The organism is Actinomadura parmotrematis (assembly GCF_019458805.1).
Classification (GTDB): domain Bacteria; phylum Actinomycetota; class Actinomycetes; order Streptosporangiales; family Streptosporangiaceae; genus Spirillospora; species Spirillospora parmotrematis.
Genome location: NZ_JAIBOA010000001.1, coordinates 112,623 through 168,661, shown reverse-complemented (window position 1 = coordinate 168,661; position 56,039 = coordinate 112,623). Strand labels below are relative to the sequence as shown.

At 74.8% G+C, this 56,039-nt stretch carries 53 protein-coding genes and 2 riboswitches (2 of these 55 cut by a window edge); of the genes, 16 read left to right on the top strand and 37 right to left on the bottom strand.

What is annotated here, in order from left to right; translation table 11 throughout:
• Positions 1-595, top strand: the 3' portion of a protein-coding gene (locus K1Y72_RS00780; protein ID WP_220162203.1) for a DUF5954 family protein. It extends 308 nt beyond the left edge of the window; 595 of the gene's 903 nt are visible here — the last part of the coding sequence; its start codon lies beyond the left edge, outside the window; the stop codon is at positions 593-595.
• A 13-nt stretch (positions 596-608) separates the two neighbouring features.
• Here the strand turns inward: K1Y72_RS00780 and thiI are convergent, their stop codons facing one another.
• The 5 genes from thiI to K1Y72_RS00755 all read right to left on the bottom strand — a co-directional run bounded on the left by thiI (position 609) and on the right by K1Y72_RS00755 (position 5,739).
• Positions 609-1,865 (bottom strand): tRNA uracil 4-sulfurtransferase ThiI, encoded by a 1,257-nt coding sequence (gene thiI, locus K1Y72_RS00775; protein ID WP_220162201.1) that lies wholly within the window; start codon positions 1,863-1,865, stop codon positions 609-611.
• A 111-nt stretch (positions 1,866-1,976) separates the two neighbouring features.
• Positions 1,977-3,002 (bottom strand): 6-phosphofructokinase, encoded by a 1,026-nt coding sequence (locus K1Y72_RS00770; RefSeq protein WP_220162199.1) that lies wholly within the window; start codon positions 3,000-3,002, stop codon positions 1,977-1,979.
• Positions 3,003-3,164: 162 nt separating this feature from the next.
• Positions 3,165-3,851, bottom strand: coding sequence for a response regulator (locus K1Y72_RS00765; RefSeq protein WP_220162197.1), 687 nt, complete (start codon positions 3,849-3,851; stop codon positions 3,165-3,167).
• Complete coding sequence (gene macS / locus K1Y72_RS00760) at positions 3,844-5,001, bottom strand: MacS family sensor histidine kinase (RefSeq protein WP_220162195.1); 1,158 nt, start codon at positions 4,999-5,001, stop codon at positions 3,844-3,846. Before macS ends, K1Y72_RS00765 begins: the two co-directional genes overlap by 8 nt.
• A gap of 18 nt (positions 5,002-5,019) precedes the next feature.
• The gene (locus tag K1Y72_RS00755; protein ID WP_220162193.1) at positions 5,020-5,739 is read right to left on the bottom strand and encodes a lysophospholipid acyltransferase family protein; all 720 of its coding nucleotides are present in this window, start codon (positions 5,737-5,739) and stop codon (positions 5,020-5,022) included.
• 326 nt (positions 5,740-6,065) lie between these two features.
• Here K1Y72_RS00755 and K1Y72_RS00750 point away from each other — a divergent pair, with 326 nt between their 5' ends.
• Positions 6,066-6,893 carry a hypothetical protein gene (locus K1Y72_RS00750; RefSeq protein WP_220162191.1) on the top strand — a complete coding sequence of 276 codons (828 nt, stop codon included), beginning with the start codon at positions 6,066-6,068 and terminating at the stop codon, positions 6,891-6,893.
• 273 nt (positions 6,894-7,166) lie between these two features.
• Complete coding sequence (locus K1Y72_RS00745) at positions 7,167-7,373, top strand: cold-shock protein (protein ID WP_220162189.1); 207 nt, start codon at positions 7,167-7,169, stop codon at positions 7,371-7,373.
• 79 nt (positions 7,374-7,452) lie between these two features.
• Here K1Y72_RS00745 and K1Y72_RS00740 read toward each other — a convergent pair whose 3' ends face one another.
• From K1Y72_RS00740 to K1Y72_RS00715, 6 genes are all read right to left on the bottom strand, one after another.
• On the bottom strand, positions 7,453-8,154 hold the full coding sequence (locus tag K1Y72_RS00740) for an endonuclease/exonuclease/phosphatase family protein (RefSeq protein ID WP_220162187.1): 702 nt from the start codon (positions 8,152-8,154) through the stop codon (positions 7,453-7,455).
• 13 nt (positions 8,155-8,167) lie between these two features.
• Positions 8,168-9,112 carry an ROK family glucokinase gene (locus tag K1Y72_RS00735; protein ID WP_220162185.1) on the bottom strand — a complete coding sequence of 315 codons (945 nt, stop codon included), beginning with the start codon at positions 9,110-9,112 and terminating at the stop codon, positions 8,168-8,170.
• Between the two features lie 53 nt (positions 9,113-9,165).
• Positions 9,166-9,699 carry a hypothetical protein gene (locus tag K1Y72_RS00730; protein WP_220162183.1) on the bottom strand — a complete coding sequence of 178 codons (534 nt, stop codon included), beginning with the start codon at positions 9,697-9,699 and terminating at the stop codon, positions 9,166-9,168.
• An 81-nt stretch (positions 9,700-9,780) separates the two neighbouring features.
• Entirely contained in the window at positions 9,781-10,215 is a 435-nt protein-coding gene (locus K1Y72_RS00725; protein ID WP_220162181.1) for an SRPBCC family protein, read from the bottom strand.
• 71 nt (positions 10,216-10,286) lie between these two features.
• Complete coding sequence (locus K1Y72_RS00720) at positions 10,287-11,054, bottom strand: metallophosphoesterase family protein (protein ID WP_220162179.1); 768 nt, start codon at positions 11,052-11,054, stop codon at positions 10,287-10,289.
• Between the two features lie 47 nt (positions 11,055-11,101).
• Positions 11,102-11,794, bottom strand: coding sequence for a copper homeostasis protein CutC (locus tag K1Y72_RS00715; RefSeq protein WP_220162177.1), 693 nt, complete (start codon positions 11,792-11,794; stop codon positions 11,102-11,104).
• Positions 11,795-12,028: 234 nt separating this feature from the next.
• Here K1Y72_RS00715 and K1Y72_RS00710 point away from each other — a divergent pair, with 234 nt between their 5' ends.
• Together K1Y72_RS00710 and K1Y72_RS00705 are read left to right on the top strand one after the other, a co-directional pair.
• Positions 12,029-13,816: an AMP-dependent synthetase/ligase gene (locus K1Y72_RS00710; protein WP_220162175.1), complete on the top strand. Its 1,788-nt coding sequence runs from the start codon at positions 12,029-12,031 to the stop codon at positions 13,814-13,816.
• Between the two features lie 109 nt (positions 13,817-13,925).
• The gene (locus K1Y72_RS00705; protein ID WP_220162173.1) at positions 13,926-15,695 is read left to right on the top strand and encodes an AMP-dependent synthetase/ligase; all 1,770 of its coding nucleotides are present in this window, start codon (positions 13,926-13,928) and stop codon (positions 15,693-15,695) included.
• 6 nt (positions 15,696-15,701) lie between these two features.
• Here K1Y72_RS00705 and K1Y72_RS00700 read toward each other — a convergent pair whose 3' ends face one another.
• The 13 genes from K1Y72_RS00700 to ctaE form a co-directional block, all read right to left on the bottom strand.
• Positions 15,702-16,364, bottom strand: a complete 663-nt coding sequence (locus K1Y72_RS00700; protein WP_220162171.1) for an NAD(P)H-binding protein — start codon at positions 16,362-16,364, stop codon at positions 15,702-15,704.
• 58 nt (positions 16,365-16,422) lie between these two features.
• Positions 16,423-17,673: a DUF1996 domain-containing protein gene (locus K1Y72_RS00695; RefSeq protein WP_220162169.1), complete on the bottom strand. Its 1,251-nt coding sequence runs from the start codon at positions 17,671-17,673 to the stop codon at positions 16,423-16,425.
• Between the two features lie 11 nt (positions 17,674-17,684).
• On the bottom strand, positions 17,685-18,314 hold the full coding sequence (locus tag K1Y72_RS00690) for a DUF4142 domain-containing protein (RefSeq protein WP_258571732.1): 630 nt from the start codon (positions 18,312-18,314) through the stop codon (positions 17,685-17,687).
• 110 nt (positions 18,315-18,424) lie between these two features.
• A complete protein-coding gene (locus K1Y72_RS00685; protein ID WP_220162167.1) occupies positions 18,425-19,939 on the bottom strand; it encodes an NADH-quinone oxidoreductase subunit NuoF family protein in 1,515 nt (504 codons plus the stop codon).
• Positions 19,936-20,673, bottom strand: coding sequence for a hypothetical protein (locus K1Y72_RS00680; protein ID WP_220162165.1), 738 nt, complete (start codon positions 20,671-20,673; stop codon positions 19,936-19,938). The genes K1Y72_RS00685 and K1Y72_RS00680 overlap by 4 nt, the downstream gene beginning before the upstream one ends.
• Complete coding sequence (locus K1Y72_RS00675; protein ID WP_220162163.1) at positions 20,670-22,316, bottom strand: hypothetical protein; 1,647 nt, start codon at positions 22,314-22,316, stop codon at positions 20,670-20,672. Before K1Y72_RS00675 ends, K1Y72_RS00680 begins: the two co-directional genes overlap by 4 nt.
• Positions 22,317-22,560: 244 nt before the next feature.
• A complete protein-coding gene (locus K1Y72_RS00670) occupies positions 22,561-24,111 on the bottom strand; it encodes a penicillin-binding transpeptidase domain-containing protein (protein WP_220162161.1) in 1,551 nt (516 codons plus the stop codon).
• Positions 24,112-24,404: 293 nt separating this feature from the next.
• Positions 24,405-25,199, bottom strand: a complete 795-nt coding sequence (locus K1Y72_RS00665) for a hypothetical protein (protein ID WP_220162158.1) — start codon at positions 25,197-25,199, stop codon at positions 24,405-24,407.
• An 81-nt stretch (positions 25,200-25,280) separates the two neighbouring features.
• The gene (locus K1Y72_RS00660; RefSeq protein WP_220162156.1) at positions 25,281-26,408 is read right to left on the bottom strand and encodes a glycosyltransferase family 4 protein; all 1,128 of its coding nucleotides are present in this window, start codon (positions 26,406-26,408) and stop codon (positions 25,281-25,283) included.
• 92 nt (positions 26,409-26,500) lie between these two features.
• Positions 26,501-28,156 carry a cytochrome bc1 complex cytochrome b subunit gene (qcrB, locus tag K1Y72_RS00655; RefSeq protein ID WP_220162153.1) on the bottom strand — a complete coding sequence of 552 codons (1,656 nt, stop codon included), beginning with the start codon at positions 28,154-28,156 and terminating at the stop codon, positions 26,501-26,503.
• Positions 28,153-29,304, bottom strand: a complete 1,152-nt coding sequence (qcrA, locus tag K1Y72_RS00650; protein WP_220162152.1) for a cytochrome bc1 complex Rieske iron-sulfur subunit — start codon at positions 29,302-29,304, stop codon at positions 28,153-28,155. Before qcrA ends, qcrB begins: the two co-directional genes overlap by 4 nt.
• Entirely contained in the window at positions 29,301-30,212 is a 912-nt protein-coding gene (gene qcrC, locus K1Y72_RS00645; protein WP_220162150.1) for a cytochrome bc1 complex diheme cytochrome c subunit, read from the bottom strand. Before qcrC ends, qcrA begins: the two co-directional genes overlap by 4 nt.
• Before the next feature lie 44 nt (positions 30,213-30,256).
• Positions 30,257-30,913 carry an aa3-type cytochrome oxidase subunit III gene (gene ctaE / locus K1Y72_RS00640; protein WP_258571731.1) on the bottom strand — a complete coding sequence of 219 codons (657 nt, stop codon included), beginning with the start codon at positions 30,911-30,913 and terminating at the stop codon, positions 30,257-30,259.
• 247 nt (positions 30,914-31,160) lie between these two features.
• On the opposite strand from ctaE, the gene K1Y72_RS00635 reads away from it, so the two are divergent.
• Together K1Y72_RS00635 and trpD are read left to right on the top strand one after the other, a co-directional pair.
• The gene (locus K1Y72_RS00635) at positions 31,161-31,586 is read left to right on the top strand and encodes a hypothetical protein (protein WP_220162146.1); all 426 of its coding nucleotides are present in this window, start codon (positions 31,161-31,163) and stop codon (positions 31,584-31,586) included.
• A 93-nt stretch (positions 31,587-31,679) separates the two neighbouring features.
• Entirely contained in the window at positions 31,680-32,732 is a 1,053-nt protein-coding gene (gene trpD / locus K1Y72_RS00630) for an anthranilate phosphoribosyltransferase (protein WP_220162144.1), read from the top strand.
• Between the two features lie 70 nt (positions 32,733-32,802).
• On the opposite strand, the gene K1Y72_RS00625 is transcribed toward trpD, so the two are convergent.
• Genes K1Y72_RS00625 through K1Y72_RS00615 form a run of 3 tightly spaced genes read right to left on the bottom strand, consistent with a single transcriptional unit; the run spans position 32,803 to position 35,702 of the window.
• A complete protein-coding gene (locus K1Y72_RS00625; protein ID WP_220162142.1) occupies positions 32,803-33,090 on the bottom strand; it encodes an Lrp/AsnC family transcriptional regulator in 288 nt (95 codons plus the stop codon).
• Between the two features lie 35 nt (positions 33,091-33,125).
• Entirely contained in the window at positions 33,126-33,875 is a 750-nt protein-coding gene (locus K1Y72_RS00620; protein WP_220162140.1) for a rhomboid family intramembrane serine protease, read from the bottom strand.
• 36 nt (positions 33,876-33,911) lie between these two features.
• Positions 33,912-35,702, bottom strand: a complete 1,791-nt coding sequence (locus tag K1Y72_RS00615) for a DEDD exonuclease domain-containing protein (protein ID WP_220162138.1) — start codon at positions 35,700-35,702, stop codon at positions 33,912-33,914.
• Between the two features lie 360 nt (positions 35,703-36,062).
• Here K1Y72_RS00615 and K1Y72_RS00610 point away from each other — a divergent pair, with 360 nt between their 5' ends.
• From K1Y72_RS00610 to K1Y72_RS00585, 6 genes are all read left to right on the top strand, one after another.
• Positions 36,063-37,319: an NYN domain-containing protein gene (locus K1Y72_RS00610; protein ID WP_308286825.1), complete on the top strand. Its 1,257-nt coding sequence runs from the start codon at positions 36,063-36,065 to the stop codon at positions 37,317-37,319.
• A 192-nt stretch (positions 37,320-37,511) separates the two neighbouring features.
• Positions 37,512-38,525 carry a C40 family peptidase gene (locus K1Y72_RS00605; protein WP_258571730.1) on the top strand — a complete coding sequence of 338 codons (1,014 nt, stop codon included), beginning with the start codon at positions 37,512-37,514 and terminating at the stop codon, positions 38,523-38,525.
• A 429-nt stretch (positions 38,526-38,954) separates the two neighbouring features.
• Positions 38,955-39,094, top strand: a riboswitch (cyclic di-AMP (ydaO/yuaA leader).
• 60 nt (positions 39,095-39,154) lie between these two features.
• Entirely contained in the window at positions 39,155-39,655 is a 501-nt protein-coding gene (locus K1Y72_RS00600) for a C40 family peptidase (protein WP_308286824.1), read from the top strand.
• A gap of 116 nt (positions 39,656-39,771) precedes the next feature.
• Positions 39,772-39,927, top strand: a riboswitch (cyclic di-AMP (ydaO/yuaA leader).
• An 11-nt stretch (positions 39,928-39,938) separates the two neighbouring features.
• Complete coding sequence (locus K1Y72_RS00595; RefSeq protein WP_258571729.1) at positions 39,939-40,742, top strand: C40 family peptidase; 804 nt, start codon at positions 39,939-39,941, stop codon at positions 40,740-40,742.
• A 28-nt stretch (positions 40,743-40,770) separates the two neighbouring features.
• Positions 40,771-42,042: a basic secretory family protein gene (locus K1Y72_RS00590; RefSeq protein WP_220162136.1), complete on the top strand. Its 1,272-nt coding sequence runs from the start codon at positions 40,771-40,773 to the stop codon at positions 42,040-42,042.
• Positions 42,039-43,397 (top strand): M48 family metallopeptidase, encoded by a 1,359-nt coding sequence (locus K1Y72_RS00585; protein WP_220162135.1) that lies wholly within the window; start codon positions 42,039-42,041, stop codon positions 43,395-43,397. Before K1Y72_RS00590 ends, K1Y72_RS00585 begins: the two co-directional genes overlap by 4 nt.
• Before the next feature lie 74 nt (positions 43,398-43,471).
• Here the strand turns inward: K1Y72_RS00585 and K1Y72_RS00580 are convergent, their stop codons facing one another.
• From K1Y72_RS00580 to ctaC, 4 genes are all read right to left on the bottom strand, one after another.
• Positions 43,472-44,716, bottom strand: coding sequence for a L,D-transpeptidase (locus tag K1Y72_RS00580; RefSeq protein WP_308286823.1), 1,245 nt, complete (start codon positions 44,714-44,716; stop codon positions 43,472-43,474).
• A 113-nt stretch (positions 44,717-44,829) separates the two neighbouring features.
• Entirely contained in the window at positions 44,830-45,240 is a 411-nt protein-coding gene (locus K1Y72_RS00575; protein WP_220162134.1) for a cytochrome c oxidase subunit 4, read from the bottom strand.
• A 4-nt stretch (positions 45,241-45,244) separates the two neighbouring features.
• Positions 45,245-46,915: an aa3-type cytochrome oxidase subunit I gene (ctaD, locus tag K1Y72_RS00570; RefSeq protein WP_220162133.1), complete on the bottom strand. Its 1,671-nt coding sequence runs from the start codon at positions 46,913-46,915 to the stop codon at positions 45,245-45,247.
• Entirely contained in the window at positions 46,912-47,709 is a 798-nt protein-coding gene (ctaC, locus tag K1Y72_RS00565) for an aa3-type cytochrome oxidase subunit II (protein ID WP_220162132.1), read from the bottom strand. Before ctaC ends, ctaD begins: the two co-directional genes overlap by 4 nt.
• Positions 47,710-47,939: 230 nt before the next feature.
• Here ctaC and K1Y72_RS00560 point away from each other — a divergent pair, with 230 nt between their 5' ends.
• On the top strand, positions 47,940-49,079 hold the full coding sequence (locus tag K1Y72_RS00560; RefSeq protein WP_220162131.1) for a cysteine desulfurase family protein: 1,140 nt from the start codon (positions 47,940-47,942) through the stop codon (positions 49,077-49,079).
• A gap of 178 nt (positions 49,080-49,257) precedes the next feature.
• Positions 49,258-49,482 carry a sulfurtransferase TusA family protein gene (locus tag K1Y72_RS00555; protein ID WP_372452816.1) on the top strand — a complete coding sequence of 75 codons (225 nt, stop codon included), beginning with the start codon at positions 49,258-49,260 and terminating at the stop codon, positions 49,480-49,482.
• Between the two features lie 57 nt (positions 49,483-49,539).
• On the opposite strand, the gene K1Y72_RS00550 is transcribed toward K1Y72_RS00555, so the two are convergent.
• Both K1Y72_RS00550 and K1Y72_RS00545 read right to left on the bottom strand, forming a co-directional pair.
• Positions 49,540-50,520, bottom strand: coding sequence for a carbohydrate kinase family protein (locus tag K1Y72_RS00550; protein ID WP_220162129.1), 981 nt, complete (start codon positions 50,518-50,520; stop codon positions 49,540-49,542).
• 268 nt (positions 50,521-50,788) lie between these two features.
• Positions 50,789-51,151, bottom strand: a complete 363-nt coding sequence (locus K1Y72_RS00545; protein WP_220162128.1) for a HesB/IscA family protein — start codon at positions 51,149-51,151, stop codon at positions 50,789-50,791.
• Between the two features lie 286 nt (positions 51,152-51,437).
• Here K1Y72_RS00545 and nadA point away from each other — a divergent pair, with 286 nt between their 5' ends.
• The gene (nadA, locus tag K1Y72_RS00540; RefSeq protein ID WP_220162126.1) at positions 51,438-52,592 is read left to right on the top strand and encodes a quinolinate synthase NadA; all 1,155 of its coding nucleotides are present in this window, start codon (positions 51,438-51,440) and stop codon (positions 52,590-52,592) included.
• A 19-nt stretch (positions 52,593-52,611) separates the two neighbouring features.
• Here the strand turns inward: nadA and K1Y72_RS00535 are convergent, their stop codons facing one another.
• The 4 genes from K1Y72_RS00535 to pspAB form a co-directional block, all read right to left on the bottom strand.
• Positions 52,612-53,856 (bottom strand): MFS transporter, encoded by a 1,245-nt coding sequence (locus K1Y72_RS00535; RefSeq protein WP_220162124.1) that lies wholly within the window; start codon positions 53,854-53,856, stop codon positions 52,612-52,614.
• Positions 53,857-53,948: 92 nt separating this feature from the next.
• The gene (locus K1Y72_RS00530; RefSeq protein WP_220162122.1) at positions 53,949-54,656 is read right to left on the bottom strand and encodes an SIMPL domain-containing protein; all 708 of its coding nucleotides are present in this window, start codon (positions 54,654-54,656) and stop codon (positions 53,949-53,951) included.
• Between the two features lie 63 nt (positions 54,657-54,719).
• Positions 54,720-55,517: a maleylpyruvate isomerase N-terminal domain-containing protein gene (locus K1Y72_RS00525; protein ID WP_220162120.1), complete on the bottom strand. Its 798-nt coding sequence runs from the start codon at positions 55,515-55,517 to the stop codon at positions 54,720-54,722.
• 26 nt (positions 55,518-55,543) lie between these two features.
• Positions 55,544-56,039 carry the 3' portion of a PspA-associated protein PspAB gene (pspAB, locus tag K1Y72_RS00520; protein WP_220162118.1) on the bottom strand. 83 nt of this gene lie beyond the right edge of the window, so only the last 496 of its 579 coding nucleotides appear in the window; its start codon lies off the right edge, out of view; its stop codon occupies positions 55,544-55,546.

Below are 56,039 nucleotides of genomic sequence, written 5' to 3'. Positions count from 1 at the left end.
CGGGGGGCTCGACGAGGTGCGGGCCGCGGGCGGCGTCTTCCGCATCGTCCGGGTCGAGCAGCTCATCCGGTCCGGTCCGGGCGGCCCGGAGGCGCCGCGCCCGACCGACCCCGACGTCCGGCCCCGCCCGGACCGCCCGGCGCCGCCGCGCCCCTACGACCTCATCCGCCCGGTCCCCGACGCGCCGGACGGCACCACCAGCGAGCTGCTCTGCCAGCTGCTGGACGCGGCGGCGCGCGCGGGCAGCGAGGCGTCCGAGCGGTTCCTCACGCCGGTGCCGCTCACCCCGGCGTTCACGATCGCCGAGCGGCAGGCGGGGCGCTGGCGGCCCGCCGGGCGGCTGCACGACACGCCCGCGCAGGCGCGGGCGGCGCTCGCGTCCTACCTCCGGACGGTGGTGCCCGCCGTGGAGCGGCCCGGCCCCGCCGAGCTGCCCGCCTACCGGCGCGCGGCCGCGCGGATGGCCGACGGCACGCGCCGCGCCGGCGTGGAAGTGGCGGGCCGCCGGTTCCGCATCGTGCGGATCGAGCGGATCACGCTGCTCGGCCCGGACGGCCCCGAGCCGCCCCGGCCGGGCGACTTCGACGCGCGCTGACGCCCGCCGGCCGTCAGGAGCCCTCGCCGTAGACGGGGCGGTGCTCCTGGGTGGAGGCGGCGAGCCGCTCGGCGAGCTCCTCGACGTCCAGCCGCTTGTCGATCTGGCGCAGGTCGTCCAGCTTGGCGCGGGTCTCGGCGCCGAGCGGGGCGAGCATCGAGCAGCAGTCCTCGTCGGGCAGCTCGGAGATCGACAGGGTGCGGACGCGGCGCGCCTGGTCCATGATCTCGGTCTTGTCCATGCCGATCAGCGGCCGCAGGATCGGCAGCTCCACCGCGTCGTCCTGCGCGGTGATGTTGGTGAGCGTCTGGCTGGACACCTGGCCGAGCGCGTCGCCGGTGATCAGCGCGGCGCCGCGCAGCCGCCGCGCGACGAGCTCGCCGGTGCGCAGCATCAGGCGGCGCTGCGCGATGACGGCGAGCTTGTCGGCGCCGGAGGTCTTGATCGCCTGCTGGGCCTTGCCGAACGGCACGACGAACAGCCGCGACCCGCCCTGGAACTTGTCCAGCTCGCGGACCAGCGCGTACGCCTTGTAGATCGACTCGGGGCCGGTGAAGGGCATGCCGGAGAAGTGCAGGAAGTCGACGCGGAGGCCGCGGCGCATCATCCGGTAGGCGGCGACGGGCGAGTCGATGCCGCCCGACATCAGCACGAGGCCGCGGCCGCTCATCCCGACGGGCAGGCCGCCCTGGCCGGGCAGGCCGCCGGAGAACACGAACACCTCGTCGCGGTCGACCTCGATCGACAGCGTGTGGTCGGGGTTCTTCAGCCGGACCGGCTGGTGGTAGGCGTCGTTCAGCAGGCCGCCGATGTGGCGGTCCAGCTCGGTGGAGGTCATCGGGAAGCGCTTGTCGCGGCGGCGCGAGCGGACCGCGAACGAGCCCCGCGCGCCCGCCATGAGCTCCAGCGCGGCGCGCTCGACGCTCGGCACGTCCTTGCCGACGCGCCAGGCGCGGTGCGCCCAGACGATGCCCATGACGTCGGTGATGCGGGCGGCGAGCCGGTCGACCAGGGCGGCGTCGGCGTCCTTGGCGCGGACCATGAACACGCCGTGCCGGCGGACCACGTCGACGCGGGCGATCGGGCGCACGGCGAGCCGGATGTTGTCGGCGAGGCGGCGCTCGAACTGCTCGCGGTTCTTGCCCTTCAGGACGACCTCGCCCAGCTTGACCAGCACGCACGGCTCCCCGTCGACGGCCGGCGCCTGCTCCCGGACCTGGTCGGGCGCGGAGCCGGGCGCGGTGCCGGTCGCGGTGTCGAGCGCGGTCATGGGCGTCGTCCTCCTGGGCTGGGAAAGGGAAGGGGCCGGCCACCAGTGTGGCCCACAGAGGGCAACACCGCGACCGGCCCGGCGTGTTCCCAGGTCCGCGGGGGGGGCCGCCTAGCCGAAGAACACCTCGGCCTCGGCGTAGCGCTCGGCCGGGACCGTCTTCAGCTCCTTGGTCGCCTCGTCGAGGCCGACGCGGACGATGTCGGTGCCCTGGAGGGCGACCATCTTGCCCCAGTCGCCGTCGTGGACGGCGTCGATGGCCTGGAGGCCGAAGCGGGTGGCGAGGACGCGGTCGAAGGCGCTCGGGGTGCCGCCGCGCTGGATGTGCCCGAGCACGGTCGCGCGGGCCTCCTTGCCGGTGCGCTTCTCGATCTCCTCGGCGAGGCGCTGGCCGATGCCGCCGAGGCGGACGTGGCCGAACGCGTCGAGCTCGCCGGTGGCGACCTCCATCTGCCCGTCGACCGGGTGCGCGCCCTCCGACACCACGATGATCGGGGCGTAGCGGGTCTTGAAGCGGCTCTCGACGTACTCCACGACCCTGTCGATGTCGAACGGCCGCTCGGGGATCAGCACCACGTTGGCGCCGGCGGCCATGCCGGCGTGCAGCGCGATCCAGCCCGCGTGCCGGCCCATGACCTCGCAGATCAGCGCGCGGTGGTGGCTCTCGGCGGTGGTGTGCAGCCGGTCGATGGCCTCGACCGCGATGTTGACGGCGGTGTCGAAGCCGAAGGTGTAGTCGGTGGCGTTCAGGTCGTTGTCGATGGTCTTCGGGACGCCGACGACCTGCACGCCGTTGCGGTGCAGCTCGGCCGCGACGCCGAGGGTGTCCTCGCCGCCGATGGCGATGAGGGCGTCCACGCCGAGGCCGGCGAGGTTGTCCTTGATGCGCTCGATCCCGCCCTCGACCTTGACCGGGTTGGTCCGCGAGGAGCCGAGGATCGTGCCGCCGCGCGGCAGGATGCCGCGGACGGCCTGGACGTCCAGGGCGATGGTGTCGCCCTCCAGCGGGCCGCGCCAGCCGTCCCGGAAGCCGACGAACTCCTGCCCGTAGACCTGCACGCCCTTGCGCACCACGGCGCGGATCACGGCGTTCAGTCCGGGGCAGTCCCCGCCTCCGGTCAGCACCCCTACGCGCATGGCCTCTCCCTGTCCAGCAGTCACCGGGCTCCCTCCTCGTTCCGCGCGGCCAGCCTAGTGGCCGGGCCCGGCGCGCACCGGGCATTCGCCACCCCGTTCGGCGTGCCGCATTGGTCTAGACCATAACGCGGGAAGGCCCGGTAGATCACGCTTTGCGGGAGCTCACTCCCGGTCGAGGCCCTTCTCGATGGCGTACCGGACGAGCTCGACGCGGTTGTGCAGCTGGAGCTTGCCGAGGGTGTTCTGCACGTGGTTCTGCACGGTGCGGTGCGACAGCACCAGGCGCGCGGCGATCTGCTTGTAGGTGAGGCCCTTGGCGACCAGGCGCAGCACCTCGGTCTCGCGCTCGGTGAGCCGCGGCGCGTCGTCGTCGGGCCGGGCGGGCGCGGCGGCGAGCCGCCGGTACTCCCCCAGCACGAGGCCGGCGAGTCCGGGGGTGAACACCGCGTCGCCGGCGCCGGTGCGCGCGACGGCGTCCAGGAACTCGGCGCGGGCCGCCGACTTCAGCAGGTAGCCGGTGGCGCCCGCCTTCACCGCCTCCAGGACGTCCTGCTGCTCGCCGCTCGCCGACAGCACGAGGACGCGCACCGGCGGGTCGGCGGCGGCGAGGTGGCGGGTCACCTCCACGCCGCTGATGTCGGGCAGCTGGAGGTCGACGACGGCGACCTGCGGCCGCGCGGCGGCGGCGATGCGGACGGCGGTGCGGCCGTCGCCGGCGGTGGCGACGACCTCGTGCCCGGCCTCGGCGAGGTCGCGGGCGACCGAATCGCGCCACATCGGGTGGTCGTCCACCACCATCACCCGCAGCGGACCGGGAGTCTCCTCACGCACGGCCCCTACCCTACGCATCCGCCGGGCGCGGCGCCGGAACGGACATCTCGATCTCGGTGCCCTCGCCGGGCGCCGACGCGATCGCCACCGTGCCGCCGAGGTCGCGGATGCGGCCCCGGATGGACTGCGCGACGCCGAGCCGCCCGTCGGCGGCGGCCCGCTCCAGGCGGCCGGGCGGCAGGCCGGGGCCGTCGTCGCGGACGCTGACGACGACGCCGCCCGCGCCGTCGTCCTCCAGCAGCACCCAGGCGCGGGCGCCCTCGCCGGCGTGCCGGGCCACGTTGTCCAGGGCGGCGGCGACGGCGCCCGCGACCTCGCCGGCGGCGTGCCCGGGGAGCGGGACGGCGGTGGCGGGGGTGGACACGGTCACCGCGGTGGAGGCGTGCGCGGTGAGCAGCGGCCGCAGGTCCACCGGCGCGCCCGAGCGGGCGGGGCGCGCGGGGGGCGGCGCGCCGACCAGGGAGCGCAGCGCGACCTCCTGCTCCCCGGCGAGGCGGCCGAGCTCGGCCGCCTCGCCGCCGAGCTCGCCGCCGCGCCGCTGCACGAGGGCGAGCACCTGCAGCACCGAGTCGTGGATGCGGCGGGCGAGGCGCTCGCGCTCGCGGGTGGCGGCCTCCAGCTCGACCGCGCGGGCGAGCCGGGCCTCGGCGTCGCGGGCGAGCTTGACGACGTGCCCGACGACCAGGCCGGCGAGGAACAGCAGCATGATCCCGTTGAGGGTGCCCGAGCCGAGCCCGCGCACCGCCGGGACGCCGGCGAGGGCGTTGACCGCGATGTTGCCGGCGGCGAGGGCGGCCGCGGCGGCCAGCCCGGCGCGCTTGCCGCCCGCCACCGCCCACGACAGCACCGCCGCGGCGACCCAGGACGCCGGCAGCGTCGGCATCCCGTGCGTCATGCCGTGCTCGGTCTCGACCCAGGCGGTGGCGAGCAGGCAGCCGCTCGTGACGGCGAGGTCGGCGGCGAGCAGCGCCGGGCCGCGCCGGCCGGGCGCGGCGAACGCGTAGGTGGTGCCCGCCGTCCAGGCCGTCATCACGGCGAGCACCGCCCAGCCGCCGAGCGGGTGCGCGTAGCGGCCGGCGTTGACGGCGATGAGCAGCGCGGCGTAGGCCAGGGCGGCCCACCGGTAGATCGCCACGGACCGCCAGAGCGCGGTGTCCAGGCCCGTCATCCGCAGACCACCCGCCGCCTACTCGTCGTCGTCGGAGACCGGGCGCACGTCCTTGCCCGCCATCTCGGCCTTCACCTCGGCGGCGTAGCGGTCCACGTACTCCTGGCCCGACAGCGCCCGGATCGCCTGCATGATCTCGTCGGTGATCTCGCGCAGCACCGCCCGGTCGTCCTCCTTGCCGTAGAAGCGGGAGAAGTCCAGCGGCTCGCCGAAGCGCACGCCGGGGCGGACGCCGAGGCGCGGCAGCGGCCTGCCGGGCGGCATCAGCTCGAACGTGTTGATCATGGCCATCGGGATCACCGGCACCCGCGACTTCAGCGCCAGCCGGGCGACGCCCGTCTTGCCCCGGTACAGCCGGTTGTCGGGGGCGCGGGTGCCCTCGGGGTAGATGCCGAGCAGCTTGCCCTCGCCGAGGATGCGCAGGCCCGTCTCCAGGGCGGCCTCCGCGGCGCTGCCGCCGGTGCGGTCCACCGGCACCACGCCGACGCCGGTGAAGAACGCCTTGCTGATCAGGCCCTTGATCCCGGTGCCGGTGAAGTACTCGCCCTTGCCGATGAAGAAGATGGGGCGCATCAGCGGCAGCGGCCCGAAGAAGTGGTCGGCGAACGACAGGTGGTTGCTCACCAGCAGCGCCGGGCCCCGCTTCGGCACGTTGCGCATCCCCCGGTTCCGCGGCCGCCAGCCCAGGTACATGATCGGCGAGAGCACGATCCTCAGCAGGATCCAGAACCAGAGCATCCCGACACCTTCCTTCGACCGCGTGTGGATGCGGCGCGCATGAGCGACCCCCGCACCGGGGGGATGATGCGCCATCCTCCCATCCCCGCCTGGTCGTGCCCACACCCCGGGCGCCGGGAGGACCGCGGTCGCGGCGAGGGGGAGCGAACGGCGCCCGGGGAACGTAGTCTCTGTGTCCTGGACGGAATTCTCCCCGCGGATGCGCCCGGGGGGCTTGTCCGGGGCATCACAGCGAATACCGTGGGACACACGTTTTTCGATGGGGGAGCGGAGGCCGCCATGCCGGTGCTGTCGGTCACGCCGGAGTCGACGAAGGAGCCGGCCCCGTGAATCGCCGAGGCAATGGACTGATCGCGGACGCCTACGCCCCGCTGGTCGACCTGGCACCGCACCTCGCCGACGCCATGCTGTCGGCGCTGCGCGAGGCGGGGGTCGCCGCCTACGCGACGCCCGGCGCCGCGGACGGGGCCGCGCGGCCGCCCGCCGCCGGTCCCGGGGCCGCCGCCGACGAGGACGACGCGCTCGACCGGCTCTACGTCGACGTCGAGCTGAAGCCGACCGCCGAGGGCGTCCTGCAGGCGCATCTGGCCCAGCTCCGCGACACCGCCGGCCAGCACGACGACCACCGGCCGCCGCCGGCCGCGGCGGCCGCCGCCCAGCAGGCCCCGGCGCCGCCCGCCGGGGAGGCCGACGCGCCCGAGCGCGACGAGGACGCCATCTGGGCCGAGATCGTCGCCGGGTTCGACAGCGCCCCCGCCGACGGCGAGCGGGTGCCCTGGCCCGACCAGGAGAACCTGTCCGAGCCGCGCCGGCCGCCGGCCGAGGGCGACGACCGGACCGGCCGGCTGCCGCGCGCCCGGGTCGTCAAGCCCGCGGGCGAGGAGGACCCGGCCGGGTTCGACGCGCCCGGCGACGAGGGCCACTACATCCCGCCGGCGCCGCCCCCGCTGCCGAGCGCCGACCCGCTCACCAAGGGCGCCTGGATCGCGCTCGTCGGCGGCCCGCTCTACCTGCTCGCCACCGTGATCATGGACTGGTACGTGCCCGGCTGGGCGGCGTTCCTCGCGGTCGCCGCGTTCATCGGCGGCTTCGTCACGCTGGTCCTGCGGATGGGCGACGAGCCCCGCGACCCCGACGACGGCGCCGTCGTCTGACCGCCCGCGCCTCCCCCGCGCCTCCCCCGCGGCCCGCTCCGGTCCGCCCGGGGCGGGACGATTGCGCAGGTGGCGGGCCCGGCGCGGTTCGGGGACCACCGCCGCGGGTGTGCTACGGTGGTCCCAGTTGCGGTTCCCATGGACATGTGCACGCGCCTAGAGGTTCTTATACCCCGGGCGCGTTTTCTGTTTTTTCTGGATCTTCCGGATGGGCATCGCGGCGTCCCCGTCCCGCACGGTGCGGGATCGGGACCGACGTAGAAGGAGAGCAGGATGGCCACCGGTACCGTCAAGTGGTTCAACTCCGAGAAGGGCTTCGGCTTCATCGAGCAGGACGGCGGCGGCCCCGACGTCTTCGCCCACTACTCCAACATCGCCTCCCAGGGCGGTTACCGTGAGCTCCAGGAGGGCCAGAAGGTGTCGTTCGACGTCACCCAGGGCCAGAAGGGCCTCCAGGCGGAGAACATCGTCCCCGCCTGAGCGAGGACTCCCCGGGGCGCCCCGCGGAACGACCGGTACGGCCGGCCGGTCCGCGGGGCGCTCCGCCTTTTCCGGCGGGTCAGGGCAGCCGCAGGTCGGCGAGCAGCGGCCGGTGGTCGGTCGCGGCCGGGTAGTCCGCCGCGATCGCCGGGTCGGCGGGCACGCCGCAGCCGAGCACCCGGAACGCCGCGTCGGCGAAGACCCCGTCGATGCGGCGGCGCGGGTCGCGGGAGGAGAAGGTGAGCTCCTCCCCCGCCGGGGCGGTCGCGTGGGCGTCCTGGAACCGGCCGGTGAGCAGCGTCCAGGACGCGCCGCCCGGCTCCTCGTTGACGTCGCCGGCGAGCACCGCGGGCGCCCGGTGCCGCCAGGACGCCCGCTCCAGCATGCCGAGCAGCTGCCGGACGTGCGCGCGGCGCGGCTCGTCGGCGAGGTCCAGGTGGGTGCTCGCGGCGGTGAAGCGGGCGCCGTCCTTCGCCAGGACCGCGATGGCGAGCGCCCGCCGGTGCAGGCCGGGGACGCGGCTCAGCAGGTGGAACTCGCGCGCCACCCGCTCCACCCGCGGCGCGGCGAGCACCGCGAGGCCGCAGGCGCGGCGGCCTGCGGCGACGCGCATCCCGCAGGCGCGGGCGAGGGCGCGGCGCTGCCGCCGCCACCCCCGGAACCGCGGCACCTCCTGGAGGACGAGCACGTCGGGATCCAGGGCGCGCACGACCCGGGCCACCGCGGCCGGGTCGTCGCGCAGCGACCTGATGTTGTAGGAGACCAGGCGGACGTCGGGCACGGCGCCGCGCCGTTCAGAGCCGGGCGAGGTCGGCGGCGCCGGCGATGCCGGCGGCCGACCCGAGCTCGGCGATGCGGATCTCGGGGTGGGGCCGGTGGCCGCGGCCGGTGAGGGACCGGTCGAACGCCGTCCGCACCGGGTCGAGCAGCAGGTCGCCGGCGTCGGAGAGGCCGCCGCCGATGATGAACAGGCCCGGGTCCAGGATGGCGGCGAGGTCGGCGAGGCCCTGCCCGGCCCACCGGGCGACGGTGCCGAAGCACTCCAGCGCGGCCGGGTCGCCCTCGCGGGCGGCCTGGGTGATCTCCGGGCCGCTGATGCCGTCGGGGCGGCCGTCGCCGAGCTCCAGCAGCCGGCCCGCCATCGCCGGCGACACGCGGGCGAGGTCGCGGGCCTCGTGCACCAGGGCGTTGCCGCTCGCGTACTGCTCCCAGCAGCCGCGGTTGCCGCAGCCGCAGCGGCGCCCGTCCGGCACCACCCGGAAGTGGCCGACCTCGGCGCCGATGCCGAACCGGCCCCGGTACAGCTCGCCGTTGATGATGATGCCGCCGCCGATGCCGGTGCCGAGCGTGACGAGCACGATGCAGTCGTGGCCGCGGCCCGCGCCGAAGCGGGCCTCGCCCCAGGCGGTGGCGTTGCCGTCGTTCTCCACCACCACCGGCAGCCCGACGAGGTGCTCGACCTTGGCCTTGATGGGCTCGTCCCGCCAGGCCAGGTTGGGGGCGAACAGCACGGTGGAGCGGGCCTCGTCGACGAACCCGGCGCTGCCGAGGCCGACCGCGGTGACCGCCTCGTACTTGCCCTTCAGCAGGTCGACGACCTCGGCGATGACCTCGGCGGTCTGCTGCGGGTTGGTGGAGGGGGTGGGCCGCCGTACCTGCTCCAGGATCCTGCCGGTGTCGTCGACGACCCCCGCCGCCACCTTCGTACCGCCCACATCCACGCCGATGGTCAGGGCCATGTACGCTTCCTCCTCTTTCGCCGCGTCCCTGCTGCGGGACGGGAGCCTCGCCGCTAGCCGATGTCGATGGGGTCGCCGCCCGTGGCGGCGGACCAGGGGTCGCCCGCGTCCTTCGCGGGTTGCGCAGGAGCGGCCTGCGCGGGAGCGGCCTGCGCGGGCTCGTCCGCCGCGGTCCGCCGGGTGTGCGGCGGTCCGGCGTCGGGGCGGGGACGGGCGCCGCCGCGGGTGCGCTCGAAGGCGGCGACGACGTCGAGCCCGGCGGCCAGCAGCGAGCGGCCCGCCGCGCGGGCGTGCCGGCCGGCGTCGGGCCCGGACTCGCGGGCCACCGCGATGGCCCGGCAGATCGGGCAGTTGCGGCACTCGGGGGCGCCGGTCGCGATGTGCGGGTCGCGCAGCGCCGCGTCGCGCGCCTCGTCCGCCGCCTCGTCCGCCGCCTCGTCCACGGCGTCGCCCCACGCGTCGCCGCCGCCCGGCCCGCCGGAGGCGGCGCGGCGGGCGGACCCGCCCAGGGCGCCCGCCCGGCGGCGGAGGACGGCGAGGAGCCGCACGGCCTCGTCGAGGACGTCGCCCGGCTGCTGCTCGGTCATGAGAACATCTTCCATCCGTTGTCGGCGCGGAACGCCACCGCCCCGCTCGGGCGCGAACCTATTACCCGGCCCTCGCCGTACTCAGCCCTCGACATGCCGTTTCAGGCCCTTCAGCGCCGAGTCGATGATGCGCTTCTCGCCCTTGCGCTTCACCATGCCGATCATGGGGACGCGCACGTCCACCGCCAGCTCGTAGGTGACCTCGGTCGCGTCCGGGCCCTCGGCGAGGGTGTAGGAGCCGTGCAGGCCGGTGACGACCGCGCCCTTGCCGACCAGCTCCCAGTGCACCGCCGCGTCGCCGTCCCAGGTGTAGACGAGGTCGACGGTGTCGCTGAACGGGCCGCCGTCGAAGGTCAGGCGGGCGTCCTTCGCGCGGCCGTCGGGGTAGGTGTCCCCGACCTCGATCGACTTGATCCCGCTGGCCCAGGACGGGTAGGCGCCGAGATCGGCGATCACCGCCATGATGGCGCCCCTGCCCGCCGCGACGCTGATGGATGAACTCGTCCGGTCCGCCATGCCGCCGTCCCTCCGGCTCGTCGTGCCCGATCTTCCCGGCCCGATCTTCGGGCGCTCCCTGGCAGTATCCTTCACACCGTGAGCGCGAAGGGCACCCCGGTCGCCCGGAAGTGCCCGACGTTCAGGCATTCGGTGCGGCCGACGCGCATCCGGCGGCTCAGCGGCTGGTGCACGTGGCCGAACAGCGCGTACCGCGGCTGGGTGCGCTCGATCAGCTCCAGCAGCGCCTCGCTGCCCCGCTCGAAGCGGCGCGCGACGACGTCGTAGAGCAGTTCGGGCACCGCCGGCGGGATGTGGCTGCACAGCACGTCCACCTCGCCGAGCGCAGCCACCTTCGCGGCGTACTCGGCGTCGTCGATCTCGTTCGGGGTGCGGTACTCGGTGCGCAGGCCCGCTCCGACGAACCCGAAGCGCAGCCCGCCGATCTCGGCGGTGGCGCCGTCCACGACGGTGTGGCCCTCGCGCAGGTAGTCCGGCCACATGCTCGGCACGTCGACGTTGCCGTAAGTCAGGTGGGCGGGCACGGGCATCGCCGCGAACAGGTCGGCGTACTGGCGGCGGACGGCCTTCTCGATGTGCGGCCAGGCGCCGCCCTCCAGTGACTCCCAGAGGCCCTGGGAGAACGCGCGCGCCTCGTCGAACCGCTTCTCCAGCCGCAGCGCCACGTACCGGTCGGCGTTCTCCTCGCCGAACAGGTCGGCGAAGATGCCCTGCCCGTGGTCGGCGTAGTCGACGAACAGGATCAGGTCGCCGAGGCAGACGAAGGCGTCGGCGCCGTCGGCGGCGTGCCGGAGCGCGTCCGCGCGGCCATGGACGTCGCTCACCACATGGATCCGCATGAACAGACTCTAATGGGGCGCCCGCGGATGTTCCGCCAGCGGAACGGTCAGTCTTGCGCCGCCGCCGCGGCGAGCGCCCGCCACTCGGCGACGAGACCGGCGTCCACGGGGGCGTCCCAGGTGCCGTCGGCGCGCACCGCCGTCCCGACGTGGAACGCCGACACGCCCGCGGCGGCGAGGACGGCGACGTGGGTGCGGCGCAGCCCTCCCCCGGCCATGAGCAGCGCCGCCGCGTCCGGCCCCTCGGCGGCGCGGCGGAGCAGCGTCTGCACGCCGGTGTCGACGCCGCGCGGCGACCCGGCGGTGAGCACCGCGTCCGGCCCGAGCTCGCGGACGGCGCCCCAGGCGGCGGCCGGGTCGGCGGCGTGGTCGAGGGCGCGGTGGAAGGTCCACGGCAGCGGGGCGAGCGCGGCGGCGAGCTTGGCCGTCGCGGCGGCGTCCACCTGGCCGGCCGAGTCCAGGAAGCCGAGGACGAAGCCGTCGGCGCCCGCCTCGCGGAGCGCCCCGGCGGCGGCGCACAGCCGCTCCAGCTCGGGGACGCTGGTGCGGAACCCGGCGTTGGCGCGCAGCATCACCCGCAGGGGCAGCGACGTGGCGCGCCGCATCTCGGCGACGAGCTCCGGGTCGGGGGTGAGGCCGTCGGCGGCCATGTCGGCCACCACCTCCAGCCGGTCCGCGCCGCCCTGCTCGGCCGCCCGCGCGTCGGCGGCGGTCAGCGCGATGACTTCCAGCGTCGGCATGGCCCTCCCTCTCCTCCGGTCGGTCAAGGCTAGGGGACGGCCCGGTGCGGCCCGGACGGGGCGGGCGGGAATTTGCCCGGCCCTTACCGGAACCGTCCGGGACGCCGCGATCCAGGGCGCCGTGATCCGGGACACAGCCGCCATCTGGGGGTTTACTTACTCACGGGTATCCTTTGTCGGCAGGGAGCCGGTACCGTCGTCCCGCCCGACAGCAGAGAACAACGAGGAGTGGCCGTGCGCGAGTTCAGCGTTCCCGCCATGGTGGAGGTGCCCGGCACCGCCAACCTGACCGACGCGCCGTTCGCCCGAGCCGCCGACGACCCCGGCCGGATCGTGCTGCGCCGCAAGAACGGCGACGCGTGGAGCGCGGTGACCGCCCGCGAGTTCGCGGCCGAGGTGCGCGCGGTGGCCAAGGGCCTGCTCGCCTCCGGCGTCGAGGCCGGCGACCGGGTCGCGCTGATGTCGCGCACCCGCTTCGAGTGGACGGTCCTGGACTACGCGATCTGGACGGCCGGCGCCGTCGCGGTGCCGATCTACGAGACGTCCTCGGCCGAGCAGGTGCAGTGGATCGTCGGCGACTCGGGCGCGCGCGCCGTGTTCGCCGAGACGGACGCCCACCTCGCCGCCGTCGCCGAGGTCCGGGGCGAGCTGCCCGGCCTGGAGTCGGTCTGGGGCATCGACAACGGCGACCTCGCCGAGCTCGTCGCGCGCGGCGCGGACGTCACCGACGAGGCCGTGGAGGAGCGCCGCCGCGTCGCCGTGTCGGCCGACGTCGCCACCCTCGTCTACACCTCCGGCACCACCGGGCGCCCCAAGGGCTGTGAGATCACCCACGGGAACCTGGTGCTGACCGCCCGCAACGCCATCCAGGGCGCCATCTCCGAGGTCGCCGTGGACGGCAGCGCGACGCTGCTGTTCCTGCCGCTCGCGCACGTGTTCGCCCGGCTCATCGAGGTCGCCTGCATCGAGGGCGGCATCGTCCTCGGCCACAGCGACATCCCGAGCCTGCTGCCCGACCTCGACTCGTTCAAGCCGACGTTCCTGCTCGCCGTCCCGCGCGTGTTCGAGAAGGTCTACAACGGCGCCGAGCAGAAGGCCATCGCCGGCGGCAAGGGCAAGGTCTTCGCCGCCGCCGCCGAGACCGCCATCGCCTACTCCACCGCGCTCCAGGAGGGCTCGCCCTCGCTCGGGCTGAAGGTGCGGCACAAGGTCTTCGACGTGCTCGTCTACGGCAAGCTGCGCGCGGCCGTCGGCGGCCGGGTGCAGTACGCGGTGTCGGGCGGCGCCGCCCTCGGCGAGCGCCTCGGGCACTTCTTCCGCGGCGCCGGCATCGTCATCCTGGAGGGCTACGGCCTCACCGAGACGACCGCGCCGCTCGCGGTGAACCGCCCCTCCGCCATCAAGATCGGCACGGTCGGGCAGCCCATCCCCGGCGTCACCGTCCGCATCGCCGAGGACGGCGAGGTGCTGGTCAAGGGCGTCAACGTGCTGAAGGGCTACTGGAACAACGAGACCGCCAGCAAGGAGGCGCTGGAGGACGGCTGGTTCCACACCGGCGACCTCGGCGCGCTCGACGACGAGGGCTTCCTGAAGATCACCGGGCGGAAGAAGGAGATCCTGGTGACCGCCGCGGGCAAGAACGTCGCCCCGGCGCCGCTGGAGGACCGGCTCCGCGCCAACCCGCTGATCAGCCAGTGCCTGGTGGTCGGCGACGGCCGCAAGTTCATCAGCGCCCTGATCACCCTCGACGAGGAGGCGCTCGGTCCCTGGAAGGAGCAGCACGGCAAGCCCGCCGCGATGACGGTCGCCGAGCTGCGCACCGACCCCGACCTGGTCGCCGAGATCGACGGCGCGGTCGCCGCCGCGAACAGGTCCGTCTCGCACGCCGAGGCGATCAAGAAGTACGTGATCCTCGGGGTGGACTTCTCCGAGGAGGCGGGCCACATGACGCCGAGCCTCAAGGTCCGCCGGCACGCGGTGATCAAGGACTTCGCCGACGAGATCGACTCGCTCTACGGCTGACCGCCCGCTCCCCCGGCTCCGGGCCCGGGTCACCGATCCCTTACGCTGACCTGCGGATATCGTCGTTCCAGCGGATCCGTCCCGAGGGATCCGGAGCCGAGGAGCAGACGTGCGCGAGTTCCGTGCGCCCATCGAGGCGGAGGTCCCCGACTCCGCCAACCTGACCGACGCGCTGTACGGCCGGGCCGCCGAGCGGCCCGGCCGCATCGCGCTGCGGCGCCGGTCCGGCCGGGCCTGGGCGGCGGTCACGATCGGCGAGTTCGCGGCCGAGGTGACGGCGGTCGCGCGCGGCCTCGTCGCCGCCGGGATCGAGCCCGGCGACCGGGTCGCGCTGATGTCGCGGACCCGCTACGAGTGGGCCGTCGCCGACTACGCGATCTGGGCGGCGGGCGGCGTCACCGTCCCGATCTACGAGACGTCGTCGCCGTCGCAGGTGGCGTGGATCCTGGAGGACTCGGGCGCGTCCGCGGTGATCGCCGAGTCGCCGGGCGCCGTCCCCGAGGGGTACCGGGTGTGGCCGGTCGACGGCGCCGGCGGCCTGGCCGCGCTCGCCGCGTCCGGCGCGGACGTCCCGGACGCGGTGATGGCCGGGCGGCGCCGCTCGCGCGTCGCGTCCGACACCGCCACCATCGTGTACACCTCGGGCACGACCGGGCGGCCGAAGGGCTGCGAGCTGACGCACGCCAACTTCATCGGCACCGCCCGCAACGTCGTCCTGCACGGCGTCCCCGAGATCGCCGGGCCGGGCGCGTCCACGCTGCTGTTCCTGCCGCTCGCGCACGTGTTCGCGCGGCTCGTCCAGGTCGCCTGCATCGAGTGCGGGATGGTCCTCGCCCACGGCGACGTGCCGCGGCTGCAGGAGGACCTCAGCACGTTCCGGCCGACGTTCCTGCTGGCCGTCCCGCGCGTGTTCGAGAAGGTCCACAACGGTGCCGCGCAGCGCGCCGACGACGACGGCAAGGGCCGGATCTTCGCGCTCGCGGCCGGCACGGCCGTCGCCTACTCGCGGTCGCTGGACGCCGGCGGGCCCTCGCTCGCGCTGCGGGCGCGGCACCGCGTCTTCGACGCGCTCGTGTACCGGCGCCTGCGCGCCGCCCTCGGCGGGCGGCTGCGGTACGCGATGTCGGGCGGCGCGGGCCTGAACGAGCGGCTCGGGCACTTCTTCCGCGGCATCGGCGTCCAGATCATCGAGGGCTACGGGCTCACCGAGACGACCGCGCCGATCCTCGGCAACCGCTTCGCCGACAACCGGATGGGCACCGTCGGCCGCGTCTTCCCCGGCATGGCCGTCCGCACCGCCGGCGACGGCGCGTCCGGCGAGGTGCAGGTGCGGGGCGTCAGCGTCTTCCCCAGCTACTGGCGGAACGAGGCCGCGACGGCCGGGGCGTTCGACGGCGGCTGGTTCCGCACCGGCGACGTCGGCTCCCTCGACGCCGCCGGGCGGCTCACCGTCACCGGCCGCAGCAAGGACATCCTGGTCACCGCCGGCGGCAAGAACGTCGCGCCGGGGCCGCTGGAGGACCTGCTCCGCGTCCACCCGCTGGTCTCCCAGCCGGTGGTGGTCGGCGACGGCCGCCCCTACGTCGCCGCCCTGATCACCCTGGACGCCGAGGCGCTGGACGCCTGGAAGGCCCGGCACGGCAAGGACGCCGCGGCGACCGCCGCGGGCCTCCGCGACGACCCGGACCTGCGGGCCGAGCTGGACGCCGCCGTCGCCGAGGCGAACGCCTCGGTGTCGCGGGCCGAGCAGATCAAGCGGTACCGGGTCCTCGACGGCGACTTCACCGAGGGGGCCGGGCACCTCACCCCGAGCCTGAAGGTCCGCCGGCACGCGGTGATCAAGGACTTCGCCGCCGAGATCGACGCCCTCTACTCCTGACCCCGGTCAGGGGGCCGCGAGGGCGGCGACGGCGTCGGGGACGGGCGTCCCGCCCTCGACGAGCTCCAGGACGCGGCGGTTCACGGCGGGGGCGGCGAGCAGCGCGGCGATGACGGCGGCGGTGTCGTCGCGGGTGACGGCGCCGCGGCCGGTCGCGCCGTCGGCGAGGGTGACGCGGCCCGTCCCCGGGTCGTCGGTGAGGCGGCCGGGGCGCAGGATCACCCAGTTGAGGTCGCGCCGCCGCAGGTCCCGCTCGGCGGCGCCCTTGGCCCTGACGTAGGCGGCCCAGACCTCGCCGAGGGAGGCGTCCGGCTCGGTGCCGGCGCCCATCGCCGAGATCTGCACGAAGCGGCGGACGCCCGCCCGCTCGGCGGCGTCGGCCATGAGGACGGCGGCGCCGCGGTCCACGGTGTCCTTGCGGGGCGCGCCGCTGTTCGGGCCCGCGCCCGCGGCGAACACGACGGCGTCCGCGCCCGCCAGGACCTCGGCGGCCCGCTCGGCGGTGGCGGACTCCAGGTCGAGCACGATGGGCCCGGCGCCCGCCGCCCGGACGGCGTCCTCCTGGTCCGGGTTACGGATCAGGCTGAGAACGGTGTCCCCCCGGGCGGCGAGCAGCCGGGCCAGCCGCAGTGCGATCTGCCCGTGCCCGCCGGCGATGACGATGTTCATGGGCACCGATCCTACGGACCCCCGCGCGGCGCGCGCGGCGGCGGACCCGGCGGCGGGCTCAGCAGGCGCGGCCCGCGTTGATGCACGCCGCCGCGCGGCGCATCAGGGAGTCGGGCATCACGTTCTCGAAGTCGGCGTGGTCGGTGACGGGGGCGTGCCCCTGCTCGGGGAAGGTGTCCACGGCGAAGGCCAGCGCCCGGTTCGGCAGGTTGTAGGCGAGCGTCATCTGCAGGCGCGGGACGGGCCGCGTCCCCTGCGGGCAGGCGCCCGACGCCGCCGGGAACACCACGTGCGTCCGGTGGTTGGCGCTGTCGGTGTTGCGGCCGTCCCAGCAGCTCGGGAACTCCAGGACGCGGGTGACACGGCTGCCGCCGGGGCAGAGCGGGTACTTGTCGGTGAACACCCGGTCGGCGGCGCCCGAGCAGGTCCACTGGGCGCGCGCGTTCGCCGTGCCGTTGGTGGCCGCCTTGGCGTCGCCGGTGATGACGCGCAGGAACCGCGGCATCGCGGTGACCTTGGCGCGCGGATTGCCGAGGAAGCGCATGGTCGCCGCCGCCGGGATGACGGGCCTGCCGACGTTGCCGTCGGCGGTGCTCTGCGCGGCCTGCCCGGAGGGGTCCCGCTGGTCGCGGACGCGCATCGTCGGCCAGAAGTAGGCGGACCTGTCGCCCCGCGCGCAGGTGGTGCCGGCGGCGGCGAGGCTCTGGTCGGTGGAGAACCCGTCGGTGCTGAGGTTGCCGACGTAGTCGTGGATGTGGTGCGCGCCGTTCGACACCCCGGGCGCGACGATGAAGTTGTCGGGGTTGTTGTGGCCGTTGGCGTTGCGCCCGCAGCGCGAGGTGAACGACCCGGTGGAGGCGTTGCGCCCGTTGCGTGCCCTGGCCTTGCGGGGCGCGTTGCGGATGTTCACGTAGTCGCTCTGGACGGGCCCCTGCCGGGCCTGCGGCTGCTGCGGTTGTTGCGGCGGTTGCGTCTGCTGCCGGGGCGGCGGCTCCGTCTGCTGCTGTCCCTGGTCCTGCTGGCCGTTCTGGTCCTGCTGGTCGTTCTGCTGGTTCGGATCCTGCGCGCCGTCCCCGGCGCTGCTCGTGGCGCTCGGGGCGGCGGTGGCGGTGGCGCCGTCATCCGTGCCGGGCGTGTCCGTGCTGCCGGGCATGTCCATGCCCGGCATGCCGCCGTCCGTCGCCTCGGGCGTGGGCGAGGCGGCCGGGCTGGGGCGGGCGGCCATCGCGGACGCGGCCGGCGCCTCGGCCGCCGCGGCGACCAGCAGCAGCGCGGGCACGAGCGTGGCGATGCCTTTCTTGCTCACCATGGGGGATCTCCTTAGTGCAGGGCGGAATCGGTGACGAGGCCGGTGCTCTCCAGGAGCGTCATGTGCGTGTTGACGAACTTCATGGCCCGCTCCGCGAACGCCCGGATCAGGGTGTTCCTGGACTGCGCCCTGGCCGTGGCGATGACGGCGAAGACCTTGCCGTGCGCGGCGCGCAGCCGCAGCACGAACGTGTGGTCGAAGTCGGTGCCGAACGTCGCCGACATCTCGCGCAGCCAGCTCCGCTGGTCGGCGTTCGGCTCGTTCGGCAGCTGCACGTTCAGCTTCTGCGCGGTCGCCCGCACGTCGGCGTCGAGCTGCATGTGCTGCGTCATGATCATGTTGCCGACCTGCTTGACCCGCAGGCTGGACGCCCGCTGCTCGGCCTGCTGGCCGGCGGGCATCTCCCAGAGGCCGGCCTGGCGGACCTTGACCAGCAGGGTGCGGTCCAGGTCGCTGAGCGGACCCCACCGGGTCTGGTTCCCGCCGCCCGCGGTCTGCCCGTCGGCGGGGGCCCGCGCGGGGCTCAGCACCGCCAGCGCGGCGGCGATGACGGCGGCGAGGGCCGCCGCGCCGAGGAGGAGCCGGCCGCCGCCGGACCACGACCCGAAAGGGAGGCGGCTGCGCGCGTAGAACTTTCCCAAGGGACCTTTCCCTCCATTCCGCGTATCGCGCGTCCGCCTTTCCGCGGACCACCCATGAATACGCGGCGGGCCCCTGCGGGGTTCATTCCCCCGCCCTTTTTCCGGGCCGGTCAGGAACGGCGCGCGGGCGTCCGGGAAAGGTCGTCGACGACGCGCAGCGCGAGCGCCGGGCAGTACGCCACGGCGCGCTGGACGTCGCGCTCCATCCAGACCGGGATGTCGGTGCCGAGGACGATCGGGAAGCCGTGCCGGTCGAGCTGGACGAGCTCGGGCACCAGGTAGGCGCAGAGGCCGTGCCCGTCGCAGCGGCTCCAGTCGATGGCGAGGCGCCCCTCGGAGCCGTCGGGGACCGGCAGCGGCAGCACGCCGAACACCGGCAGGCCGCACGAGCCGTCGTCGCGGTGCGCGTCGATGTCGCGGGCGAACGCCTCGACGGCCGACAGCACGAACCGGGCGGTGCCGTCGGGGTGGCCGCACGCGCCGCGGCCGCGGCCGACGGCGGCGGCGCGGCGCAGGTCCTCGGCGCTGCCCGACCCGTCGGCGAGGGCGCTCATCGCCCGCACGACGTCGGGCAGCCCGAGCCGGCACGGCCCGCACTGCCCGGCCGACTGCGCGGCGAGGTAGGAGGCGATGCGGGCGGCCTCGCCGAGCGGGCAGGTCCCCTCGGGCAGCGGCAGGACGATGCCGGCGCCGACGGTGCCGCCGACCGCCTTCATGCCCTTGCGGGACAGGACGGCGCGCGCCGTCCCCGCCCGGTCCAGCCACTGACCGTGGTAGCCGCCGACGAGGACGCCGGGGCCCGGCTTCACGTCGCAGAGGTCCAGGACGGCCTTCAGCGGCGTGCCGTAGGGCGCCTCGACGACCTGGGTGCCGCCGACGGTGAGCAGCGTCGTGCCGGGCTCGTCCTCGGTGCCCGCCGACGCGTACAGGTCGGTGCCGAGCGAGGTCAGCACGGCGAGCTGCGCGAACGTCTCGGTGTTGGACAGCAGCGTCGGGCAGCCGTCCACCCCGGCGTCGCTGGCGCGCACCTTCACGCCGGGCGGGATCGGCGCCCGCCCGTTGATGGCGCGGATCACCGCGCCGCTCTCGCCGGAGATGAACCGCTCGGTGAGGCGCACCACGCGGGCGGTGAGGCGGCGCTCGCCGATCGCGGCGCGCACCGAGCGGGCCGCCTCGTCGCTCTCCACCGCCACGATGATCCGCCGGGTGCCGAGCGCGGACGCGGCGATCTGCGCGCCGTCGAGGACGAGGTGGGGGGCGCGGCTCAGCAGCGTCTTGTCCTTGGCGCTGCCCGGCTCCCCCTCGGCGCCGTTGACGACGACGACGGCGTCCTCGGCGGGGCGGCGCGCCCGGTCCTTCTCGCCGGGCAGCGCGTCCTCGGCGGCCGCGGCGCGGCGGACGCGGGCGGCGACCGCGCTCAGCTTGCGGGCGAAGGGGAACCCGGCGCCGCCGCGGCCGCGCATGTCGACCTGCTCGCACATCTGCACGAGGTCGTCGAGGAGCGGCAGGCTGAGCTTGCCGTGCACGGCCTGGTGGCGCTCCAGGTCCAGCCGGTCGAACCGGTCGAAGCCGAGGGTGAGGCGCGGCCCGCCGATGTTGCGGACGGTGACGGTCGCGGTGCTCATCGGACCGCCTCCCCGCGGGCGCCGGCCGCACGGGCGGCGGGCGCCGTCCCGCGGGTGCGGAGCGGTGCGGGCGCGGCGACGTCCTCCCCGGCGCGGCGCACCTGCCGCGGCCGGACCCCGGCGATCGAGCGGGTGAGCACGGCGAGCGCGACGGCGCCGAGGCAGAGCACGTAGCTGAGCGTGACCCAGGGGGCGGCGGCGCGGCCCGCCGTCAGGCCGTGCGCGATCCCGAGCGGCCAGGAGACGTAGGCGAGCGAGTGCAGCGTCCGCCACACCCACGGCCGGGCGCGGCGCGCGAACCGGGCCCGCAGCGCTCCCGTGGCGAGGACGACCAGCAGCAGGTCGAAGGCGAGGGTGCCGAGCCCGACGGGCCCGACGGCGGGCACCACGATCTGCGCCGGGGCGGCGAGCCCGCCCAGCACCTTCACCAGCAGGTGCGCGACGACGAAGGTGAACGCCAGCACCGACGCCGCGCGGTGCGCGGCCTGCGCGACCACCCGCTGCCGGATGCCGAGGATCAGCCGGTCGGTGGCGAGCAGGCCGAACACGACGGCGGCGGTCAGCGCCAGCAGCGTGAAGACGCCGGCGTAGTAGGACAGGAAGGACTGGGCGCCGCCCGCGAGGGCCGCGCCCGGCGGGGTGGCGGCTCCGGCGAGGACGGCGAGCGCGCCTACGATGACCGCGCGCAGCACCCAGGAGGGCAGGAGGGGGTCGTCACTGCTTCGGGTCTTCACTGTTCGGGCTCCTTGTCGAGGGGGGCGCCGGCGGCGGCGCCGTCGGCGGACGCCTCGGGCGCGGGCGACGGGTCGTCCCCGGCGTCGCCGGCGTCCCCGGTGGGCGCGGGGTCCGGCGGCGCGGTCGCGGCGGGCACCGGCCCGAGGTTGGCCAGCAGGCCGCCGGGCAGGACCTGCAGCGGGCCGCGCTCGGCGCGGCCGGCGGGCGGCGCGCCGGTCTCGCGGAACACCCAGCCGCCGAGGCCGACGCCGTCCAGCGGGACGCTCCCGTCGCCGCGCCGCAGCGTGAACCCGACCTGGGCGTGGGTGAGGGGGGCGCCGCCGCAGGGGCGGGCGGTGCCGGTCCGGCCGAGGACGTCGCCGCGGCCGACGGCGCTGCCGTCGCGCAGCGCGGTGGGCGCGTGCAGGCCGTCGTAGGCGGAGGCGAGCCCGCTGTCATGGACGATCATCAGCAGGCCCGCGCCGCAGAACCGGTAGAGTCGGCCGCCGGCGGCGGCGCGCACGACGCCGTCGCCGCCGCTGAACGACAGCGCCGACAGCGGCCGCCCGAAGTCGGCGGTGTCCATCGCCCAGGCCGTCCCGGCCCGCCAGGGCAGCATCAGCCGGTCGGCCGCCGCGGCGGCGGGCGCGCGCCCGGCGCTCAGCGCGCTGAACCGGACGAGGGCGCGGCCCTCCCCCGCCGACATGACGGCGGCCGGCAGGCCCGCGGCGATGGCGGTGAAGGCCGGGGTGCCCGACAGGGCGGTGCGCCAGCCGTCGCGGACCGTCCAGCGGGCCGCGAAGAACGCGATCTGCGGGACGGCCCGGCTGCCCGCCGGGACCGGGATCGCGGTCGTCCCGAACGCCCAGGTGCGGTCGCGGCTGGTGCGGTCGACGGTGACCAGCGGCGTCCGCACCGACGGCACGCCGTACTCCGCGCGGGCGGCGGGGCCGCGCTCGTTGACGGTGGCGACCCGGACGTCGGCGGCGAGCCGCCGCAGGTCGGGGCCGGGCGGGGCGGCGGGGGCCGGCGCGGCCGGGCCCGGCGGCGCCGCGCTCGGGCGGGACCGGGCCGGCGCGCCGTCGCGGGGCCGCCGGTCGGCGAGGCCGCGCTCGGCGCCCGCCTGCCGGTTCGGGCCGGTGGCGGGGCCGCCGAGCAGGCTGCGCTCGACGATCGCCAGCATCGCGAGGCCCACGACGACCGACAGCACCATCGCGCCGGTCCCCATCCGGTCGGACGCGCCGAACAGCGACCGGCGCGCCCGCCGGTCGCGGACGTGCGGCGCGCGCGACGCCCGCCGGGCGCCGTGCCGCCGCGCGCCGTGCGCGGGCGGGACGGCGGGGGGCGGGGGCGGGACGCTCCCGTGCGGGTCGGGCAGCCGCGCGTCCAGCAGCCGGGTGTCGAGGGGTTTCAGGTCCTCGCGGGTGGCGCGGGTCGCGCGCGTGTCCGCCGCGCGCGGCCGGGCGCCGTCCCGCAGGTCCGTGCCGCGGACGTCGGCGCCGCGCGCGTCGGTGTTGCGGACGCCGGTGCCGAGGCCGCCGCGGGCGCGCCGCCGCTGCGGCTGCCGCTTGCGGCGCCGCTCCGGGGGCTGCTGCGCGGCCCGCCAGGGCTCCTTGCCCGGCTTGGACCAAAAGGCATCATGCGTGGTGTCGGTTCGCGCCATGCCCTCTCCTGTGGAGAAGGCCGGAGAGCGCGGTGGACGCCCGGCGGGAGCGCGGAGGCCGCGCGCCCTTGAGACAGGACGGATCCGGCGTAGGGAGCCCGCTCAGCTCCCGCCGTGCCCGACACCCAGGGAGCATACGCCCCGGGGGACACTCTGGCGCTAGTCGCTTCGGAAAACCCCCCGGTACCGTTTCCGGCCACCGGAGGGCCCTCCCCGACGCCTACGCGCCGCGCCCGCGAAAGGTTCAGCCGCGCAGGAAGCGCGCCGCGACCGGCACCGCCGCCTTCGGCCCCGAGCCGCCCGCCGGCACCAGCACCGCGAACGCCAGGTCGCCCTTGAAGCCGATGAACCAGGCGTGCGTGGCGCCGGCGGCCTCGGCCGTCCCGGTCTTGCCCGCCGTCCCGCCGGGCAGCCCGCCGCCCGCCGCCGTCCCCTCAGTGACGACGGCGCGCATCATGGCGCGCAGCCCGGGCGCGCCCGGGACGTCGTGTGCGGCGACCGGCGCGGCTCCCACGGATTTCAGGTCCTTGCGGGCCAGCATCCGCGGCCCGCGCCAGGTGCCGTCGGCGGCCGCCGCGGCGACCGTCGCCATCAGCAGGGGGCTCGCCAGCACCCGGCCCTGCCCGAACGACGCCTCGGCGAGCTCGGCGCCGCTCCCGGGCTCGGGGAACTCCCCGATGGTCGCGCCGGGTCCGGGCCGCAGCCGGACGCCGAACCCGAAGGCGCGGGCGGTGTCGCCGAGCCTGCCGCCGTCCAGCCGGTCCACCGCCAGCTTCGCGAACGTGGTGTTGCAGGACGCTGCGTAGGCGCCCGCCAGGGTGGTCGCGCCGAGCGCGCGGCCCTCGTCGTTGGTGATGGTCCGCTGCGCGGTGACGACGCCGGCGGGGCAGTCGGCGGGCGTGCCGGGCCCGGCCCCCGCCGCCATCAGCGCCGCCGCGGTGACGGTCTTGAACGTGGAGCCGGGCGGGTAGCCGCCGACGAAGGCGGTCTCGCCGCCGACCCGGTCGGCGACCGCGAGCACCTCGCCGGTGGACGGCCGGAGCGCCACGAGCACCGCGGGCGGCCCGGACGCGACGGCGCGCTCGGCGGCGGCCTGGACGCGCCGGTCCACGGTCGTGCGGACCTTCCTGCCCTTCGGGCCGCCGACCAGCGCCACCCGGCGCGGCTTCCCGCCCGCCTCGGCGACCTCGATCGACACCGCCGTGCCGTCCGCGCCCTCGTCGGCGTCCTCGTCCTCCAGCACCCCGGCGTAGCGCTCGAAGAGGTCGTCGACGTAGGGCGTGAGCAGCCCGCCCGGCAGCGCCCGGCCGCCGCTGTCGGTGAAAGTGACCGCCGGGACGCGGACCTGCTGCGCCGACCACGTCCCCGCCGACTTCAGGTCGGGGTGGAGCGTCGCGGGCGTCCAGTCGACGCGCCAGACGCCGCCGCGGCGGGCGAGGCGCAGCGTCGAGCGGAAGTTCCAGCTCGCGCCGCCCGCCAGGGTCCGGACCACCTCGTAGCCGGCTACGGCCGCGTCGGGGCCGGTCCGCCGGACGGGATCGGGGACGAACTCGACGGCGACGACCTCCAGGTGGCGCGACAGGTCGCGGTGCTCGGCGGCGAAGTCGGCGGGCGGCCCGTCCACCAGGCCGGCCATCGCGCCGAACGAGCCCTTCCGCCAGGCGGCGAAGTAGGCGTCGGCGACCTGCTGCGGCGTCCGCGACCGGTCCCCGGTGAGGCGGAGCGCCGCGAACGTCCCGGCGGCCAGCGCCCCGACGAGGGCGACGCCTATGAGGACGACCCATCTCCCGCGCATGCCCGCTCCCCCCTTGACCGGCTGTGATGATCACTGTCATCACAGCGGGCTCCGGTGACGGAACGGCAACGAAAGCAGAACGTTCGCGGCTTATCGGGAACTTCGCGGAGCCTTAAGGCGGGCTTAACACCCCGCCGCGCACCGCCCGGACGGCCTACCGTCGCAGGTGCGTCGACGGCGCGCACCGCAGGAGGGCGGCCCGGATGAGAACGCACCGGACCGGCCGCCCGCCCCGCCCTGCGGGGCGCGCCGTCCGATGCCGGCGCCCGCCAGGACGCCCGCCCGCACGCCCGTCAGGACGTCCAGGGCAGCCGCAGCGCCTCCAGCTCCCCGTCGGCGAGGACCGCCTCGACGAGCCGCGCCGGGCCGACGACCTTGGTGCCCCACAGGTCCCAGTCGCAGTAGACGACCCACGACCGGTCGGCCGCCCACAGGTTCGACGGGCAGCTCGACATCCCCGGATGGTCGTACAGCTCGGGGGCGTCGATGAGCCGCCCGCTCAGCACCGTCTCGTCGTCCCAGTCGGCGGTGACGAGCGGGCAGTAGTACGCCAGGCAGGCGGTGTCGGCGCCGTCCGGGCTGTGCCGGGCGAGCAGCGCCATCAGCCGGTGCCAGCTCTCGCGGTCCAGGCAGCCCTCGGCGGGCGGCTCGATCGCCGCCGACCAGCTCCCCGTCGGGTGCGCCTGCCGCAGGCAGCGGTGCCCCGGCGACTCGCCCTCGGGCACCACCGGCTCCCCGAAGCCGCGCGCGAGCTCGGCCCAGCGGAGCCGCCGCCAGCCCGGCCCCGGATGCCCGCTCCGGCCGAGCTCGGTGCCGGTGACGACCGAGCCCTCCAGCAGCTCCCCGACGTCCAGCTCCCCGGCGGGCTCGGCCTCGGTGAGGCCGGCCGCGCGCACCGACCGGTACACGTCGTCGTGGGTCGTGGTGACCAGGCCGTCGCGCCACACGTACATGGCGTGCAGCAGCCACGCCGCGTCCGGCCGGCCCGGCGGCTCGAACCCCGAGTAGCAGTGCTCGGGGTCAAGCTCGCTCAGCCAGCGCACGGCCTCCCCGGACACCCGGGTCCACGCGTCCTCGACGTCCGCCATGCTGGCATCCTGCCACCCGGCGTACCTGCCGCGATACGTACCTTCGCAGGAGTCGTGCCGCCGATCCCCCTCAGAGGCGGCTCAGCCCTCCAGCAGAGCCCCGAGGCGGGCCGCCTGGACGTCCCACCGCCACTCCCGCTCGACCCACGCGCGGCCCCGCGCGCCCATCTTCCGGGCCCGCCCGGGGTCGGTGAGCAGCCCGGTGAGCCCGGCGGCGATCGCGGGCACCGACCGGCCCGGGACGACCGTGCCGGTCTCGCCCTCCAGCACCGCGTCGGGCGCGCCGCCCGAGTCGCCCGCCAGCACCGGCAGCCCCGTCGCCGACGCCTCCAGGTAGACGATGCCGAGGCCCTCGACGTCCAGGCCGCGGCGGCGGGTCCGGCACGGCATCGCGAACACGTCGCCCGCCGCGTAGTGGGCGGGCAGCTCCTCCCACGGCACGCTGCCGGTGAGCACCACCGAGCCGGTCACGCCCTCCTCGGCCGCCATCCGCTCCAGGTCCGCGCGGTAGGGGCCGCCGCCGACCAGCAGCAGCGCCGCGTCGGGGACGGCAGCGAGGACGCGCGGCCAGGCCCGGATCAGCGCGTCCTGCCCCTTGCGCGGCACCAGCCGCGACACGCACACCACCACGGGCCGGCCGGTCAGGCCGTGCCGCTCGCGCACCGCGCCGCCGTCCGCGCCGGGGTGGAACGCCGTCTCGTCCACGCCGGGCGCGAGGCGCGCCGTCCGGGCCGCCGCGTCGGCCGACAGGGCCCGCGCCATCCGCGACCGGGTGTACTCGCCGAGGTAGGTGAGGACGTCCACGCCGTCGCCGATGCGGCGCAGCAGGCCGCGGGCGCCCGGCAGCGACGCCCAGCCCGCCTCGTGGCCGTGGGTGATGCCGACGAGCCGCCGGGCGCCCCGGCGCCGCAGCGCGGGCGCCAGCAGCCCGAGCGGCGCGGACGCGCCGAACAGCACCGAGTCGCAGTCCTCGGCGCGCAGCAGGTCGGCGGCGCGGCGCAGCACCGACGGCTCGGGCAGCATCAGCGACGTCGGGTGCCGCACCACCGGGAACGGCTGCGCGGCGTCGAAGGCCGCCGCGCCCTTCCAGGCGGGCGCGTAGACGACGACGGACCCGGCCGGGCGCCGCACCGCCAGGTTGTGCACGAACGCCTGGATGCCGCCGGGGCGCGGCGGGAAGTCGTTGGTCACCACGAGCGTCCTGGTCATCCGCCCAGCGTAGGGCGGCCTCCTCCCCCGGACGCGACGAGGCCCGCCGCCGGAGGGTTCCGGGGCGGGCCTCGCGCGTGGCGATCCGCGGATCAGTGCTTGCTGATCTCCCTGTGGTCCTCGCCGGCCTCGATCGCGGCGTGGCCGTTGCCGTTGCCGTGACCGTGGCCGTCGTGGCCGACGTCCTCGATCGGGACGTCGTCGGCGATCCAGGCGCGGTTGAGGCGCGAGCGCAGGTGCCCGACCGGGCCCTTGGTGCTCGGCGCGGGGATGCCGTTGGCGTCCACGGCCGGGCGCTCGGGGCGCGGGTTCTCCTTGCTCAGGATGACGTGCCGCTCCTCGGCGCGGGCCGGCTCGTGCCGCTCGGAGTAGGCGCCGTCGGGCGACATCAGGATGACGCCGCTCTCCACGCCGTGCTCGATCGTGGCGCGGTCCGAGCGCTGCAGCCCGAGGCAGATCCGCTTGGTGAGGATGTAGGCCAGCACCGGCCCGATGAAGATCGCGAACCGGAAGAACCAGGTGGTCGCGTACAGCGACACGTGGAACTTGTCGGCCAGCACGTCGTTGGCGCCGGCGAGCCAGAGCAGCCCGTAGAACGTCACCGCCGCCATGCCGACGCCGGTGCGGACCGGGGCGTTGCGCGGCCGGTCGTTGACGTGGTGCAGCCGCTTGTCGCCGGTCACCCACTGCTCGATGAACGGCCAGGCCGCCGCGCCGCCGAAGATGATGCCGAGCGGGATGAGCGCCGGGATCAGCACGTTCAGGCTGAGCGTGTGGCCCCAGGCGGTGATCTCCCAGTTCGGCATCAGGCGGAGCGCGCCCTCCAGCACGCCCATGTACCAGTCCGGCTGCGACCCGGCCGAGATGGCGCCCGGGTCGTAGGGGCCGAACAGCCAGATCGGGTTGATCTGCGCGAACGCGCCGAGCAGCGCCAGCACGCCGAAGGTGAACAGGAAGTAGGCGCCCGTCTTGGCCATGAAGACCGGGTAGAACGGGTAGCCGTACACCTGCTCCTCGGTCTGGTTGCGCACCGGCATCGCGGTGTGCTTCTGGTGCCACATGATCATCATGTGCGCCGTGACCAGCCCGAGGATGAGCGCCGGGATCAGCAGGATGTGCAGCGTGAACAGGCGCGGCACGATGTCCTCGCCGGGGAACTCGCCCCCGAACAGGAACATGTAGATGTAGGTGCCGACGAGCGGGATCGCCTCGGCGACGCCCTGGGTGATGCGGAGGCCGGTGCCCGACAGCAGGTCGTCGGGCAGCGAGTAGCCGAACAGGCCCTCCAGCATGCCGAGGGTGAACATGCCGATGCCGATCAGCCAGTTCAGCTCGCGCGGCTTGCGGTAGGCGCCGGTGAAGAACACCCGCAGCATGTGCGCGAGGATCGAGGCCATGAACAGCACGGCGGCCCAGTGGTGGATCTGCCGCATGAGCAGCCCGCCGCGCACGTCGAAGGTGATGTGCAGCGTGGAGGCGTAGGCCTCCGACATCTTCACGCCGTCGAGCTTGGTGTACGAGCCGTCGTAGATGACCTCGGTCATGCTGGGCTTGAACCAGAGCGTCAGGAACGTCCCGGTCAGCAGCAGGATGATGAAGCAGTACAGGGCGATCTCGCCCAGCATGAACGACCAGTGGTCCGGAAAGACCTTCTTCAGGTTCCGCTTGAGGAAGGTGGTGGACCCCAGCCGGTCGTCGAGGAAGTTGAGCCCTCCCTCGACCGCCTTCGGGGCGGTGGTGTCGCTCATCCGCGCTCCCAGAAGCTCGGGCCGATCGGCTCGTGGAAGTCGCTGGTGGCCACCAGGTAGCCGTCCTCCACGCCGAGCGGCAGCTGCGGCAGCGGTCGGGCCGCCGGGCCGAAGACGACCTTCGCCGCGTCCGTGGCGTCGAAGGTCGACTGGTGGCACGGGCAGAGGATGTGGTGCGTGGTCTGCTCGTACAGGGCCGCCGGGCAGCCCACGTGCGTGCAGATCTTGGAGTACGCCACGATCCCGTTGACGTGCCAGTTCTCCCGCCCCTTGGCCGGCTTGAACTCGTCGGCCGGGACGTTGATCAGGATGGTGACCGCCTTGGCGGTCTGGGTGAGCACGTCGCCCTCGGGCAGGTCCTCCTCGATGCCCTCGGGCAGCACGGTGATCATGCCGCCGGGGCTGGCGAAGTCGCTGACCTTCAGCGGGGCGTTGGTGCCGTCCACCACCAGGCGGACGCCCTTCTTGCCCTCCTTCTGGGCCTTGGCGACGGCCTCGCCCCAGAAGGTGGTGCGCAGCCGCTTCTCCGGCAGCGGGCCGAGGTCGCGGAGCAGGAACAGCGGCGCGAGGCCGAGCGGCGCCGCGGCGAGCAGCAGCGTGCGGCGCATCATCTTGTGCTTGGTGATGCCGCTGTCGCGCGCGCCCTCCATGAAGGCCGCGCCGAACCCCTCGCGGTCGGCCTCGGCGGTGCGCAGCTCGTGCCGCTCCTGGATGATCGGCGCGCTCGTCATGAGGCGGCGCACCCAGATGGTGACGCCGGCCGCCATGGCGAGGAAGGCCAGCGCCATCAGGCCGCCGAGCCAGAAGTTGCTCTCGCGGGTGCGGACGACGCCGTGCATGCCGCCGTCGCGGCCGGACCAGCCGATGAAGTAGACGATGAAGCCGACGCTGGCCAGGAAGGTCAGCAGGAAGAAGGCCGAGACGATCCGCTCGGCCCGCCTGGCCGCCTTCTCGTCCAGCTCGGCGCCGGCGCCCGCGGGCGCGGCGTAGTCGTCGGCGGCGCCGGGCGCCGGGCGCAGGTCGTCCTCCTGCGCCGCCAGCACCCGGTGCCCGGCGGCGGGCGACGGCGTGCCGACCACGCGCGCGGGCCGCGCGCCCTCGCCGCGGGGCTCGTCCGCGGCGGTGTTCTCGTTGGTGTCGTCGCTCATGACTTCTTCAGCTTCTTGGGCTTCTTCGCGGTGATCCACATGGACGCCAGGACCAGCAGGCCGATGCCGATCAGCCAGCCGGCGAGGCCCTCCGACACCGGGCCGATGCGGCCGAGGCCGTTGCCACCGGGGTTCGGCTCCTCGCGGGTCTTCACCAGGTAGGCGATGATGGCCTGCTTGTCCTTCGGCGTGAGCGTGGTGTCGTTGAACACCGGCATCGCCTGCGGGCCGGTCAGCATGGCCTCGTAGATCTGCGTCGGCGTCACGTCGCTCTTGGAGAGCTCGGGCGCGTACTTGCCGCCGGTCAGGGCGCCGCCCTGGCCGGTGAAGTTGTGGCACTGCGCGCAGTTGGTGCGGAAGAGCTTGCCGCCGAGCGCGACGTCGCCGCCCTCGGGGTCGACCGCCGCCGCGGACGGGACCTCGGGGCCGCCGCCGAGGGAGGTGATGTAGTTCCGCAGGTCGGCGAGGTTCTTCTCCGCCTCGGCCTTCTGCTTCTCCGCCTCCTCGCGCTTCTCCGGCTCCTTGTAGTCCGTCTTGATCTCGGTGTTGAACGCGGGGATCGGCTCCTTGCGCGGCATCTGCGCGCCAGGGTTCATCGCGGGCATGCGGCCCGTGGCGACCTGGAAGTCGACGGATGCGGCACCGACGCCGATGAGGCTCGGGGCGATGGGCTTGCCCTTGGCGTCCTTGGTGCCCTCGGCGTTCAGGCCGTGGCAGCTGGCGCAGTTGTCGTTGAACAGCTGGCGGCCGTTGTTCAGGTCAGCGGCGGCCCGCGTCGTGTCTGCCGCCTCGGCGCGGTCGGTCTGCGGCGAGAAGCCGGCGTAGATGGCGCCGATCGCCGCGAGGGCCGCCAGCACGACGGCGTAGCCCGCCCACGGGCGCCGGCGCCATGCGGTGAACCTTTTCACGGAAATCCCCGTTCGGGTCGTGTCGGTGGTCGGAACGGTCAGGGTCACTTGAGCAGGTAGATCGTTGCGAACAGGCCGATCCAGACCACGTCGACGAAGTGCCAGTAGTAGGACACGACGATCGCGCTGGTCGCCTGCTCCTTGGTCCACCGCTTGGCGGCGTAGGTGCGCCCGAGGACGAACAGGAAGGCGATGAGGCCGCCGGTGACGTGCAGGCCGTGGAAGCCGGTGGTCAGGTAGAAGACCGATCCGTAGGCCGACGACGAGAGCGTCAGGCCCTCCTCGGTCACCAGGCTGTAGTACTCGTACGCCTGACCGGCGACGAAGTAGGCGCCCATCAGGAACGAGAGCACGTACCACTCGCGGAGGCCCCAGCGCCGGAAGTCCAGCAGGCCGCCGTCGCGCCCGACCTTGCCGTGCTCGGCCTTGAACACGCCCATCTGGCACGTCACCGAGGACAGGACCAGGATGGTCGTGTTGGCCACGGACAGGGGCAGGTTCAGGTTGGCGCCCGGCCAGGAATGGTGCCCGTGCTGGCCGATCGTCACTGAGCGGATCGTGAAATACATCGCGAACAGTGCCGCGAAGAACATCAGCTCGGACGACAGCCAAACGATCGTCCCCACGTTGACCAGACTGGGGCGGTTCGCCCGAGCGTGAGGTGTTGTCTCTATCGCGGATGCTGTTGCCACGGGCAGCATTATTACGTCACCCGATCCAGGACTGACGCATGACCCCCCTTCTGGAGTTCCCGAGCGTGTCACGGCGATGCCGTCCGATCGCTCGCATTCCCTTGCACACCAGGGGTTTCAGCGATCGAGAACGGGTTCGGCCGGGCGCCGCCGCCGCCGGCCACGATTCGGACACGGTCCGCGACGGCCCGGCCGGCCGCGGCGAACCGGGCGGGCACCTCGTGCGGCGGGGGCCGCTCCGGTAGCCTTCTCTGCCATGAGCACCGCGGCCTCGGAGAGTTCGATGAAGGTTCTGGTCTACAGCGACGACGCCAACACCCGCGCCCAGATCAGGCTCGCCCTCGGCCGCCGGCCCGCCGCCGACCTGCCCGAGGTCGAGTACGTCGAGGTCGCCACCCAGCCCGCCGTCGTCGCGCGGCTGGACGAGGGCGACATCGACGTGGCGATCGTCGACGCCGAGGCGCAGCCCGCGGGCGGGCTCGGCGTGTGCCGCCAGGCCAAGGACGAGGTCTACGACTGCCCCCCGGTGCTGGCGGTCATCGCCCGCCGCGACGACGGCTGGCTCGCCACCTGGTCGCGCGCCGACGCCGTGGTCAGCCTGCCGCTGGACCCGATCGCCCTCGCCGAGGCGGCCGCCGGGCTGCTCCGCCGGCGCGCGGACAACCGCCTTCCGGCTCTGTAGCACCCGCACCGGGCAGGCGGGGGTGAGCCCCCGGCTCCAGGGGGACGGCCCCCGGCCGGGTCCGGGACACCAACCTCACCCCTGGGGGAATTCATGGATGCGCGCACGACCTGGCCCGCCCTGCTCAACGCCCTGCTCGACGGCGCGGCGCTGTCGAGCGAGGAGGCCGCCTGGGCGATGAACGAGATCATGTCGGGCGAGGCGAGCGACGCGCAGATCGCCGGGTTCGCCATCGCGATGCGGGCCAAGGGCGAGACGGTGGCGGAGGTGTCGGGCATCGCCGCGGGGATGCTCGCCAACGCCACCCTGATCGAGGTCCCCGGCCGGATCGCCGACCTGGTCGGCACCGGCGGCGACCGCGCGCACACCGTCAACATCTCCACGATGGCGGCGGTGGTCGCCGCCGCGGCCGGCGTCAAGGTCGTCAAGCACGGCAACCGGGCCGCGTCGTCCTCGTGCGGCGCCGCCGACCTGCTGGAGAACCTCGGCGTCCCGCTGGACCTGTCGCCCGAGCGCACCGCGCAGGTCGCCGAGGAGGTCGGCATCACCTTCTGCTTCGCGCCGCGCTACCACCCGGCGCTGAAGTACGCGGCCCGCACCCGCAGCGACCTCGGCACCCCGACGGTGTTCAACTTCCTCGGGCCGCTCACCAACCCGGCGCGGCCGTCGGCGCAGGCCGTCGGGGTGTTCCACCCGCGGATGGCGGGGATCGTCGCCGGGGTGTTCGCCGAGCGCGGCAACTCCTCGCTGGTGTTCCGCGGCGACGACGGCCTGGACGAGCTCACCACCACCGGCACCTCGACCGTCTGGGTCGTGCGCGACGGCGCCGCCACCGAGACGGTGTTCGACCCGGCCGAGCTCGGCATCGCCCCCGCCGAACCCGGCGACCTGCGCGGCGCCGACGCGGTCTACAACGCGGGCGTCGCCCGCGAGGTGTTCGCCGGGACGCCCGGCCCCGTCCGCGACATGGTGCTGCTGAACGCCGCCGCGCTGATGGTCGCCTACGAGGGCGCCCCCGCCGCCGAGAAGCTCACCCCGACGCTCGGCGCGGCGTTCGAGCGGGCCGCCGAGGCCGTCGACTCGGGCGCGTCCGCGGGCCTGCTGGACCGCTGGGTGACGACCGCTCAGGCGATGCGCGCGTCCTGACGGGGCGCGGCACGACGCGCGAGGCCCCGTCCGGCACGGCCGGCGGGGCCTCGTCCGCGTCCGGGCCGGCTCAGTCGGCGCCGGGGAGGCCGAGGGCGAAGGCGGCCTCCAGGTCGTGCTGGGAGTAGGTCCGGAACGCGATGTGGGTCTCGGTGTCCACGATGCCGGGCACCTTGTTGAGGCGGCCCGGGATGACGTCGTTCAGCTCGTCGTGGCGGCGGACCCGGACCATCGCGATGAGGTCGTAGGGGCCGGTGGTGGAGTACACCTCGCTGATCCCCTCCAGCGCCGCGATCGCCTCGGCCACCTCGTGGATCCGCGCGACGTCGGCCTTGACGAACACGATTGCGGTGACCACCGCACCCTCCCTGTCGTTGCGTGTGCCGGCGCGGTCTAGCCGCGGCTGAGCGCGGCGACCCGGCGGGCCGGGCCGGCCCGGCGGGCCAGCAGGGCGAACAGTACCCCGCCCGCGAAGCCGAAGATGTGCGCCACGTAGGCGACGTTGCTCTCCTCGTCCCCCAGCGAGAGCCATTGCAGGCCGAACCAGGCGCCGAGGACGACCCAGGCGGGCAGCCGCGCCACGAACACCGGCGCGACGTAGCTGACGATCCGCCCGCGCGGGTTCAGCACCAGGTAGGCGCCGAGGACGCCGGCGATGGCGCCGGACGCGCCGATGAGCGGCACCCCCGAGTCCGGCGAGGTGTAGGCGAAGCCGTACACCGCGACCAGCCCGAACAGCAGGTAGGCCAGCAGGTACCGGATCCGGCCGAGCCGGTCCTCCACGCCCATCCCGAGGACGAACAGGAAGACCAGGTTGCCGATCAGGTGCAGCGCCCCCTGGTGCAGGAACATCGAGGTGAACGCCGACACCCAGGGCTTCTTGCGGTAGTCGGCGGGGCCGCAGCGCCGCTCGATCTCGGCGGGGAGGGGCTGCTGCTCGCCGGTGGTCAGCTCCTTGGGGACCGCGCCCCACTGCATGGTGAAGTCGGCGGCCCGGCACTCGCGGGCCATGCCGCCTCCGTACCAGGTGGCGGAGGTCGCCATCGGCGTCAGCAGGAACACGACGACGTTGGCCGCCACGAGCAGGTACGTCATCCACGGCACCCGGCGGGCGGGCTGGCTGTCGTACAGGGGCACGGCCATGCGCGGGCGTCCTCACCTTTTATCGGCTTTGTCCGGTCACCTTAGTGGCCGCGCGGGCCGCCGCGCCTCCGGCTCGACGGGCGCGTAGGCGTTGTCGAGCCACTGCCGCAGGCCGCCCGCGCCGTGCGCCGGGCACGTCCAGTCGCCGTCGACGGCGGCCAGGCGGACGCCGGGGCCCTCCAGCCAGCGCAGCACGCACTCCATCTCCTCGGCGCCCGCGCCCGCGCCGGGGGCGCCGGGCGGGATGCCGTCGGCGGGCGGGCCGCCGGGCGACACCGTCTCGGCGGTGGCGACGAGCGCGTCCAGGTAGGGGCGCGGGTGGGTGCGGGGCGGCATGGTGCCGGTGGCGGCGAGCCGCCCGTACCGGACGACGATCAGCTCCCAGCCGCCGTCGAAGGCGGGCCGCGCCGCGACGAGCTCGGGCAGCGCGGCGAGCGCGGCGAGCCGCTGGCCGCGGGCGGCGGCCCGCACGAACGCGGCGAGCCGGTCGCGCTGGGCGGCGGCCTCCTCGTAGCGCAGCTCGGCGGCGAGGCGCTCGATGCGGACCTGCGCGGCGGCGACGACGGGCCGCACGTCGTCCTGCATGATCGCGCGGGCCGTCTCGGCGTGCACCGCGTACTCCTCGGGCGTCTCGCGGCCGAGGCAGGGCGCGCCGCAGCGGCCGAGCTCGGCGAGCGTGCAGGCGGCCGCCTTGCCGCTCTCGATGAGCCGCAGGGTGAGGCGCTGGGTGCACTGGCGGAGCGGGACGGCCTCGTGCAGCGCGGCGCGGGCCTCCTCGGCGCGGCGGCGCGAGGCGAACGGGCCGACGTGGGCGCCCTCGGCGCGGCAGTCGTTCACCACGGCCACGCGGGCGAACGGGCCGCCGGTCAGCCGCAGCCAGCTCGCCCGCTCGGGGAACTTGGAGCGGCGGTTGTAGCGGGGCTTGTGCGCGGCGATGAGGCGCAGCTCGCGGACCTCGGCCTCCAGGCCGGTGGCGCAGACGATCGGGCGGACCCGCTCGGCGAGGCCGACCATCTCGCGGACCCGGCGGCGCGTCTCCGACCCGGTGAAGTAGCTGCGCACCCGGGTGCGCAGGTCGCCGCTCTTGCCGACGTAGAGGACCTCGCCGCGGGCGTCCTCGAACAGGTAGACGCCGGGGGCGCTCGGCACCGCGTCGGCGAGGTGGCGCTTGCGGCGCTGCTCGGGGGTGGGGGCCTTGGCGAAGCCGCGCAGCTCCTCGAAGGAGGTGGCGCCGAACGCGCCGAGCCGCTCGATCAGGCCGTGCAGGACGTCCACGGTGGCGCGGGCGTCGGCGAGGGCGCGGTGGTTCGGGCGCACGTCGGTGCGGAAGAAGCGGGCGAGGGTCTCCAGCTTGCAGTTGGGGACCTCGTCCTTGGACAGCACGCGGCGGGCGAGGTCGACGGTGTCGACGACGGGGAAGGCGGGCCAGGGGTGGCCGTGCGCGGCGCAGGCGGCCTTGAGGAACCCGATGTCGAACGGCGCGTTGTGCGCGACGAGCACGCAGCCGCGGGCGAACTCCAGGAACGCCGGCAGCACCGCCTCGATGCGCGGCGCCGCGTACACCATCTGCTGGGTGATGCCGGTGAGGGCGGTGATGAACGGCGGGATCGGCGCGCCGGGGTCGACCAGGGTGGCGAAGTCGCCGAGCACCTCCCCGCCGCGGACCTTGACCGCGCCGATCTCGGTGATCGCCGCGTCGGCGGGCGAGCCGCCGGTCGTCTCCAGGTCCACCACGACGAAGGCGAGGTCCGCCAGCGGGGTGCCGAGGTCGTCGAGGGTGCCCTGCACGCCGCTCGGGCCGTCGGGGAGGGAGCGGGAGGACGTCATGCCCGCGACGGTAGAGCACGCCACCGACAGCCGCGCGCCCCGGCCGCGCACCCCGGCTGCGCTCCTCGGTCGCGCTCCTCGGTCGCGGGGCGTGCGCGGGCCTCGCGCGACCGCGCGGGGACGCGGCGCGCATGCCCTAGGGTGGGGCCGCGAGAGGGCGGCCGCGCGGCGGTTCCGCCGTGCCGCGCGGTGTCCCCACCGGTTAAGGTGCGCGCCGCCCGGGAAGCACAGAGCAAACGGCGGCGGGCAGGGCGCGGGAGGAGCGGGATCATCGACAGCGGGGCGGAGGCCGCGGAGGCGGCGGGGGCCGCGGAGGCCGAGCGGCCCGCCGGCCCCCTTCCCGAGGCGGTCCGCCAGCGCGTGGTGGAGGCCGCGGCCGGGCTGCTCGGCACGCTGCCCGCGGCCGAGGTGCCGGCGCCGCTCCGCCGCTTCGCCCGGTTCGAGCCCCGCAAGCGCGCCAAGCTCGCCGGGCCGCCGATCGCCGCGCTGCTGGAGAAGGACGACGGCTTCCGGCACCGCGCGGCCGAGCCGCTCCGCGCCGCGCAGCCCGACCTCGTCGGCGAGGTCGAGGAGGGGCGGGTGCCGCCCGCCGCCGACCCCGTCCAGGTCGCCGCCATCGCCTACCTGCTCCGCCCGGCGGGCTGGCCCGGCCTGGTCGAGGCGGCCCGCGCCGAGCTGGAGCGCGCGGCGAGCGTCGCGCAGGAGGCCGACGCGGCGCGCCGCGAGGCCGCGCTCGTCGCCGAGATCGCCGAGCTGCGCGCGGCGCGCGGCGCCGAGCTGGACAAGGTCCGCGGCGAGCTGCGCGACACCAAGGCCGAGAACACCGAGCTGCGCCGCAAGCTGCACGAGACGCGCGTCCGCGCCAAGGCCGCCGAGCGGAGCGCCGCCGAGACCGCCGACGGCAGCGGCCGCGAGCTCGCCGGGCTGCGCGAGGCCAAGGCCGCCGCCGACAAGGAGCTGCGCCGCCTGCGCGGCCGGCTGGAGCAGGCCGAGACCGCCGTCGAGGCGGCCCGCCGCGCCGCCCGCGAGGGCCGCAACGTCGACGACGTGCGGCTGCGCGTCCTGCTCGACGCCCTGGTGGACGCCGCGCAGGGGGTGCGCCGCGAGCTGGCGCTGCCCGCGACGATCGAGCGCCCGGCCGACGTCGTCGGGGCGGGCGGCGCGGGCGCGGGGCCGCTGCCCGGCGCCTCGGTGTCCGACAGCGACCCGCAGCTGCTGGACCGGCTGCTCGCGCTGCCGCAGGTCCACCTGATCGTCGACGGGTACAACGTCACCAAGACCGGCTACGGCGAGCTCACCCTCGCCGACCAGCGGAGCCGCCTGGTGACCGGGCTCGGCGGCCTGGCCTCGCAGACCCGCGCCGAGATCACCTGCGTGTTCGACGGCGCCGAGCTGGACGCCCCGGTCCCCACCTCCGCGCCGCGCGGGGTGCGGGTGCGGTTCAGCCCGTCCGGCCGCACCGCCGACGAGCTGATCGGCGAGCTGGTCCGGGCCGAGCCCGCCGGCCGCGCCGTGGTGGTCGTCTCCAGCGACCGCGAGGTCGCGACGGCGGCGCGCCGGGCGCACGCCCGGCCGGTCCCCTCGGCGCTGCTGCTGCGCCGCCTCGGCCGCGGCTGATCCCGGTTCCGGAGAGCGCCCGAAAAGCCCGCTCCACCTGGACCGGAACGCGCACCGCGTGATCATGACATCACGGAATGTGGACATCGGTCTTTAATTGCTGCAAATAGTGATGAACCAGTTGTGAGTGATGTGAACCCGTCGCTAGGGTCGTCCGCTGAACGACGTGGACCGAGAGGGGCGAGACAGACCTTGGCCAGTGACGACACCGGTGCCTCCCCCCGCAGGAGCACCCGCGGCGCGACCCGCCGCTTGGCCGCGGCGACCTGCCTCACCGTGGCCTTCTCCCTGCCGCTGCCCCTGACGCAGGCGCAGGCGAAGCCGGACCCGGCGACCGAGCAGAAGAAGCTCACCAAGCTCAACGAGCAGGCCGACGTCGCCACCGAGAAGTACAACCAGGCGAGCGAGAACCTGAAGGCCGCCAAGAAGAAGCTGGACGCGGCCAAGAAGGCCAACAAGGCCCAGCAGAAGGTCTTCGACGAGCAGCGCAAGCAGATCGTGGAGCTGGCCGCCACCGCCTACAAGAACGGCAACGTGAGCGGCGTCACCGGGTTCATCGGCAGCGGCGACCCGCAGAAGGTCCTGGACCAGTCGGCGTTCGTCTCGCAGCTCTCGGCGAACCGCGACGGGCAGATCGCCCAGTACGTCGCGGCCGCCCAGCGGATGACCCGCCAGCAGGCGCAGGCGCAGAGCGCCTACGACGACGTCGCGGCCAAGGCCAAGGACCTGCGGTCCAAGAAGGCCGACGTGGACAAGGCCGTCGCGAAGCAGAAGAGGCTGCTCGCCAAGCTCGGCCGCAAGACCCCGACCGGCGGCGGCACCGGCGGCACCTACACCGGCCCGGCGAGCGGCAACGCGCGCACCGCGCTGAACTTCGCCTACGCCCAGCTCGGCAAGCCCTACGTGTCGGGCGCCGAGGGGCCGAACTCCTACGACTGCTCGGGCCTCACGATGGCGTCCTGGGCGGCGGCCGGGGTGAACATCACCCGGACCACCTACACCCAGTGGAGCGCCCTGTCGGGCCACCGGGTGACGTGGGCGCAGCTCCAGCCGGGCGATCTGATCTTCTTCAACAACCTGGCCCACGTCGGCATGTACGTCGGCGGCGGCAAGATGATCCACTCCCCGCACACCGGCTCGGTCGTGCAGATCGTCAGCCTCTCCGGCTACTACCAGTCGACGGTCTACGGCGCCGCCCGCCCCTAGCGGACCCGCCCCGGGGCCGACCCGGAATATGCCTGCAGACCAGGCCGTTGACCTGGTCTGTAGGCATTTTTGCTACTGATTTGCCTTCTCGTTGTCGTTTGGTACCTTGTGTCCACCTGCGGCGCTTACCAGGCGTCACCGGAGGTGCACCGTCCCGCACGGGCACCGGCGTCACATCCCATGCGACGCCGCCGCCGGGCCCCCGCCAGAGCCCGGCGCACCGCAGCAGCAAGGCCGGTCAGGCCGACCGTGCGCACGCCGAGCGCGTGCATGGCGCTCAGCGCGCCGCGCCGGCCGAGGATCACCGGCCCGGCGGTTCCCCGCTTCCCGGGGCCGCCCGACCACACCATCAGCGCCGCTCGCCCGGCCGGGGCTCGTCTCGCCCCGTCCTCATCTCCTCGGGCCGTCCCCTTGCACGGCCCTTCGGGCGAGTCGGCAGCGCCGAATCCGCGTCGCGCGGAACCGGGGACCCACTCTCGACCGGGGTGAATCGGCCTGCCCGCAGGCCGTAGGGCCACTTCCCGCCCGAACCCGACAGCTAACCCGGTAGGCGTCTGGAAAAAGGAGAGACCCTGTCCAGCACCGCTGCCAGCAGCACCCATCGCCGCGTCCGGCTCGCCGGCGGCCTCGTGGCCGTCACCGCAGTGGCGACCCCCGTCCTCTGCGTCGTCGGCACCGCGCCGGCGAGCGCGTCCGCCAAGGCCGTCCCGGTGGCCAAGGTGGTCAAGCAGGCCAGGACCACGTCCTGGACCGAGCGCCAGAAGCTCGCCCAGAAGGCCGTGAAGTACGCGGCGACCCGCAAGGGCAAGCCGTACCGCTACGGCGCCGCGGGCCCGAAGGCGTTCGACTGCTCCGGGCTCGTCCAGTGGTCCTACCGCAAGGCCGGCGTCAAGCTCCCCCGGGTCACCACCGCGCAGTACAAGAGCGTGCGGAACAAGGTGTCCTGGAAGAACCTGCAGCCCGGTGACCTGGTGTTCTTCAACGGCAAGAGCCACGTCGGCATCGTGTCGAAGAAGAAGGGCAAGGCCGTCTACATGATCCATGCGCCGCACACCGGCAGCAAGGTCAAGTCGGTCAAGCTGGACGGTTACCGCAAGCGCACGTTCGCCGGGGCCGTCCGCCCCTACTGACGGGCGATCCGCAGCCTCTCCCTCAGGGACGTGGCCGCTCTCCCCTCGCGGCCACGTCCCCCCTCCCCCGCCGTTTCCAGGCCGGGGGCCTGACCAGATGAATCTCGGACGCACCACCGCGTCCACCGCCGAGTCCGCACCGTGCCCGCCCGGGCGCACAGCGGAGCCGGGGACCCACTCTTCCCCGGGGTGAATCGGCCTGCGCGCAGGCCGTAGGGCAGCTTCCACGCCCGAACCCGACAGCTAACCCGGTAGGCGGTATGGAAGCCATAGGAGACATCCCTTGTCCGGCAAGCACCGCAAGACCGCCCTGTCCAAGTCCCTGCGCGCCACCGGCACCGTGATGGCCGGCGTGGCCGTCGTCACCGGCATCGGCACCGCCGCCCAGGCCACCGTCCCGGTCCCCGGCCAGGACGCCCCCCGCGCCGGCGCGATGGCCGCCGCGGCCGCCGCGCAGGCGTCCGGGGTGCAGGGCTCCGCCGCCGAGCAGGCCGTCAAGGCCGCGCAGCCGCAGGACGCCTCCGAGCAGGCCGCGGCGAAGCGGCCCGCGGCGAAGCAGGCCGCCTCGGACAGCGCCGTGAAGTCGACGGCGAAGAAGAAGCCGACCGCGCAGGACGCCATCAAGGTGGCCGAGTCGCAGGTGGGCGTCAAGGAGAACCGCAGCGGCGAGACCAAGTTCCAGGACTGGTACATGACGACCCAGCGGGCCAAGGAGACCGTCCGGCGCGACGGCGGCTCGATCAAGGCCTACGACGACGCCGCCTGGTGCTCGATGTTCGTCTCCTGGGTCGGCAACAAGATCGGCTTCAGCGGCCAGGTGGGCGAGGACGCCTACACCGTCGAGCACGCCAAGTGGTTCAAGTCCCAGGGCCGCTGGGGCACCACGCCGAAGCCCGGCGCCGTCGTCTTCTTCAACTTCGACGGCTCCAAGTCGCTGAACTCCATCGAGCACGTCGGCATGGTCATCAAGCGGGAGGGCCGGGGCACCGTCGAGACGGTCGAGGGCAACACCGGCAACGCCGTGCAGATCAAGACCCGCAGCGCCGACCAGATCGTCGGCTACGGCTACCCCGACTACGCCAAGTGACCCGATGAAGGTCAATAGGATCGCGCCCATGCAGGACGATCCGAACGAGCGCCCGCGGCGCCGCACGGTCCCCGTGCGGCGCCGCGCCGTCGTCGCGGCCGGGGGCCTCGCCGCCGCGGCGGCCGCGGCCGGCGGCGCCGCGCTCACCGGGTCGCGGTCGGCCGGCGCGCCGCGCGGCGCCGCCTCCCCGCCCGCCGCGCCCGGCGGCACCCCCGATGAGCGGGACGTCGCCGCCGTCCTCGCCCGCCGCGCCGCCGCCGTCCGCGACCGCGACCGCATCGCCTTCCTCGCCACCGTCGCCGCCGCGCCCGCGGACGTGCGGCGCGCCCAGCTCCAGATGTTCGACAACCTCGCCGCGCTGCCGCTGGAGGGCTGGCGGGAGCGGTACGCGGCCGCCGAGCCCGCCGGGGCGGACGGCGCCGCCGCCGTCCGCGTCACCCTCGGCTACCGGTTCCGCGGCTACGACGCCGGGACCGTCGCCCGCACCCGCCGCCTGGCCTTCGCCCGCCGCGGCGGCGCCTGGGTGATCGTCGGGACCGGTCCGGGCGACGACCCCGAGATCTGGGACGGCGGCGCCCTGCGGGTCGTGCGCGGCCGCTCCTGCCTGGTCGCCGGGGACGCGGCCGGCCTGGCGGAGATCGCCCGCCGGCTGGACGCGGCCGTCCCGAAGGTGACGGCCGTCACGGGCCGGGACTGGGCGCGGCGCGCCGTCGCGCTCGCCCCCGCCTCGCCGGCGATCGCGCAGGCCCTCGCCGGGCCCGGCCAGGACCTGGCCCAGATCGCCGCGCTCGCCACCGTCGCCCCCGGCCCGCCGGGGAGCCGCGGCGAGGACCGCATCGTCATCTCCCCCGCCACCTTCGCCCGGCTGAACGACCTCGGGCGCACCGTCGTCCTCACCCACGAGCTGACCCACGTCGCCACCGGCGGCGCCCGCGACGGCCGCACGCCGCTCTGGCTGATCGAGGGGTTCGCCGACTACGTCGGCTACCGCGGCACCGGCGTCGCCGCGCCCGCCGCCGCGGCCGAGCTGGCCGCCGAGGTGCGGGCCGGGCGCGTCCCGGCGGAGCTGCCGGACCGGGCCGCCTTCGACGGCGCCACCGGGCGGCTCGCCCAGTCCTACCAGGAGGCGTGGCTGGCCTGCCGGATGATCGCCGGACGGTACGGTGAAGCGGCGCTGGTGCGGCTCTACCGGGCCGCCGGGCGCACCTCCGAGAGCGCCGCGCTGCGCGCCGTGCTGGGCGCCGGCCCGGCCGCCCTCACCGCCGCGTGGCGCGACTACCTGCGGAAGGAACTGCGTTGAGCGATCCGGAGACCGGCCCGGAACCCCCCGCGGCGGACCGCCGCCCCCGGATCGCGGCGGCCGTCGCCGCCGCCGTGCTGTTCGCCGGCGTCGGCGCCGTCCTCGCCGTGAGCACGCCCTGGCAGCCGCTTCCCGGCGACGTCCCCGGCGGCCGCGCCCGGCCCGATCCGGCGCTGGACTTCACCCCCGCCGAGATCGCCCGGTCCCGCGCCTTCGACCACGCCCTCACCCCGCCCGCCTACACCGGGCTCGCCGTCGGGCTGCTGGTGGTGTTCGGGCTCGGCTTCACCCCCCTCGGAGCCCGCCTGCTCGGCTGGACGACCGCGCGCGTGCGGCGCTGGCCGCTCCGCGTCGCCGCCGCCGCGATCGTCCTCACCACCCTGCTCCGCCTGATCGGGCTGCCGTTCGACGCCTGGAGCGAGGCGGTGCTCCGCCGCTACGGCCTGTCCACCCAGTCCTGGGGCGCCTGGCTCGGCGACCAGGCCCGCTCCCTGGCGGTGACCTGGGTCATCTGGACGATCGCGCTGCTGCTCCTGTACGCGCTGCTGCGCCGCTTCCCCCGCTACTGGTGGGCGGGCGCCGCGGCGGGCGCGTTCGTGCTCGTCACGGTGGTGTCGTTCGCCTACCCCGTCGTCGTCGAGCCGGTGTTCAACAAGTTCGAGCCGCTGCCCGCCGGGCGGCTGCGCACCGACCTGCTCGCCATGGCCGACCGCGACGGAGTCCCGGTGAAGGACGTCCTGGTCGCCGACGCCTCCCGCCGCACCACCGCCCTCAACGCCTACGTGTCGGGGTTCGGGTCGACCCGCCGCATCGTCGTCTACGACACGCTGCTGAAGTCGCCCCGGCCGCAGATCGAGTCGATCGTCGCGCACGAGCTCGGCCACGCCGAGCACCAGGACGTCCTGTGGGGGACGCTGATCGGCGCGCTCGGGGTGTCGGGGGGCGTCTGCCTGCTGTACCTGCTGGCGTCCTCGCCGCGCGTCCTGCGCCGCGCCGGCGTCGGCGCCCGCGCGCCGGGCGAGCGCGGCTCGGGCGCCGCCGACCCGCGCGCCGTCGCGCTGCTCCTCGCCCTGGTGACGGCGGGCACCACCGTCTCGGGACCGGTGCAGAACCTCGTCAGCCGCCACATCGAGGCCCGCGCCGACGCGCACGCCCTGGACCTCACCCGCGACCCCGGCACGTTCGCGACGATGCAGCACGCCCTGTCGGTCCGCAACATCTCCGACCTGTCGCCCGACGTGCTGGAGCGGCTCCTCTGGTCGACGCACCCGTCCGGTCCCGAGCGCATCGCGATGGCCCGCGACTGGGCGCGGATGCACCGCGCGGCCGTCCCGCCGCCGCTCGCCGGCCGCTGACCCGCCGGGGAGAGCGGACGGTCCCCGCCCGGCGGGTGCCGGGCGGGGACCGTCGCGGAGACCGGAGCCGAAGGTCAGGCGGGGGCCGCGTCCCCGTTGGCGATCTTCAGGGTCTGGTGGGTGGCGCCGTCCTTCAGCCAGTCCTTCCAGCTCTTCTGCCAGTAGCCCCAGCCGTTCTCGGGCTCCAGGTCGCGGCTCGTCCCGGTGATGATCACCGGGTCGCCGCGGTAGGCCAGGTTGTAGAACCAGCGGGCGTTGGACGGGCTGGCGTTCACGCAGCCGTGGCTGACGTTGCTGTTGCCCTGCGAGCCCACCGACCACGGCGCGCTGTGCACGTACTCGCCGCTGTTGGAGATGCGCACCGCCGAGTAGACGGTCTCGCGGTAGTAGCCGGGGCAGCCCGGACCGCAGCCGGTCGTCGCCGAGTCCATGATGACCGGGTTGGACTTCTCCATGGTCAGGTGGACGCCGTTGGTCGTCGTGTACTTGGTGCTGCCGCCCATGCCCATGCTGACCGGGATCGTGCGGGCCTTCCGGCCGTTGGTCCGCACCGTCATCATGTGGCTCTTGGCGCTGCCCTTGCTGATGTGGGAGTCGCCGATGCGGAAGTCCAGCGTGAAGTCCTTGCCCCAGGTGCCCTTGGCGGCGCGCACGCCGCTCAGGTGCGCGACGAGGTTCACCTTGGTGTGCGCCGGCCAGAACTTGCGGGTGCGGAACACCACGCTCTGGTCGCCGAACCAGCTCCAGGCGCCCTCCACCGGCTTGGTGGAGTGCAGCTCCATCGCCCTCTCCACCGCGGCCCGGTTGGTGACGGGCCGGTCGAAGCGCAGGATGATCGGCATGCCGACGCCGACGGTCTCCTTCGGGGAGGGCGCCTCGACGTTCGCGGCGACCGTCCGCTTGACCTTGGCGGTGCGGAACCTGCCGGTGACGGTCTCGGTGCGCCCGTCCCGGCCGAGGCCGGTCGCTGTCACCGTGTAGTCGGTGGCGGGGACGAGGCCCCAGCGCGACGTCCACCGGGTCCGCGCCTGGTCCAGGCCGCCCGCGACCGCGCTCCCCCTGGCCTGCACGGTGACGTTCTCCACGGTCCCGTTCTCGGCCTGCACGGTGATGGGGGTGTCGGGCGCGACCGCCCCGTCCTGCTGGAGCGGTTTCACGGTGAGCCGGACCGCGTCCTTGCCCGCGACCGCGTCGCTGTCCGAGCAGGCGGCCGCCCCCGCGGCCACTGTGGTGATGCCGACGAGGACGGCGATGGCCCGCCGGCCACGTCCCCGATTCTCTGCGCAGCCGACCAGCACCGTCATCCCCCTGGTAATCACTGTGTGCACCTGCACGCTCGCACCGCGTGCCCGCGAAGAATGGTGCCCATTATGAAGGGGGCCGGAGCGCGCGTTTCCGCGAAACTCCGGCCCCCTGGGGGTGTCTTTACCGATCAGTGGGAGAAGTGGCCTCGGTAGTACTCGAAGACCAGGCCGATGGACGCCATCAGCGTCCACGCGACTCCCAGCAGGAACAGCCACCAGCCGAAGACGGCGCCGAGCACCATGAACGCCGCGCCGATCGCGACGAACAGCGGCCACCAGCTGTGCGGGCTGAAGAAGCCCAGCTCGCCGGCGGCGTCGGCGATGTTCCCCTCGGGGTCGTCCTCGTAGAGCGGGCCGCCGTTCTGCCCCTCCAGCCGCCGGATCGTGAAGTGCACGTAGAAGCCGATCAGCCCGGCGAGGCCGACCGCGAGCGCGAGCGCCGTCGTGCCGGTCCAGTCGCCCGACCAGAGCCAGTACACGATGTCGGTGACGAGGAAGAACAGCGCGCACCCGTAGAACATGAACGCCTGAACGCGCATCGGGCTACTCTCCCTTCGTCCCGGCGAGCTCGCCCTTGGCACCCACGTGCGGGTGGTGCAGGTCGAACGCCGGCCGCTCGGAGCGGATCCTGGGAATGGAGTTGAAGTTGTGCCGCGGCGGCGGGCAGGACGTCGCCCACTCCAGCGAGTTGCCGTAGCCCCACGGGTCGTCGACGGTGACCCGCTTGCCCTTCTTCGCGGTGATGTACACGTTGTAGAAGAACGGCAGCATTGAGGCGCCGAGGATGAACGAGAAGATCGTCGAGAACTCGTTCAGGCCGGTGAACTCGCTGGCGTAGTCGGCGTAGCGGCGCGGCATGCCCTCGGCGCCGAGCCAGTGCTGCACGAGGAAGGTGCCGTGGAAGCCGACGAACAGCATCCAGAAGTGCACCTTGCCGAGCCGGTCGTTCAGCATCTTGCCGGTGAACTTGGGCCACCAGAAGTAGAAGCCGGCGAACATCGCGAACACCACGGTGCCGAACACCACGTAGTGGAAGTGCGCCACCACGAAGTAGGAGTCCGACAGCTGGAAGTCCATCGGCGGGCTCGCCAGGATGACGCCGGTCAGGCCGCCGAACAGGAACGTGACGAGGAAGCCGATCGACCAGAGCATCGGCGACTCGAAGGTGAGCTGCCCCCGCCAGATCGTGCCGACCCAGTTGAAGAACTTCACCCCGGTCGGTACCGCGATCAGGAACGTCATGAACGAGAAGAACGGCAGCAGCACCTGCCCGGTGACGAACATGTGGTGCGCCCACACCGTCACCGACAGGCCGGCGATCGCGATGGTCGCGAAGACCAGGCCGACGTAGCCGAAGACGGGCTTGCGCGCGAACACCGGCAGGATCTCGGTCACGATGCCGAAGAAGGGCAACGCGATGATGTACACCTCGGGATGCCCGAAGAACCAGAAGAGGTGCTGCCAGAGGAGCGCGCCGCCGTGCGAGGCGTCGAAGATGTGGGCGCCGAGCTTGCGGTCGGCCTCCAGCGCGAGCAGCGCGGCGGCGAGGACCGGGAACGCCAGCAGGACCAGGATCGAGGTCAGCAGGATGTTCCACACGAAGATCGGCATCCGGAACATCGTCATGCCGGGCGCGCGCATGCAGAGGATCGTGGTGATGAAGTTGACCGCGCCAAGGATCGTGCCGATGCCCGACAGGGACAGGCCGAGCACCCACATGTCGCCGCCGATGCCGGGCGAGCGCACGGCGTCCGACAGGGGCGAGTAGGCGAACCAGCCGAAGCTGGCCGCGCCGCCCGGGGTGAGGAACCCGCCGAGCGCGATCAGGCTGCCGAACAGGAAGAACCAGTAGGCCAGCATGTTCATGCGCGGGAACGCCACGTCGGGCGCGCCGATCTGCAGCGGCATGATGACGTTGGCGAAGCCGGCGAACAGCGGCGTCGCGAACATCAGCAGCATCACCGTGCCGTGCATGGTGAACAGCTGGTTGAACTGCTCGTTGCTGACGATCTGCAGGCCGGGCTTGAACAGCTCGGCGCGCATCACCAGCGCGAGCACACCGCCGATCATGAACATGACGAACGAGGTGATCAGGTACAGGTAGCCGATCACCTTGTGGTCGGTGGACGACATCCAGTTGGCGACGATGCGCCCCTTGCTCGTCCGCGGCGGGGCGATCGTCGCACCGGTCGCGTGGTGCTCTACGGCCGTCATTGCCGCACACCCCCTGCCGCCGCCTTGGCCTTGGCGTTGTCGATGAAGGTCTTGTACTGCTCGGGCGACACGACCTGGAGCTGGAACAGCATCCGGCTGTGGTCGACGCCGCAGAGCTCGGCGCACCGGCCCTCGTAGGTGCCGGTCTTGTTCGCCGTGAACTCGAACTCGTTGGTGTAGCCGGGCATGACGTCCTTCTTGTAGAGCAGCGCCGGCACCCAGAAGGAGTGGATGACGTCGTTGGAGTGCAGACGGATCCGCACCTTCTGCCCCTCGGGGATCGTCAGGACGGGCTTGGCCCCCGCGGGGGCGTTCGGCGCCACCGGCACACCGGTCACCGAGGCGACCGACTTGTCCTGGCCGCCGACCTTCTCCACGTAGTCGAAGCGCCAGGACCACTGGAAGGCGGTCACGTCGACGACGACGGCCGGGTCCTTGGACAGCTTCTCGACGTAGTTCTCGTCGCGCGCGGTGAAGTAGAACAGCACCGCGATGATGACGAACGGGACCGCCGTGTAGAGGATCTCGATCGGCATGTTGTAGCGCACCTGCGGCGGCAGGTCGTCGGAGCGCTTGCGGTGGAACAGCACCGCCCAGATGATCAGGCCCCAGACGACGGCTCCGACCGCGAAGGCCGCGATCCAGGAGCCCTGCCAGAGCTTCAGCATGCGCTCGGCCTGGTCGCTGATCGGTTCGGGCATGCCCAGGCGGGACGCCTCGCCGCTGCACGCGGTCGCGGTCATCGCCAAAAGGCCCAGCGCACCGGCGCTTCTCAATGCGCGGCGACTGCGCACTGGCGTACGCCGCTCCCTAGAGCGGGTCGGACTCACGGATTGCCTTCCCCACGGATGAGAGCCCAGGGAACTCCCGGGCGGTGAGATCAGTTGTCATATGTTCGCTGGACACATTAGCGCGAGGGTCGCGGGGACCCCCGCTCGGGTGCCGGTTAGTGTTCTGGCGTGGCTAATCGCAACGCCCCCGGCGGGCGCTTCCCCGCGGCCGGAGCGGATCCGCGGCCCGTCCGATGAGCGCCTACTTCGACGCCGCCTCGACCGAGCCGCTGCATCCGGCCGCCCGCGCCGAGCTGCTCGCGGCGCTCGACGGCGCGTGGGCCGACCCGGCGCGTCTGTACGGTGCCGCGCGCGCGGCGCGGATGCAACTCGACCGTGCGCGCGCGCGTGTCGCGGGGGTCCTCGGCGTCCGACCCGACGAGGTGGCGTTCACCTCCTCGGGCACGCAGGCGGTGCACCTGGCGGTGCTCGGCGGGGCGGCGGCGCGCCGCCGCGCCGGCCGGCACCTGGTGGTGAGCGCCGTCGAGCACTCCAGCGTGCTGCACGCGGCGGAGCTGCACGAGCGCGACGGCGGCGAGGTGACGGCGGTCGGGGTGGACGTGCACGGCCGCGTCGACCCGGCCGCGTTCGCCGCGGCGCTCCGCCCCGACACCGCGCTCGCCTGCCTCCAGTCGGCCAACCACGAGGTCGGCACCGTCCAGCCCGTCGCCGAGGTCGCCGAGGCGTGCCGGGCGGCGGGGGTGCCGCTGCTGGTGGACGCCGCGCAGTCGGCGGGCCGCGCGGACGTCCCGGCGGGCTGGTCGTTCCTCGCCGCGAGCGCGCACAAGTGGGGCGGGCCGCCCGGCGTCGGCGTGCTGGTGGTCCGCAAGGGGGTGCGGTGGCGGTCGCCGCTGCCCAAGGACGAGCGCGGCGGGCGCCGGGTGCCGGGGTTCGAGAACGTGCCGGGCGCCGTCGCCGCCGCGGCGGCGCTGGAGGCCCACCGGGCCGAGGCCGCCGACGACGGGCCGCGCCTCGCCGCGCTCGTGGACCGGATCCGTACGGAGGTGCCGCGCCTGGTCCCCGACGTGCAGGTGGTCGGCGACCCGGTGCGGCGGCTGCCGCACCTGGTGACGTTCTCCTGCCTGTACGTGGCGGGCGAGGCGCTGCTGGCCGAGCTGGACCGGCTCGGTTTCGCGGTTTCGTCGGGCAGCTCGTGCACGGCGGATACGCTGCGACCGAGCCATGTGCTGGAGGCGATGGGAGTGATCACCCATGGGAACGTGCGGGTGTCGCTGCCGCGTGGCACCGGCGCGGCCGATGTGGAACGCTTCCTGGAGGTGCTCCCGGACGCCGTGGCCCGGCTGCGCCGCTCGGCAGGGGTGACCGCGCCGTGACCAGCCCCGCCCGCCGGGCCGTGCCCACCACCGTGCCCACCACCGGGCCCACCACCGGGCCCACCACCGCGACCAGGACAGAGAGGCGGCCGCGCCGATGAGGTTCCGAGGCCGAACCCGCCGCGAGCCCGAGCCCGCCGCGGCGCCGGTCCCCCCGCAGCCGGGCGGCCCGCCGCCGGTGCTGGTGATCGACGCGCTCGGCCGCAAGTGCCCGATCCCGATCATCATGCTGGCCGAGCGGATCCGCGAGGTGCCGGTCGGCCAGATCGTGGCGGTCCTCGCCGACGACCCGGCCGCGCACACCGACGTCCCGGCCTGGTGCCGGATGAAGTCGCAGGAGTTCGTCTGGGAGGAGACCCTGGCCCGCGGCGGCTGGGGCTTCCACATCCGCCGCATGTACTGAAGGCGCGAGGGCCGCCCCCGGCGGCCGGGGACGGCCCTCGCCGCGCCGGACGGCCCGTCAGGCGGCCTTGACGTGCGGCTCGACCTCGTCGGCGGCGTCCTGCCCGTAGGAGTCGGCGAGGCGGGCGAGGAAGCCGGCCTTGGTGAAGGAGTACTCCTGGCCGCCCGGCGTCTCCAGGACGTGCGCGGCGATGAGGCAGCCGATCTGCGCGGCGCGCTCCAGCGGCAGGCCCCAGGCGACGCCGGACAGGAACCCGGCGCGGAAGGCGTCGCCGCCGCCGGTCGGGTCCACCACGTTGCCGACGGCGACGGCGGGCACGTGCACGCCCTCCTGGCCGGCGCGGTCGATGACGGCGCCCTTGGCGCCGAGGGTGGTGACGCGGACGCCGACGCGCGCCAGCACCTCGGCGTCGCTCCAGCCGGTCTTCTCCTCGGCGAGGGCCTTCTCGTACTCGTTGGTGAACAGGTAGGCGGCGCCGTCGACGAGGCGGCGCACCGCCGCGCCGTCCATGCGGGCGAGCTGCTGGGAGGGGTCGGCGGCGAACGGGATGCCGCGGGAGCGGCACTCGTCGCTGTGGCGCAGCATGGCGTCGGGGTCGTTCGGGCTGACCAGGACGAGGTCGAGGCCGCCGACGCGGGCGGCGACGGGGCCGAGCTCGATCTCGCGGGCCTCGCTCATCGCGCCGGTGTAGAAGGACGCGATCTGGTTCTGGTCCTGGTCGGTGGTGCAGAGGAAGCGCGCGGTGTGGTGCAGCTCGGACACGTGGACCGAGGCGGTGTCCACGCCGTGGCGCTCCAGCCAGGAGCGGTAGTCGTCGAAGTCGTCGCCGACCGAGCCGACCAGGAGGGAGGGCTGGCCGAGGCTGCCCATGCCGAAGCAGATGTTGGCGGCGACGCCGCCCCGGCGGATCTGCAGCTCGTCGACCAGGAACGACAGCGACACCTGGGCGAGCTGGTCGGGCATGAGCTGGTCGGTGAACCGTCCGGGGAAGGTCATCAGGTGGTCGGTGGCGATGGATCCGGTCACGGCGATGCGCACTGCGTCGCTCTCCTCGTGGTGGGTCGTCCGGTTTCTTTACCGGCTGTTCTCAACCCGGCGGGGGCGCGGGCCGACCCTCTAGTTTCCCACGGGACGCCGCCGCCCGGCGCGGACCGGTCGGCCCGGAACACCGGAACGGCCCGGTCCCCGCGGGGACCGGGCCGTTCCGGCATCGCTCGAAAGGCGGCGCGTGGGCCGCCGGAGCGCCAGGGCGTGTCTCAACGTCATCTGTCCTACTGCGCGACGGACGACGACGTCGAGACACGCCCTAGTTGAAGCTGTCGCCGCAGGCGCAGGAGCCGGAGGCGTTGGGGTTGTCGATCGTGAAGCCCTGCTTCTCGATCGTGTCGACGAAGTCGATGGTGGCGCCGGTCAGGTACGGGGCGCTCATGCGGTCGACCCGCACGCTGAGGCCGTCGAAGTCCTGGACCTGGTCGCCGTCCATCTCGCGCTCGTCGAAGAACAGCTGGTAGATCAGGCCGGAGCAGCCGCCGGGCTGCACCGCGACCCGCAGCGCGAGGTCGTCGCGGCCCTCCTGCTCCAGCAGGCCCCTGGCCTTCTCGGACGCCGCGTCGGTGAGGATGACGCCCTGCTGGGTGGTCTCCTGCGCGGTCTCGCCTGAAACCGTCATGTGTTCAGCTCCCGGGTCTCGCCAAACCGCCGGACGGCGGTGATCTGTCGCATGTCCTGGAGGACGTCGTACGCCTCTTCCGTTAGACAACGTACCTCGCGGCATTCCCATTCCGCTCACCGGTGAATTTTCGGCCGCGTCCCCCCGGCGCCGCGACCTGCGGCGTTCCCGCCGGGTCCGATGTGGTCTGGAGCACATCGCCCCGTCCATCCCGCTTGTTACGGACGTGTGTCATCATTAGTCGTCAAAGCGACGATAAGTCCGCGTCGCAGGAGGAGACACAGCCATGACCACTCCGGTGCGTGACCTGCCACTGCTGCTGCTGGGCGCCGGCTCCGACCCCCTCAGCGAGCGCGGGGTGGACTGCCCCGGCGACCTGCCCCCCGCCTCCGACCCCGCGCTGGTCGAGCGGGCCCGCGCCGCCAAGGCGGCCCTCGGCGACCGGGTGTTCGTGCTCGGGCACCACTACCAGCGCGACGAGGTCATCCAGTTCGCCGACGTCACCGGCGACTCCTTCAAGCTGGCCCAGCAGGCCGCCGCCCGCCCGGACGCGCCCTACATCGTGTTCTGCGGCGTGCACTTCATGGCCGAGTCCGCCGACATCCTCACCGCCCCGCACCAGCGGGTCGTCCTGCCCGACCTCGCGGCCGGCTGCTCCATGGCCGACATGGCCACCTTCGACCAGGTCGAGGAGTGCTGGGACGCCCTGGAGGAGGCCGGGATCGCGGGCGACGTCGTCCCGGTCACCTACATGAACTCCTCGGCCGACATCAAGGGGTTCGTCGGCCGCCGCGGCGGCGTGGTGTGCACCTCGTCCAACGCCAAGCGCGCCCTGGACTGGGCCTACGCGCAGGGCTCCAAGGTGCTGTTCCTGCCCGACCAGCACCTCGGCCGCAACACCGCCGTGCTGGAGATGGGCTTCGCGCTGGACGACTGCGTCGTCTACAACCCGCACCGCCCGAACGGCGGCCTCACCGACGAGCGGTTGCGGGACGCGCGGATGATCCTGTGGCAGGGCCACTGCTCGGTGCACGGCCGCTTCAGCAAGGCGTCGGTGGACGACGTGCGCGAGCGCGTCCCCGGCGTGACCGTCCTCGTGCACCCCGAGTGCCGGCACGAGGTCGTCACCGCGGCCGACATGGTCGGCTCGACCGAGTACATCATCAAGGCCCTGGACGCCGCACCGGCCGGCTCCTCGTGGGCGATCGGGACGGAGCTGAACCTCGTCAAGCGGCTCGCGGGCGCCCACCCGGACAAGAACGTCATGTTCCTCGACAAGGCCGTCTGCTTCTGCTCGACGATGAACCGCATCGACCTGCCGCACCTGGTGTGGGCGCTGGAGGAGCTCGTCGCCGGCCGCGTCCCGAACCCCGTCGAGGTCGACGCCGACACCGCCCGCCACGCCCGCGCCGCCCTCGAGCAGATGCTGGCGCTGCCGTAGCGCGGGCCGGCCGCCGCGGTCAGCCGCGGGCGTCCTCGCCGGCGGCGCGGGCGGCCGCGGCCGCGTCGGCGCGGGCGATCGGCCCGGCGGGCGGAGCGGCGACGAGGACGGCCGCGGCGACGGCGGCGGCCGCGAGCAGGAACGCGTACGGCGTGCCGCCCGGCCGGTCGACGACGAGGCCGGCGACCGCGCCGCCGGCCGCGTTGGCCGCCACGGGGACGGTCACCAGCCAGGTGCCGGCCTCGTTGCGCATGCCGGGCGGCACGATGCGGCCGGTGACGGCGGTGTAGACCGTCAGGGTGGGCGCGATGGCGACGCCGGCGACCGCGAGCGCGGCGCCGAGCGCCGCCGGGCCCGGCATGACCGCGAGGGCCGCCGTGGTCAGCGCGACCGCGCCGAGGAGCCGGGCGAGCTGGCGCGGGAGCGGCGCGCGCGGGCTCAGCAGGCCGTACCCGAGGCCGCCGAGCCCCGACCCGAGCCCCCACACGGCGAGCAGGACGCCGGCCAGGCCGCCGCCGTCCGCGTGCCGGCCGGCGTAGGCCGGCACGGCGACGCCGACCGTCCCGAACGCCAGGCCGAGGCAGCCCGCGCAGGCCAGGACGGCGACGAAGCCGGGCACCGCCAGCGCGCCCGCCCCCCGCGTCCCGGTCCCGGCCGGGGCCGCGCCCTGCCCGCGGATCGCGGACCCGCGGGCGAGCGCCAGCGTCCCGGCCAGGGTCGCCGCCGCGGATCCGGCGACGGCGGCGGCGGGCGAGGCGACCAGCACGACGATCGCGACCAGCAGCGGGCCCGCGACGAACACCAGCTCGAACAGCGAGGTCTCCACGGCCAGCGCGGCGGTGCGCAGGTGGGCCCGGCCGGTGCCGGCCTCGGTGAGGCCGATCCACGCGCCGCGGACCGCAGCGGTCAGCGGCGGGTAGGTCGCCCCGGCGAAGGCCGCCGCCGCCCAGATCGGCGGCATCGCGCCGCTGCCCGCGGCGGCGAGGAGCGCGACCAGCCCGAGCGGGTGGGCGACGGCGCACGCGACGAGGACGGGCGCGGACCCGAACCTGTCGGCCCAGCGCCCGGCGGCGGGACTGACCAGGGCGCCCGCGAGCGCGTAGGCGCCGGCGGCGACGCCCGCCGGGGTGTAGCGGCCGGTGGCCTGCTCCACCAGGAGCAGCAGGGCGAGGGGCGTCACGCCCAGGCCGAGGCGGGCGAGGACGCCCGCCACCAGCAGCAGCGGCGCCCCCGGCATCCGCCACACCGCCACGTAGTGCCGCAAGGTGATCCCCTCCGCGCGCCGCCCGCCGAGCCCACCGGTGATCAACCGCGGTGGCGGCGGCCGTGTTCCGGGATCGGCGCGCGAAAAGGGGGTCAGGCGAGGGCGTAGACGACGGTGGCGGTGACGCGCTGGACGCCCTCGCCGGGGCTGAGGTGGCCGCCGGCGGCGGCGATGGAGTCCTTGGCGTACAGGTGCGCCGGGATGGCGTCCACGGTGCTGAGCCGCATCGACAGCACCCGCCCGAGGGCGCGTCCGGCGTGCTCGGCGGCCCGCGCGGCGCGGTCGCGGGCGTCCTCGATCGCCAGGCGCTCGGCCTCGGCCTGCTCGGCGCGGGTGTCCTCCTTGTCGAAGGTCGCACCGTGCAGGCGGACGTCGGGGCCGGCGTCCAGGACGGCGCTCAGGGTGCGGTCGGCGTGCGGCAGGTCGCGGACGGTCGCGTCGACCGCCTCGCTCCCCCGGTACCCGACGACCTTCCCGGCGCGGTCGGGGTCGTACTCGGGCTCCACCGACAGCTCGGCGGTGCGGACGTCGGCGCCGGCGACCCCGGACGCGGTGAGCACCCGCACGAGCGCGGCGGCGGCCCGCGCGGCGCGGCGGTAGGCGTCGGCCGGGGCGGCGCCGCGCACCTCGACGCCGGTCCGCACGTACAGGACGTCGGGGCGGACCGGGACGCGGCCCTGCCCGGCGACCTCGATCCGGTCCTCGCGGGCGGCGGCCCCGGCGGCGGGGGCCGGGGCGGCGGCCAGGCAGAGGGCCGCGGCGGCGGCCGCCGCCGCCCGGGTGATCATCGTGGTGCTCATGGCGGCATTGCACCACCGGGCCCGCGGCGCGGGCGGGCCCGCCGGGGCAAGACCCGGTCAAGATCAGAAGGCGGCGTGCGCCAGCCAGCGGTCCACCAGGGCGCGGTCGCCCTCGACGGCGGCGCCGTCGGCGGGGTCGCGCCGCCTCCAGAGCAGCAGGTACAGGTCGGAGGCGGCGGCGCGGATCTCGGCGTCGGCCGAGCCGTCCGCACCGTCCGCACCGTCCGCGCGCTCCCAGGTGAAGCCCTCCGGGCGCAGCCGGATCGTCCAGCGGGCGCCCGCGTCGGCGGCGGTGAGGGCGATCGTCCCGCCGTCCCCGCCCAGCTCCTTGATCGCGGGCGCGAACGCGGCGGCGGCCGGGAGGTTGGCGAGCAGCTCGCTGACGCCGTCCACCGCGACGGCGGTGTCGACGACGGGGCGCGCGCCGGCGGCGAGCTCGGCGTCCGCGCGGTGCACGGCGGTCTCGTGCAGCATGCGGCGCGCCCACCAGGCCGCGTCGCCGCCGCTCCCCCACGTCCAGACGGGCGTCTCCGGCGGCGTGCCGCGCAGGGTGTCCAGCAGGGCGACGCCGCCCTCGTCGTACCAGGGGAACAGCGCGGCGTCGTCGTCGGGGAAGGTGACGCCGAGCGCGCGGCGGCCGGTGGCGCGGTCCGCGCGGGTGGCGACGAGGCCGCCCGCCCAGCGGTGCGTCCCGCCGAGGTGGCGGACGAGGGCCGCGACGTCCCAGCCGGGGGTCGTCGGCACGGGGGCGGCGGGGTCCGCGCCGCGGGCGGCGGCGCCGAACGCGGCGATCTCGGCGGCGGTGGCGGCGCAGTACCGGGCGTGGTCCCACGTGGCGTCGGGCGGGAGGGCTTCGCTCATGCGGCGAGCCTGCCACACCGCTCCCGTCAGGACAGGCCCGGCGCGTCCCAGAGCGGGAACCGGCGGCCCGGGTCGGGCTCCAGGGGCAGGACGCCGCCCGGGCCCTCGCCGAGCGCGCCGGCGGCGAGCGCCTCCAGGCCGGCGTCGCGGCGGCGGCCGTCCAGCGGCGCGAACAGGTAGAAGGTGCCGCGGCGGCGCGCGTGCACGAGGGCGAGGCGCCGCCCGCGGCGGCCGAACCAGACGACGGTGCAGAACAGGAACGGCCCGAACCCGGCCTCCTGCATGACGGCGTTGACCAGGTGCAGGTCGCCGGGCAGCTCGCCGAGGCTGCCGGGGGCGCGGGTGACGCGGAGCCAGGCCCAGCCGTGCGGGTCGTCGGAGACGGCGACGCCGGGGGCGTTGCCGGACGTCAGCAGCTTCAGCATGTCGCGGCGGGCCCGGTCGAACGCGCCGAACGGGCCGCCCTCGACGATCCGGTGGCCGACGGCGCCGACGCCCGTCGGGGTGAACCCGGTGGCGGCC

Coding starts and splice junctions, on each gene's coding strand:
- thiI (WP_220162201.1), bottom strand. CDS start 1,865: ATGACCGCGCTCGACACCGCGACCGGCACCGCGCCCGGCTCCGCGCCC.
- K1Y72_RS00770 (WP_220162199.1), bottom strand. CDS start 3,002: ATGCGCGTAGGGGTGCTGACCGGAGGCGGGGACTGCCCCGGACTGAAC.
- K1Y72_RS00765 (WP_220162197.1), bottom strand. CDS start 3,851: ATGCGTAGGGTAGGGGCCGTGCGTGAGGAGACTCCCGGTCCGCTGCGG.
- macS (WP_220162195.1), bottom strand. CDS start 5,001: ATGACGGGCCTGGACACCGCGCTCTGGCGGTCCGTGGCGATCTACCGG.
- K1Y72_RS00755 (WP_220162193.1), bottom strand. CDS start 5,739: ATGCTCTGGTTCTGGATCCTGCTGAGGATCGTGCTCTCGCCGATCATG.
- K1Y72_RS00745 (WP_220162189.1), top strand. CDS start 7,167: ATGGCCACCGGTACCGTCAAGTGGTTCAACTCCGAGAAGGGCTTCGGC.
- K1Y72_RS00735 (WP_220162185.1), bottom strand. CDS start 9,112: ATGGCCCTGACCATCGGCGTGGATGTGGGCGGTACGAAGGTGGCGGCG.
- K1Y72_RS00730 (WP_220162183.1), bottom strand. CDS start 9,699: ATGACCGAGCAGCAGCCGGGCGACGTCCTCGACGAGGCCGTGCGGCTC.
- K1Y72_RS00725 (WP_220162181.1), bottom strand. CDS start 10,215: ATGGCGGACCGGACGAGTTCATCCATCAGCGTCGCGGCGGGCAGGGGC.
- K1Y72_RS00720 (WP_220162179.1), bottom strand. CDS start 11,054: ATGCGGATCCATGTGGTGAGCGACGTCCATGGCCGCGCGGACGCGCTC.
- K1Y72_RS00715 (WP_220162177.1), bottom strand. CDS start 11,794: ATGCCGACGCTGGAAGTCATCGCGCTGACCGCCGCCGACGCGCGGGCG.
- K1Y72_RS00700 (WP_220162171.1), bottom strand. CDS start 16,364: ATGAACATCGTCATCGCCGGCGGGCACGGGCAGATCGCACTGCGGCTG.
- K1Y72_RS00695 (WP_220162169.1), bottom strand. CDS start 17,673: ATGGTGAGCAAGAAAGGCATCGCCACGCTCGTGCCCGCGCTGCTGCTG.
- K1Y72_RS00685 (WP_220162167.1), bottom strand. CDS start 19,939: ATGAGCACCGCGACCGTCACCGTCCGCAACATCGGCGGGCCGCGCCTC.
- K1Y72_RS00675 (WP_220162163.1), bottom strand. CDS start 22,316: ATGGCGCGAACCGACACCACGCATGATGCCTTTTGGTCCAAGCCGGGC.
- K1Y72_RS00670 (WP_220162161.1), bottom strand. CDS start 24,111: ATGCGCGGGAGATGGGTCGTCCTCATAGGCGTCGCCCTCGTCGGGGCG.
- K1Y72_RS00665 (WP_220162158.1), bottom strand. CDS start 25,199: ATGGCGGACGTCGAGGACGCGTGGACCCGGGTGTCCGGGGAGGCCGTG.
- K1Y72_RS00660 (WP_220162156.1), bottom strand. CDS start 26,408: ATGACCAGGACGCTCGTGGTGACCAACGACTTCCCGCCGCGCCCCGGC.
- qcrB (WP_220162153.1), bottom strand. CDS start 28,156: ATGAGCGACACCACCGCCCCGAAGGCGGTCGAGGGAGGGCTCAACTTC.
- qcrA (WP_220162152.1), bottom strand. CDS start 29,304: ATGAGCGACGACACCAACGAGAACACCGCCGCGGACGAGCCCCGCGGC.
- ctaE (WP_258571731.1), bottom strand. CDS start 30,913: ATGCTGCCCGTGGCAACAGCATCCGCGATAGAGACAACACCTCACGCT.
- K1Y72_RS00635 (WP_220162146.1), top strand. CDS start 31,161: ATGAGCACCGCGGCCTCGGAGAGTTCGATGAAGGTTCTGGTCTACAGC.
- trpD (WP_220162144.1), top strand. CDS start 31,680: ATGGATGCGCGCACGACCTGGCCCGCCCTGCTCAACGCCCTGCTCGAC.
- K1Y72_RS00620 (WP_220162140.1), bottom strand. CDS start 33,875: ATGGCCGTGCCCCTGTACGACAGCCAGCCCGCCCGCCGGGTGCCGTGG.
- K1Y72_RS00615 (WP_220162138.1), bottom strand. CDS start 35,702: ATGACGTCCTCCCGCTCCCTCCCCGACGGCCCGAGCGGCGTGCAGGGC.
- K1Y72_RS00590 (WP_220162136.1), top strand. CDS start 40,771: ATGCAGGACGATCCGAACGAGCGCCCGCGGCGCCGCACGGTCCCCGTG.
- K1Y72_RS00575 (WP_220162134.1), bottom strand. CDS start 45,240: ATGCGCGTTCAGGCGTTCATGTTCTACGGGTGCGCGCTGTTCTTCCTC.
- ctaD (WP_220162133.1), bottom strand. CDS start 46,915: ATGACGGCCGTAGAGCACCACGCGACCGGTGCGACGATCGCCCCGCCG.
- K1Y72_RS00560 (WP_220162131.1), top strand. CDS start 47,940: ATGAGCGCCTACTTCGACGCCGCCTCGACCGAGCCGCTGCATCCGGCC.
- K1Y72_RS00545 (WP_220162128.1), bottom strand. CDS start 51,151: ATGACGGTTTCAGGCGAGACCGCGCAGGAGACCACCCAGCAGGGCGTC.
- nadA (WP_220162126.1), top strand. CDS start 51,438: ATGACCACTCCGGTGCGTGACCTGCCACTGCTGCTGCTGGGCGCCGGC.
- K1Y72_RS00530 (WP_220162122.1), bottom strand. CDS start 54,656: ATGAGCACCACGATGATCACCCGGGCGGCGGCGGCCGCCGCCGCGGCC.
- K1Y72_RS00525 (WP_220162120.1), bottom strand. CDS start 55,517: ATGAGCGAAGCCCTCCCGCCCGACGCCACGTGGGACCACGCCCGGTAC.